The sequence below is a fragment of the Clostridium sp. YIM B02506 genome, from assembly GCF_022324845.1.
GTDB classification, from domain to species: Bacteria; Bacillota; Clostridia; order Clostridiales; family Clostridiaceae; genus Clostridium_T; species Clostridium_T intestinale.
This window is the reverse complement of the sequence record NZ_JAKGTG010000036.1, coordinates 1-47423: the sequence shown is the minus strand read 5'-3', so window position 1 is coordinate 47423 and position 47423 is coordinate 1. Positions and strand designations below refer to the sequence as shown.

Sequence of the window (47423 nt, the reverse complement as noted above, 5' to 3'; positions counted from 1 at the left end):
ATTTTCAAAGACCATTTTTTCTTTTTCGCTAATCTCTCTCAGCGACAAGTGTTATCTTATCATATACACTTTTCTCTGTCAACAAGTTTTTTCATTTCTTTTTAATCAGTTTTTGTTGATTAATTTCTTATCTGAAATGTTTTGTTATTCTTGCGACGTGTTTTATCTTAACACCTATACGCTACATAATATTTCTCAATATTCCTAGTTATATTAAATTAATCTTATTTATCTAATAATTCCTTTTAATTTCTTTATTTTCTTATTATTGATACACTAGGACATGTTTCTATACTAAATTGCTATTTAAATTTAAATACACTATATTTTCTTCTATATTTATTATTTATATACTCCTTTATTTAACTTATTTTTTATACTTTTTATAAATAAATATGTTTTATTTTTATTTATAATATTTGAATGTATTATATATTTTCCTATTTGATTTGCTAATTTATAATAATAAAAAGCCACTACAATTTTATAATTTGTAATGACTTTTTATTATTTTTTGTTTATTTTTCTTCTTCTGATCTTTCTAATAGTTTCTCTATAGAAGTATCATCCTCAGTTTTAACTGTATCTATACTTTCTACTACTACTTCCTGTAGAATTTCATTCTTTTCACTGCTATCTGCTGAAGATATTTTTGCAACTGCAACAACTTTTTCCTCTCCTAATGTTCTCATAAGAGTTACTCCCATTGCAGATCTGCTAGTTATTGATATATCAGCTACATTAATTCTTATAGCTACTCCTGATGTGTTTATAAGCATCATTTCATCATCTTTTTTGCATACAGACGCTCCTACTAATTTACCAGTCTTCTCTGCAACTTTATAAGTTATAAGTCCTACTCCACCTCTATTTTGAGTTTTATACTCTGTTAAAGGTGTTCTTTTACCAAAACCATTTTCACTTATAACTAATAATTCTTCATCATCTGTTGCTATATCCATACAAACTGCAATGTCATTCTTTCTTAAGGATATTGCCTTTACCCCAGATGCTGTTCTACCCATTGGTCTTACATCTTTTTCACTGAATTTTATAGCATATCCGTCTTGAGTAACAATAATTATCTTAGCATCTCCAAATGTTAACTTAACTTTAAGAAGTTCATCTTCATCTCTCAAATTAAGAGCTATTAATCCATTCTTTCTTAGATTCTTAAATTCACTTAAAGGTGTCTTTTTGACTATTCCATTTTTTGTAGCCATAAATAAGTATCCCTCTAAATTAGGATCCTTTATAGAAAGTACAGTTTCAACTCTTTCATCTTGTTCTATTGGAATTATATTAACAAGATTAGTTCCTTTTGCTGATCTTCCTGCATCAGGTATCTCATATGCTCTAACTTTATATACTCTACCTCTATTAGTAAAGAATAATACATCTGAGTGAGTTGATGTTACTACAACATGATCAACAAAATCATCCTCTTTAGTAGTCATTGCCTGTATGCCTTTTCCCCCTCTTTTTTGAGCAGAATAAGTATCAGCTGCAATTCTTTTTACATATCCACTATGAGTTAATGTAATAACGATATCCTCTTCTTGTATTAAGTCTTCAAGATCAATTTCATTTTCTTGTTTCTCTATTTGAGTTCTTCTTTCATCGACATATCTACTCTTTATTTCTAGAAGTTCTTCTTTTATAACTTCTAGAAGTTTGACTTCTGATCCTAATATATCTTTTAATCTATTTATTAGTACCATAAGCTCGTTATATTCATCTTCTATTTTATCTCTTTCTAGTCCTGTTAATCTTGCAAGTCTCATATCTAGTATAGCTTGAGATTGTTTTTCACTTAATGCAAATCTTTCAATAAGAGTGTTTCTAGCTATTTCCGAGTTTTTAGATCCTCTTATAATGCTTATAACTTCATCAATATTATCTAATGCTATCTTTAATCCTTCTAAGATATGAGCTCTTTCTTCAGCTTTACTTAGTTCAAATTCTGTTCTTCTAGTTATTACTTGCTTTTGGAAGTTTATATAATGAACTAGTATTTCTTTTAAATTAAGTACCTTTGGCTCATTATCAACTAATGCTAGCATTATTACTCCAAAAGTATCCTGCATTTTAGTATGTTTATATAATAAATTAAGAACTACACTAGGATTTGCATCTCTTTTTAGTTCAATTACTATTCTCATACCGTCTCTATCTGACTCATCTCTTAAATCATATATTCCATTTATTTTTTTGTCTTTAACTAAATCTGCTATATTTTCTATTAATTTAGCTTTATTTACTTGGTACGGTATTTCGGTAACAACTATTCTATGTCTTCCGTTTTCCTCTTCTATATCAGCTTTTGCTCTAACTATAACTTTACCTTTTCCAGTTTCATAAGCTTCTCTTATTCCATTTTTTCCCATTATAGTTGCCGCTGTTGGAAAATCTGGTCCTTTAATTTTAGACATTAAATCAAGAACAGTAACCTCTGAATTATCTATTAGCATTATTGTTCCATCTATAATCTCACCTAAATTATGTGGAGGTATATTAGTTGCCATTCCAACTGCAATACCAGATGACCCATTAACTAAAAGATTAGGAAATCTTGATGGTAATACTACTGGCTCTTGCTCTTCTCCATCGAAATTATCTATAAAGTCTACGGTATTTTTATTAATGTCTCTTAATATTTCTGATGAAATTTTGTTCATTTTTGCTTCTGTATATCTCATTGCTGCTGCTGAGTCACCGTCTACAGAACCAAAATTTCCATGTCCATCAACTAACATATACCTCATAGAGAAATCTTGTGCCATTCTAACTAAAGCATCATATACAGATGAATCTCCATGTGGATGATATTTACCTAAAACTTCTCCAACTATTCTTGCGCATTTTCTGTATCCCTTATCTGGTCTTATCCCCAATTCATGCATAGAAAATAAAATTCTTCTATGCACTGGTTTTAATCCATCTCTAACATCAGGAAGTGCACGACCTACAATTACACTCATAGCATAATCAATATAACACTTTTTCATTTCATTTCTTATGTCAACGGGTACTACTTTTCCCTCATTTAAACTCATAGGTTTCACCTCAATTTTTAACTATATATCTAGATTAACTACTTTTTTTGCATTATTAGTTATGAACTCTCTTCTAGGTTCTACTTTGTCTCCCATTAAAATAGTGAATATTTCATCTGCTGCCATTGCATCATCAACGGTAGCTTTTAATAATGTTCTTTTATCAGGATCCATTGTAGTTTCCCAAAGTTGACTTGCATTCATTTCTCCAAGTCCCTTATATCTTTGTATGTTGGTATTATTATCTTTTCCGCCTATTTCTTTTAAGACTACTTCTAATTCAGCATCAGTATATGCATACCACTCTTTTTTATTTCTAGTAACTTTATATAGTGGTGGTTGCGCTATATATACATGCCCTCCGTCTATAAGCTCTCTCATATATCTATAGAAGAACGTCAATAATAGTGTTCTTATATGAGCTCCATCTACATCTGCATCTGTCATTATTATTATTCTGTTATACCTTATTTTTTCTACATCAAAATCGGTTCCTATTCCAGCACCAAATGCAGTAATCATACTTCTAATCGAATCAGCATTAAGAATTCTATCTAATCTTTGTTTCTCAACGTTTAATATTTTTCCTCTAAGTGGTAATATAGCTTGGAATCGTCTATTTCTACCTTGTTTAGCCGATCCCCCCGCAGAATCACCCTCAACTATATAAATTTCACATTCTAGAGGATCTTTAGATGAACAATCTGCAAGTTTACCTGGTAAAGAACTTCTTTCCAATACTGATTTTCTTGTTAATTCTCTAGCTTTCCTAGCAGCTTCTCTAGCTCTAGCTGCAACTAAAGCTTTATCTATTATTATTTTACCTATATTAGGATTTTCTTCTAAGAATAAAGAAACCGTTTCTCCTACTACTCCGTCTACTATTCCTCTAACCTCTGAATTTCCCAACTTAGTTTTTGTTTGACCTTCAAATTGTGGATCTGATATTTTTACTGATACAACCGCAGTTAGCCCTTCTCTAATATCATCTCCAGATAAATTTTTGTCAGCATCCTTTAAATGCCCGAATTTTTTTCCATAGTCGTTAACAGCTCTTGTTAATGCAGTTTTAAATCCTACTAGATGGGTTCCCCCCTCTATAGTATCTATGTTATTTGCAAAAGAAAATATGTTTTCATTATAACCATCATGGTATTGAAGTGCTACTTCAACAGCTACACCATCTTTTAATCCTTCAACATATATAGGCTCCTTATGAAGAACTTCTTTGTTTCTATTTAAATAACTAACAAAAGATTTAATTCCACCTTCGTAGTAATATAATTCCTCATTTTCATCTCTTTCATCTACAAGTCTTATGTTTATTCCTTTATTTAAAAAAGCTAACTCTCTTAACCTTTTCGATAAAATCTCAAAATCAAAAACTGTTTCTTCAAAAATTTCTTCATCAGGCTTAAAATGAGTTTTAGTGCCATGAGCTTCTGGTTCTGATTCTTCTAGTTTAATTAATGGTGTTAATACATTACCTTTAGAATAGCTTTGTTTCCATATATATCCATCCCTTGTTACTATGACTTCGCAAGCTTCTGAGAGAGCATTAACAACTGATGCTCCTACCCCATGTAATCCACCGGATACTTTATATCCTCCACCGCCGAATTTTCCTCCAGCATGTAGGACTGTCATTATAACTTCAACAGTAGCTTTTCCTAGCTTATCATTTATCCCTACCGGCATGCCTCTACCATCATCTATTACAGTTATTGAATTATCTTCATGTATATAAACATCTATATTTTTACAATAACCTGCTAAGGCCTCATCTATACTATTATCAACTATTTCATAAACCAAATGATGAAGACCTCTAGAACTAGTGCTTCCTATATACATTCCTGGTCTTTTTCTTACTGCCTCAAGTCCTTCAAGAACCTGAATCTGGCTGTCGTCATATTTTTGCTTATTTTCCTCCAACATTAACTCCTCCTAAACTATAATTTTATTTTTTATCTATATTAAGTTAAACATTGGAACAACTTATGTATTGTAATCTATGTCTGTTCTTTTTGTTAAAGTAGATGAGGATATCGGCGAAAGATATATTTTACTTTTTTTATTAACTTCAGCAATAACAAAAGATTTTGGTTTTTCTTTTGATATTCTTTGTACGAATCCATCCTCCTCAGCTAGCCTTAAAAACTGACTAGTATCTGAACTATACATAGTATTTTGTAAATCAAATATTCCTATAACATCTTTTATAGGAACTACAACATTTTCTCCCAAGTGTAAAAACACAAATATTCCTCCTTTAAACTTTAACACTACCATCCTTAACGTTAAAAACTTTTGCACTTTCTTTTATATATTTAGATATATCTTCTATTCCTGTACAGGTTATTAAGGTTTGTATTCCGTGAATAGAATTTAAAATATATGCTTTTCTAGTAAAATCTAATTCTGATAATACATCATCTAAAAGAAGTACAGGATATTCTTTCGTGATATCTTTTATGATGTTCAACGAAGCGAATTTTATGGTTAAAACTGCCGTTCTTTGTTGTCCCTGCGATCCATAACTCTTAGCATCAATATTATTTATAAGTATTATAAAATCATCTCTATGTGGTCCAATACTAGTAATTCTTCTTTCGATATCCTTTGGTCTGTTTTTTAAAAGCCCTTCTTTCATGGATATTTTTATATTTCCTAAATCTTTTACACTAGAGACATATTTAAATTCAATATCTTCTTTTCCAGAAGTAATGTCTTTATGAATTGCTTTCCCATGATTATTCAAATTATTTATATAATTAATACGATCTTTTATTATTTGTTCTGCAAAATTTGATAATTGTTCATCATAAACATCTAGAATAAATTCATCTATTTTTCTATTTTTTAAAACTAAATTTCTTTCATTTAAAACCTTATTATATTGAACCAGATTATAATAATACCTATTACTTAGTTGGCACAACTCCATATCTATAAATCTTCGTCTTATCCCTGGAGATTCTTTAACTATTTTTAAGTCTTCTGGAGAAAACATAACTACATTGAAAACTCCAATTAGTTCCCCTATTTTAGTTATTTTTATAGAATTAACCCGAATAGATTTTTTTCCATCTTTCAAAATATTAATATCTATTTTTTTATCTAGTCTATCCTTACTTACACTCACACTAACATAAGCATTATTTTCATTCCAATTAACAAGTTCCCTATCTTTTGAATTTCTATGAGATCTTGCAAAACCACAATAATAAATTGATTCTAGTATATTAGTTTTTCCTTGAGCATTATTTCCTATAAACACATTTACAGCTGGACCAAGTTCTATATCCAGCTTCCTATAATTCCTATAATTTAATAACATTAATTTTTTTATATACATAAAAACACCCAACTTAATTATAACACATAATATCTTTTGTGGCTTTACATGAAAATTTTAAACAATTTTAAAACTTTCATTCTCTATAGAAATTATATCTCCACTTCTTAATTTTCTTCCTCTTTGGGTACATACTTCTCCATTAACTAAAACTTCACCATCTTGAATTATCATTTTAGCCTCAGATCCTAATGAAACTGCTCCTACCCATTTTAAAAATGAATCTAACTTTATAAATTCTGTATTTATACTAATTTCATTCATACATAACTCCTCATTACAGATGCATAATTATTAATTTTAGTATATTTATGCATCTGTAAATTTGCTCCTCCCTTAAATTATCTAGCTAATCTTACAGGTAAAACTAGATATTTACTATCTTCTATATTTTTATTTCTAATAACACAAGGACTTACACTAGATGTTAACTCCAAAATAACTTCCTCTTCATCCATAACTTTCAGCACATCTAATAAATATCTAGAGTTAAATGCAATTTGCATTTCATCTCCTTGCAAATTCACCGAAACTTCTTCTCTTACTTTTCCCAATTGAGAATTGGATGTTATGATTAAAGTGTCTTCTTTTAATTCAAATTTTATAAGATTAGTGTTTCCTTCTTTTGCCATAAGAGAAGCTCTTTCTATTCCATTTTGAAGTTCTTGTTTATTTGCAGTTACCAATCCTTTATATTCTTGAGGAAGTAAAGAGCTGTATTTTATAAATTCTCCCTCTAATAATCTTGATATAACTTTAGTTTCACCTAAATTAAATAATATGTGATTAGTAGTAAATGTTATATCTACGTCTTTATCTGTATCTTCTAATATTTTTGCAACTTCATTTAATGTTTTTCCTGGAATAACAGAACTTATTGTATTTTCTGAATCTATGATTTCTTTTCTTATAGCTAATCTATAGCCATCTAATGCAACTAAATTTAAATATGAATTGTTTACTTCAAAAAGAATTCCTTGAAGTATAGGTCTTGCTTCATCTTGAGCTATAGCAAAAGATGTACCTTTAATCATATTTTTTAATAAGTTTTGAGGAATTGAAAATATTTTAGTTTCGTTTATGTTTGGTAAAGATGGAAATTCATCGCTGTTCATATAAAGTAAATTAAAGACAGATTTTTTACAAGTTATTTGTATAGTATTATCTTCGCCAATTTGTAGTTGTTCTATTACAATTTTGTCATTTGGTAGTTTTCTTATAATTTCTCCAAATAATTTAGCATCTACAACTATTGTTCCTTTTTGTAGTACTTCAGCATTTATTTTTGTTTCTATTGATATGTCTATGTCAGATCCAATTAATGTTAATCCTTCTGAATCTGCCTTTATATAAATACCTTCTAGAATAGGCATAGTAGATTTTCCAGTTATAGCTTTTTGCGCTATTGATATAGCTTCTTGTAATTTTGTTTTTTCACATATGAATTTCAATATAAAACCTCCCTAATTATTCACAGCAAAATCGCTCTAAATATAGATAAAATTAATAATAAAATATAGTAACAATAGTAGTAGGGGCTGTGGATTTGTTCATAAGTACCTCTAGGCCTGATAAATACAAAAAAGTTAACAAAAAAATACTGTGGATAAGTTGAGCGTATTTACTATAAACTATCCACATTATTAAAAGCAAAATGTTAATTAAAATTTTATCAACAGAATATTAACTTTAGTTATGTACATTGTTAATTATTTTTGAGTAAGCTTCTTTGTTAAATCATTTATTGTATTTTGTGTGGATTCATCATTTTTTAAACCACCTGATATTTTCTCATACGCATGAATAACGGTAGTGTGATCTCTTCCACCAAATTCTTCTCCTATTTTAGGCAAAGATAAATCTGTAAGTTTTCTACTTAAATACATAGCTATTTGTCTTGGGTATGCTATGTTTCTAGTTCTTCTTTGAGATTTTAAGTCCTCTACTCTTAAGTTATAATATGATGAAACAACATCTTGTATTGTTTCAATGGTTATATTTTTACTTTGTTTATTTGATATGATATCTTTTAAGGCCTCTGTAGCTAGATCTACTGTAATATCTCTACCGGTAAGAGATGAATACGCAACTATTCTAATAAGGGCGCCTTCTAACTCTCTAATGTTAGATTTAATTTTTGTAGCTATATAGACCATTACTTCGTTAGCAACATTTAAATTTTCTACATCTGCTTTCTTCTTTAATATCGCCATTCTAGTTTCAAAATCAGGTGCTTGAATATCAGCGATAAGCCCCCATTCGAATCTACTTCTTAATCTGTCTTCTAAAGTAGGGATTTCTTTAGGTGGTCTATCAGATGATAGAATTATTTGTTTACTGGCTTCATGAAGAGCATTAAATGTATGGAAAAATTCCTCTTGAGTTCTCTCTTTACCAGCTATAAATTGAATATCATCAATAAGAAGCACATCTATATTTCTATATTTATTTCGAAATTCTTCATTTTTATCATCTTTAATTGCATTAATAAGTTCATTAGTAAATTTTTCAGATGATACATAAACAACTTTAGATTTTGAGTTATTTTGAAGAATATAGTGCCCTATAGCATGCATTAAGTGAGTTTTTCCTAGACCAACTCCCCCATATATAAATAAAGGATTATAAGCTTTAGCAGGTGATTCAGCAACAGCAAGTGATGCAGCATGGGCAAATCTGTTGGAATTACCTATAACGAATGAGTCAAAAGTATATTTAGGATTTAAGGTTGCTAGCATTAAATCATTTACTACAACAGCACTGTTTTTTTTATTATGTCTCAACGTAGTATCTTCTGAATGTAATTCACTAGTATCGGATTCAATTAAAAACTCTATATTATATTTCTTAGATGAAATAAGTTTTATTGCATTAGCTACCAAATCCTTGTATCGTTGTTCCAATATGTCCTTAGTAAATTCGTTAGGAACGCCTAGTTTTATGCTATCAGAAGATATAGATAAAGGTTCGCAACTTTTTATCCAAGTATTAAAACTAACTTCAGACATTTCACTTTTTATTATGTTTAATGTTTTTTCCCATAGTTGATTTAGTTGGGTATCCATCGTATATCCTCCAGTTACCTAATTATAAAAATTTCAAAAAAAGTATGTATAAATAAAAAAATCTATAAATATAAACAACTTACTAACAGAAAATATGTACACATCCTATAATGATTGACTATGTATAAAAAAATATTCACATGTTAATAAATTTGTTGATATGTTTTAAAGTGTATATAAAAAGTTATGTTATCAACAATTGTGGAAAAAATAAAATCAACACTATAAACAATGAATAATATCTTGAAATAAGATAAAAATATATAAGGTGATGATGAGAACTGCCAAAAGTTGAACAAGTTATACACATAAATATCCACAGCTGTGGATAAGTTTGGTGTGAAATTAATTTATTCACAACATATTATTAATAATAACATAAATAAACAAAGGGGTTCAATAATTTATCCACAATTTTTATCTTTGTTAAGTATTTTATTAACATATTAAGTTTTCTTGACATGACTATTAAGGAAATATATAATTAAAAGGTAAAACTCAAAATGAGCAATAATATAGTTTTACTATATAAAATATAATTTGAAGGGGGTGTAGCTACATGTTCATGACATACCAACCTAAAAAGAAACAAAGAAAAAGAGAACATGGATTTAGAAAGAGAATGAGCACTTTATCTGGAAGAAACGTGCTTAAGAGAAGAAGACTAAAAGGAAGAAAAAGATTAACAGCATAAGGGCCGCTTTTGTGGCCTTTTTCTGCAAATGCAGAAATAAAAGGGAGACTTGATAAATGAGTATACAAAAACTAAGAAAAAATCTTGAGTTTAGAAATGTATATAGAAGAGGAAAGTCTTTTTCTAATGATACTTTAGTTTTATATATATTTTATAATAGAAGAAATAGAGACAATAATGATAAATTTAATAGGATTGGGATATCAGTAAGCAAAAAAGTTGGAAAGAGTGTAGTTAGGAGTAGAGTTAAAAGGTTAATTAGTGAGTGTTATAGATTGAATTGTAATAACTTGAAAGAAGGACACGATTTAGTTTTTATTGCTAGAAATGCTATTAAAGATAAAAGCTATTGGGATATAGAAAAAGCTATGCTTAATTTATTTAAAAGGTCAGGGATGATATATAATGAAAAGGATTTTAATAATTCTGATAAAGTTTTATAAAAGGTTCATTTCTCCTATGATGAGGTCCAATTGTATATACATACCAACTTGCTCTCAATATGCAATTGATGCAATTGAAAAATATGGAGCTATAAAAGGAAGTTTTATGGCTATAAAAAGAATTTTAAGATGTCATCCTTTCCACAAGGGTGGTTATGATCCAGTTAAGTAAATTACTAGGAGGTATTTATTTTGTTTAATGGTATAGCTGAATTTTTATATACGGTTGTAGAAAAGTTACAAGGTTTTATTTCAAATATAGGAATAACAGATATAGGTGTATCTTATGTTTTATCAGTATTACTTCTTACATTAATAATAAGATTATTGATATTACCACTAAATATAAAGTCTATGAAGTCAACAGCTAAGATGCAAGAGATTCAACCTGAATTAAAAAAGATACAAACTAAGTATAAAAATAATCCTGAAAAATTACAACAAGAAACAGTAAAGTTGTATAAAGAAAATAATGTTAGTATGACGGGTGGATGTCTTCCAATGATAATTCAGATGCCTATATTATTTGCTTTATATGGTGCATTTATGAAAATTACTGCAGTAGAAGGACAGTCATTTTTATGGATAGCAGATTTATCTAAAAAAGATCCGTCTTTTATATTACCAGTTTTAGCAGCTGCTTTAACATACTTATCAACGGTGTATTCTACAAAAGCAAATTCTGCATCTGCAGCTCAGGCACCAGGAACTCCAAATATGGGTTCTATGAATATAGCTATGTCTGTTATGATAGGGGTATCAGCGATTAATTTTAGATCATTACTAGTTTTATATTGGATAATGGGTAGCGTAATACAAATAATCCAAACATATGTTATAGTTACTTTACCTAAGAAAAGAAAAGAAAAGCAAGCTCAAATTTCATAGATATTTATTTTATATAACTGCAGGGTAGGTGAATTTAATATGAAGTTAATAGAAGTTAATGGAAGAACTGTAGATGAGGCAGTAGATTCTGCCTTAAAGGAACTGAATGTTACTAAAGATAAAGTTGAAATCGAAATCCTAGACGAAGGAAATAAAGGATTTTTAAACATTTTTGGTGCAAAACCTGCCAGAATAAAAGTTAAAGTTAAAAGAGATTATATAGTTGAAGCAAAAAGTTTTTTGAGAAATGTTTTAAATTCTATGGAAATTAAGGCTGAAATAAGAATGAAGGAAGAAGATGATACTCTAAATATTAATCTAATTGGTCCTAATATGGGATTAATTATCGGTTATAGGGGGGAAACCTTAGATTCTTTGCAATATCTTATTTCTCTTGTAGTTAATAAAGGACATGAAAATCCTTATAAAAGGGTAGTACTTGATACTGAAAACTATAGAGCTAAGAGAGAAGAAACTCTTAAACGATTAGCTGGAAAAACTGCATTTAAAGTACGAAAATTTAAAAAGGCTATTAAATTAGAACCTATGAATCCTTACGAAAGAAGGATAATACATGCGGCATTACAAAATGATAAATCCGTATACACTTACAGTGAGGGAGAAGAGCCTTTCAGAAAAATAGTTATTGATTTTAAAAGAGATTAGAAAGCCTGTTTGGGCTTTCTTTTATATATTCAATAAATTTTGACTAAGATAAATCTATTATGTAAAATATTTTGTAGTAGGGATATATTAGGTATAAATTTTTTAAGGAGGCCTAGTTAATAATGAAAGAGTTTGATACTATAGCTGCCATTGCTACTCCAGTTGGAGAAGGAGGCATATCTATAATAAGAATTTCTGGAAGTAATTCATTGGATATTGTTGATAAAATATTCAAGGCTAAAAATAATAAAAGTATTTTAGATATGAAATCTTATACTATGAGATATGGATATATAGTAAATGATGGAGATATTATAGACGAAGTAATAGTAAGCTTTATGAAAGGTCCTAAGAGTTTTACTTCAGAAGATATAGTTGAGATAAATTGTCATGGTGGAGTTGTTTCAACAAATAAAGTTTTAGATTCGGTTATAAGATTTGGTGCTAGACTTGCAGAACCAGGTGAGTTTACTAAAAGGGCATTTTTAAATGGAAGAATAGACTTAAGTCAAGCAGAGGCTGTTATTGATATAATAAGAGCAAAAACAGACTTGTCTATGAAATCTGCTTTAGCTCAAAGTCAGGGATTACTTTCCCAGGAAATAAATAAATTAAAAGAACATCTTCTTAATGCTTTGGCGTTAATAGAGTATGATGTTGATTTTACGGAAGATGAAGAAGAACCAGATGAGACTATTCCAATAAGAGTAGAAGAAAATTTGGTAGAGTCTATAGACAAAATTAATAAATTAATTGTAAATGCTGAGGAAGGTAAAATATTAAGGGAAGGTTTAAACATGGTTATAATAGGAAAACCTAATGTTGGAAAATCTTCTTTGCTTAACTATTTACTTCAAGAAAAAAGGGCTATAGTAACGGATATTCCTGGAACAACTCGTGATGTAATAGAAGAATATATAAATTTAGATGGAATTCCAGTTAAAATTGTTGATACTGCTGGTATTAGAGAAACAGAAGACATTGTAGAGAAAATAGGTGTTGAAAAATCTAAAGAAAAAATAGATGAGGCAGATTTAGTGGTATTAATGCTGGATATTAGTAGGGATTTTGAAGAACAAGATAGAGAGATAGTTAACTATATTAAAGATAAAAAACATATAGTACTTTTAAATAAGGTGGATTTAGATTATAAGATAAATAGAGATAGTCTTATAGATTTAGAAAATATTTTGGAAGTATCTATTAGGAATGATGAAGGCATAGAAGCTTTTAAAGATAAGATTAAAGAGTTATTTTTTGGTGGAAAATTACAAAGTGAAAGTATTATTATATCCAATACAAGGCATAAAGAAGCTTTATATAGAGCAAAAGAAAATTGTGAATTAGCTTTAATGAGTGTAAGGAAAAATGAGTTTTTGGATTTAATATCTATATATGTAACCTCTGGATTAAAGGCTCTTGGTGAGATTACTGGTTCAGAGATTGAAGAAGATTTAGTGAATAAGATCTTCTCAGAATTCTGTGTAGGAAAGTAGGAAAAAATATGAAGTATTTAGGCGGAATATTTGATGTTATAATAGTTGGGGCAGGTCATGCAGGTAGTGAAGCTGCTCTTGCTTCTGCGAGAATGGGATGCAAGACTTTATTGTGCACAATGAATTTAGATTCTGTAGCATTTATGCCTTGCAACCCCAATATTGGTGGAACAGCAAAAGGACATTTAGTAAAAGAAGTTGATGCCTTAGGTGGAGAAATGGGCGTTAATATAGATTATACTTTTATTCAATCGAGAATGTTAAATACCTCAAAAGGACCGGCAGTACACTCTTTAAGAGCTCAAGCTGATAAAAAAAGGTACCAAGAGAGAATGAAAAATATAATTGAGAATCAAGAAAATCTTTTTTTGCGTCAACTTGAAGTAACAGAACTTGAAGTGGAAGATGGAAAGATTAATGGAGTAGTTACTAAAAATGGAGCAGTCTTTAAAGCTGCATCAGTGGTATTGGCAACTGGGACATATCTTAAAGGAAAAGTTATAATTGGGGAAACTGCGTATAGTAGTGGTCCTAATGGATTATTCCCTGCAAATGATTTATCTCAGTCATTATTAGATTTAGATATATCGTTAAGAAGGTTTAAAACAGGTACTCCTGCAAGAATAAATAAACGTAGTGTGGATTTCAGCAATATGTCCGAGCAAAAAGGTGATGAAAAAATAGTCCCATTCTCATTTATGCATGATAATATTGATAAGGAGCAGGTATCTTGTTGGTTAGCTTATACTAATGAAAATACTCATGAGGTTATAAGAAAAAATATAAATAGATCTCCAATTTATAATGGATCAATCGAAGGAATAGGTCCTAGATACTGCCCATCTATTGAAGATAAAGTAATGAGATTTCCAGATAAATTGCAACATCAAATTTTTATAGAGCCTGAGGGTAATGATACTGAAGAAATGTATGTAGGTGGAATGAGCTCATCATTGCCTGAGGATGTTCAAATAGAAATGTTAAGAACTATAAAGGGTTTGGAGAATGTTGAAATAATGAGAACTGCCTATGCAATAGAATATGATTGCATTGACCCTACTCAATTAAAACCTTCTTTGGAATTCAAAAATATAAAAGGATTATTTGGTGCAGGTCAACTTAATGGAAGTTCGGGTTATGAAGAGGCGGCAGCGCAAGGTATAATTGCTGGAATAAATGCAGCTTTAAACGTAAAAAATGAAGAGCCTTTGATTTTAACTAGATCTGATGCTTATATTGGTGTTTTAATAGATGATCTTGTTACGAAGGGAACTTCAGAACCATATAGAATGATGACATCTCGTTCAGAGTACAGGTTATTATTAAGGCAGGACAACGCGGATTTAAGATTAACTGAATTTGGATATAAAGTTGGATTAGTAACAGAAGAGCGATATAAAAGATATTTGAATAGAAAAAATAATATAGAACAAGAAATTGATAGAATGAAGAAGCTTCAAGTAACTAACAAAAGAGAGAATAACGAAATATTGTTAGATTTAGACTCTTCAGAGTTAAAGAAACCTATTTCCATGTATGAGCTTATTAAAAGGCCGGAATTAGATTATTTTTCTGTAAGCCGATTGGATGAAGAGAGAGTAGATTTACCTTATAATATTGGAGAACAAGTAAATATAATTGCAAAATATGAAGGTTATATAGATAAGCAACTTGAACAGGTAGAACAGTTTAAAAAAATAGAAAAGAGATTAATACCTCAGGAATTAGACTTTAATGATATTAGAGGATTAAGAAAAGAAGCTATTCAAAAGCTAGCGAAGATTAGACCAATTAATATAGGGCAGGCATCAAGAATTTCTGGTGTATCTCCAGCTGATATTTCTGTTTTATTAATTTATATGGAACAATATAGTAGACAAAAAAATTCTTAAAGGAGAGTTATATGGAATTCTTTGATTTAATGAGTAGAGCTTGTAAAGATGTAGGTTTAGAATTAACAGAAGAGAAATACAATAAATTTATAATGTATAAAGATCTTATACAAGAATGGAATAAACAAATAAATCTAACAGCCATTATTGAAGATGAAGACATAATAAAAAAACATTTTATAGATTGTATAAAAGCTTTTAAAGTAGATGAATTTAAAAATGCAAAATCTATAATTGATGTTGGAACAGGAGCAGGATTTCCTGGTATTCCATTAGCTATAATGAATGAAGATGTAGAAATAACTCTTCTAGATTCACTAAACAAAAGAGTTAATTTCCTTAATGTTGTAGTTAATAAATTAACTCTTAATAACGTTACAACTATTCACTCTAGAGCTGAAGATGGTGCTAGAAATAGTGAATTAAGAGAAAAATTTGATATAGCAACATCTAGAGCAGTTGCGAACATGAGTGTGTTATCAGAGTTATGTATTCCTTATGTCAAAAACAATGGACATTTCATTGCACTTAAAGGTCCATCTATTGAAGGTGAGTTAGAAGGGTCTCGAAATGCATTAAAGGTACTTGGTGCAAAATTAATAGATGTGGTAGAAGTTGAAGTTGAGGATACTGATTTAAAACACAATTTAGTTTTAGTGAAAAAGATTAAATCAACCTCAAATATTTATCCAAGGAAGGCTGGAACTATAAATAAAAAACCGATTGTGTAAATTCTTAGATTATTTTGTCTAACGATTTTTAAATATAAAAGAAGGATAAATTAATGTCTTTGTAGAAAATGTTAAATAATGGGAAATAATGTTAAACCAATAGTAAGGGATGGTAGAGGTCTATGCAAAATGAAGTCTTGTATGTAAATATAGAAAGTATTATACCAAATACTTATCAACCTAGGAAATTCTTCGATGAAGAAACTTTAGTAGAATTATCTCAATCTATAAAACAATATGGAATTATACAACCTTTAACTGTTAGAAAAAGAGGAGTTAGCTATGAATTAGTTGCAGGTGAAAGAAGATGGCGTGCAGCAAAATTAGCAAATATTCAAACTGTTCCTTGTAATATAATTGATATAACTGATACAGAATCGGCTGAGATTGCTTTATTGGAAAATCTACAAAGAGAGGACTTAAACTTTATTGAAGAAGCGGAAGCATATTATAACCTAATAAATGAACATAATTTTACTCAAGATGAATTAGCTAATAGAATGGGAAAAAAGCAATCTACAATTGCAAATAAACTGAGGTTACTAAAACTTGACTCTAAAATTAGAGAGCTATGCTTAGAAAATAGTTTGACAGAAAGACATGCTAGGGCTTTATTATCTTTACCAAATGAAGAAATGCAATTAAAAGTTGTAAAGAAAATTATAGAACAAGGTTTAAATGTTAAGAAAACTGAAGAACTTATAAATAAAGAGCTATTAAAATTAGCTGGGGATGAGTTAAGCTCAAAAGGTACAAAAAGAATAACAGGAATATTTTCTCCTAAGATATATGTTAATTCAATAAAACAAGTATTTGATAAGTTCAAGATTCCAGCTCAATATAAATCTAAGGACTGTGGCGAGTATATTCAGATTACCGTAAATATACCAAAGAAATAAATCTTGAAATCCATCTATTAGTAGGTGGATTTTTTTATTATAAAAGAATAAAGTGTTTCACGTGAAACATTTTTATTAAATTTGAATTATAAATTAGATAAATGCTTTTAATATATGTATTTAAAATATATAATGTTATTGTACATAATAAAATTAAGGGATAAAAGAGGGGGAACTATGAAAGTTATATGTGTTTTTAATCAAAAAGGCGGAGTTGGTAAAACTACTACTAATATAAATTTATGTTCATATTTAGCAATGGAAGGGTACAAGGTTTTAGCAATAGATATGGATCCTCAGGGAAACACTACTTCTGGAGTTGGCATAGATAAGAGGATATTAGAAAAATCTATATATGACGTTATAACTTCAGATGTACCCTTAGAAGAAATTATACAGCAGTCAAGTTTGGTAGAAAATCTATACATAGCACCTGCAACAATGGAATTAGCTGGAGCAGAAGTTGAGATAATAAATAATACTCAGAGAGAAAAAATTCTATTAAATCAAATTAAGAAGTTAGATGGAAAATTCGATTTTGTATTTATTGATTGCCCGCCTTCGTTAGGGATACTAACTATTAATGCATTAACCAGTTCAAATTCTGTTTTTATACCAATTCAATGTGAATTTTATGCTTTGGAAGGCGTTGGTCAACTTATAAATACAATTGGTTTAGTAAAAAAGTCCTTAAATAAGAATATAGATATCGAGGGTGTTGTTATGACTATGTATGACAGCAGAACAAATTTGAGTAATGAAGTGCTTAAGGAAGTTGATAAATATTTCGGAGATAAGGTATATAAAACAACAATTCCTAGAAATATTAGGTTAGCTGAGGCTCCAAGTTTTGGACTACCTATAATGTTATATGATGATAAATGTAAAGGTGCAGAATCATATGCAAATTTGACAAAAGAATTTTTAAGTAGGCAATAAGGGGTAGGATATGAGTAAAAAATTTGGACTAGGGAAAGGGTTAAATGCTCTAATCCCTAATGATTATGAAGAAATAGCAGTGGAAAAAAGCAGTCAAAGTTTAATATCACTAAATGATATTAAAGCTAATAGAGAGCAGCCAAGAAAAAGTTTTGATAATGAAAAAATATTGGAGTTATCACAATCAATTAAAAATCATGGCATTATTCAACCTTTAATTTTAAAAAAGAAAGATGATTTTTATGTAATAATTGCAGGAGAAAGAAGATGGAGAGCCGCAAAATTAGCAGGTTTAAAAGAGGTTCCAGCAATTATAATGGATATCACAGATAGAGAGTTGCTAGAACTTTCTTTAATAGAAAATATCCAAAGAGAGGATTTAAATCCTATAGAAGAAGGAAAAGCTTTTAAAAAATTACTTGAGGATTTTAATTTAACTCAGGAATCTTTGAGTGAAACTCTATCCAAATCCAGAACATCTATAACGAATACTATGAGATTACTTAATTTAGATGATAGAGTTCAAGATTATATAATAGATGGTGTTATTAGTGAAGGTCATGGAAGAACTTTATTAGGAATTAAAGAAAAGGATATTCAATATGAACTTGCACAAAAGGTTATAGATGATAAAATATCTGTACGTGAACTAGAAAAAATAGTTAGAAATATTACGGATATTAAAAATGAAAAAAAATTAGAGGAAAAGATTAAAGATTTATCTATTTACTACAAAGATATTAGAGAAAAATTAGAAAACTACTTTGGAACTAAGGTCAATATTGAAAAAAAGAAGAATAAAGGTAAAATAGAAATAGAGTATTATTCTGAAGAAGATTTACAAAGAATATTAGATATAATTAATATGCAATAGACAGTTTCACGTGAAACATAATGAAAAGGAGAAAATGATGGAAAATATACTTAGTATTATAAATTCTTACGGAGCATATATATTTATGGGTATGGGAGTAGTAATAGTATTATTATTCATTCTAATAATGATATTATTTAGATCTCTTAATAAGGTTGAAAATAGGTATAGAAAATTAATGCGTGGAGCAAATAGTAAAAATATTGAAGAGCTAATAATGGGATATCTAGACAAAGTAGATAAAGCAAATGAAAAATCTCAAGAGGCATTTGATCTATGCAATAAAGTTGAAGAAAAAATGAAAAAGTCAATTCAAAAGGTTTCTGTTATAAGATATAAGGCGTTTGAAGATGTTGGAAGCGATTTGAGTTTCTCTGTAGCACTTTTAGATGAAAACAATGATGGTGTGATACTTACAGGAATATATGGAAGAAATGAAAGCACTACTTATGCAAAACCAATAGATAAAGGAATATCAAGATATGATTTATCAGAAGAAGAGATGAGTGTTTTAAATAAAGCAATTGGAACTGTTTAATACAAAAGTATAAAAACCTCCCTTAAAGAAATACTAGCTTTAAGGGAGGTTTTTTACATGAATATATACATAAGTGATGAACTAGAGTATCTAAGAAAAGATTTTATAAGTAAAGGATATAAATTAGTAAAAGATCCTTATAAAAGTGATGTAATATTAACCAATCTAAAAGAAACAAACTTAAGTAATATCAATAATAGAATGAGAAATTCAAATATAATAATAATAGATTCTGTAAGTAGGAATATAAAAGATATAGAGAATATATTAACAAACTACTATGGAAATGACTTGTATTAAATATATTCTATAAATTTTCTAAAACTTTAACGATGGAGTTATTTCTACCACCAATAGCTTTTATAGCAAAATGATAAATACCTTTAGATATAGTGTCAGCTAAAGTCATAACTGTGAAAAGTCTAGTATTTTGAAGAACCATAAATTCAAAATTTCCAGAAATATTAACAATACCAGTTATACTTAAATCTCCTACAGCCGGTAGGTCTTTATTAACAGCTAGGCCAGGAAACAACGGCTTTTGATCCAATATAACCTTACCTACATTCTGAAGATTGCCTAAACAAGCATCAATAGCAATGATATATGGATCATCATATAAAGAATTAATTTCATTAAGTGTTTGGTGAAGATTTTTTGCATGTACAGGATTCTCTAAATCTCCATAAAGTATAATATTTTTTCTGATTAAACATTTGAGTTTATAACCGACTAAAGGACCAAGAGAATCTCCAGTGGATCTATCAGTGCCAATGCATATAAAAACAATAGTTCTATTATCACTTATTATAGGTTTTAACTTTTCAAATAGATAATCTCTTATTTCAAATATAGTTTTTGGAGACGTAGCATCGCAAATTAATTTAGACATAAAAAAACCTCCTTTAAATGGAATTATTTCCATTTAAGGAGGTTTCTATACTTAAAGAATACCTTCTTCTTTAAATATAGCATAAAACACTACCATAAACATACAAAAGAACATACCTGAAACACCATTAGCTTTTAATCCAATAAATATGGCAGCTAATACTGCAACAGGATTTAATCCTAATGAAGTTGACATAACCTTAGGTTCAATAATTTGTCTTGTGATAAATACAATGACATACCAAATCAATAAACCTACGCTAACCAAATGATTTCCAATAAACAGATTATAAATAATTAATGGTATATAAATCATAGGCATTCCCAACACAGGTAACAGATCTAACAATGCACATAACATACTAAGGATAAGTGCATATTTAACTCTAAAGATAGTAAAGCCAATAAGAGTGATTACAAAAGACATCAAAATTAATAACATATATGAAATTCCATAAGTAATAAGTTTATGTCTTACCTTGGCAAAAATAACAAAAAAAGAATTGTTCTCTAAAGGTAATGAAGACATCAAATCTCTTGAGTCAGAGGTTGCAAATTTTTTTGTAAAGAAGTATGTTGTTAAAAGTGTAAAAATTATTATCATAAGCATGTAAGGAATATAAGAAGCAACTGATAAAACAAAAGTAACAACTGATGATCCAACTGAAACACTAATATTTACAATTTTACTTATAGACCCTGATGTAGCATCTTGAATAGAGCTAATTATAACTGGGTCTATATCTAGATTATAAAAGTAATCCTGAATTTCAGTAAACTTAGTCGCGATATCAGCAGGATTTTTGGATAAGTATTCCTGAACATTTTTTGTTAAATTTACAATTTGAGAAGATAATGATCCTATTAGTATAGTTATTGTTATAATAAGTATAGAGAAAAACAAAAGCGTTGTTATAATTGAAGCTAATGAATCCTTTAATTTAAAGCTCTTAATTAGATACTTAGTTGGTTTACGCAAAATCAAAGCAAATAAAGCAGCAAGCACAAATGGAACTGTATATGGCAAGGTTTTAAAGAAAATAATAAATCCCAATGTGTAAAGAATAAAAAAAAGTGCTAATTTGCTAATTTTATCTTCAAATTTTTTCATGATCATCTCCCCTTTAATAAAGTACTTATAAGCAATAAGCTTGTTCTACACATTATACCAAATATTTCATAATACATAAAGTCTAATTGATAAGTGAAGTATAAAAGATAGAATATTAAATTTTAGACTATACAAAAAAATTTTAATCAATAATATTAAAATATAACTTAAAAAAATAATGGATGTTTTGTATAATATAATATGAAAAAGCATGAAATAAGTTTTGTGTAAAACTAATGAAAGATAAGCACAAGTAAATAACTGGAGGAAGATTAAATGTATATATTAAACTCTTTTTTTTCGATAGATTTTGATAGTGAGAAGGTATATATAGGAAAATACCCTATTGATCTAGAAAAAATTCAAATTATAATAGGTAAAATTATTCAGATTATAATAATATTAATATTAATGGCAATAGCTATTAAAGTGGGTAATTATATTATAAATAGATTTGTGAAAAGACAGGCGATGAGTAGAGCAAGTTTTACATTAGATGAAAAGAAAGCAACTACTATTGGGGAAGTTTTAAAAAGTATATTAAGATATTCAGTTTACTTTTTTGGAGTAGCTGCAATTGTTGCAAATATATTTACTGGTATTTCATTAACTTTAGCATCTATTGGAGGGGTAGCTTTAGGGTTTGGAGCTCAAAATTTAGTTAAGGACTTGATAAACGGATTTTTTATATTATTTGAAGATCAATATGCTGTAGGAGATTATGTAACCATAGGTTCATTTTCTGGAACAGTTGAAACAATTGGTATTAGGACAACAGTACTAAAAGGATTTAGTGGAGATATTCATTTAATACCAAATGGAACAATACAGCAAGTAACAAATCATTCTAGAGGAGCAATGAAGGTAGAAGTTGATGTTGTTGTACCTTATAAAGAAAACTATGATAAAGTATCAAATATAATAAATAACGCATGTAAGAAAGTCGTTGAAGAAAATGAAAATGTTATAGATGAGCCTAAGGTATTAGGAATAGTTTCATTAGATAGTTCATCAATGACAATAAGAGTAAATGGAACAAGTAAGCCAATGGGACAATGGGAAATAGAAAGAACCTTGAAGAAGGAAATCAAAAAAGCATTAGAAGAAGGATCAATAGAAATACCATATCCTAGAACTGAAATGATAACAATTAAAAGTATTGATAACGAGTAAAGAGTGGGGGAATAAATAATGGAAGAATTTAATTTAGGTGATGTAGTATTAATGAAAAAACAACATCCTTGTGGAAGCTCTGAATGGGAAATAATAAGGCTAGGAGCAGATATAAAAATAAAATGTGTTGGATGTGGAAGGCTAGTAATGCTACCTAGAAATAAATTTCAAAAAGGGGTAAAAAAAATCGTAAATTCTACTAAAGAGGAAAAAAGCAAATAATTTACATAATAATGCTTGAAATAGATATATAAAAGTGATATACTAGTTTATTGTAAGTCCCTGCTATGTTTAGCATAGCCAATAGTCCGGAGGGAGGTGAAAAGAATGAGAAAATATGAAACTATATTTGTAATACACCCATCATTCGAAGAGGAGGCTGTTAAAGCTACAATCGAGAAGTTTAAAGGTGTTATTGAAAATGGTGGAGGAACTGTTGACAACGTAGATTTCTGGGGTAAGAGAAAACTTGCTTATGAAATAAAAAAAGTTAACGAAGGATTCTACACATTATTCAACTTCAGTGCTAACCCAGAATTACCAAGCGAGTTAGACAGAGTATTTAGAATAACAGACGGAATCATAAGACACATAATAGTTAAAGAAGAGAAATAAGGTGGTGTTTTGAATGAATAAAGTAGTTCTAATAGGCAGACTTACTAAAGATCCTGAGTTAAAGTTTACTCCAGGAAATGGTACTGCAGTAACCACTGTAACTCTAGCAGTTGATAAGTATAATTCTTCAACTGGACAAAGAGAAGCTGACTTTATCTCAGTAACAATATGGGGTAAACAAGCGGAATCTACGGCTAATTACATGAGCAAAGGAAGCTTAATGGCTATTAGCGGTAGAATACAAACTAGATCTTATGATGCTAAAGATGGAACCAAGAGATATGTTACAGAAGTTGTTGCTAATGAAGTAAGCTTCTTGAGCAAATCTAATTCTTCTTCAAATGGAAGAAACAATGGTTTCAACAATGGTTCTGAATATAATGCGCCACAAGATACATTCGGTGGTGGAATGAGCTTTGAAGAGGATATGACTCCTGTAGATGATGGAGACATTCCATTCTAAAATTTAGGTAAGGAGGGAAAATGATGAGCAGAGAAGTAAGAAAAGGCGGCAAGATGAGAAGACCAAAGAGAAAAGTTTGTGCTTTTTGTGTTGATAAAGCTGACTCTATAGATTATAAAGATATAAATAAGCTAAGAAAGTATGTTACTGAAAGAGGTAAGATATTACCAAGAAGAATTTCAGGTACATGCGCAAAACATCAAAGACAATTAACTGATGCTGTAAAGAGAGCTAGAAATATAGCTTTATTACCATTTACAACAGAGTAAACAAAAACCCCTGTATAAGGGGTTTTATTTTTTATTATGAGAATTTTAAAAAGGTATAGTTGAAATAGTATCAAAAAAAAACTAAAATAGATATACAGGGTATTGAACAATAAAGGGGGGAGCGGTCCTTGAAGAAAGATAATTTGAATATAATGGGTGACATAAAGTTAATTGAAGAAATGAAAGCTCAATTATTGTGTATAATAGGGGAATTTTATTTATTACTAACTAAGGGAAGTAATGTGGCTAAGGATGCAGTTTTAGAATGTATATCTTCAGCAATGATAATATTATATCTACTAGGAGAAAAGCTCGGATATTCATATATACAGATAGATGAAAATACAAAAGAAAAAATAAGAATTGGTATATTAGACGATGAAGAAGATAAATATGGAAGTTCATTAAATAAATTGCATAGCCATTTAAAAGATAGAGTATAATTTATAAATATAGAGTACTAAAAATTTATTTAAATGAATGCAAATTATTTATAGAAAACAATAGAGTAGCCTCAAAAACAGCCATAAAGGAGGCAATTAATGAAGGAAAGTATTAAAAAGTATGATAAATTAATTATACTGATCATATTACTGACATTGGCGTCTGTATTTTATATATCAGAGAAAATAGGATACTTATTTATAACTTTATTACTGATAGTAGTAGATGGCCTCTATAATATATATAAAAGTAATCAATTACAAAAGAGTTTTTCTACGAAAATAGATAACGTTAGTAAGTATTTAACTAATTCTATAGAAAAAAACATACAAAACAACATATATCCAGTAGCTATAATAAAAGATAATGGAGACATAATATGGAACAATAAAAAGTTTCATAAAGAATTAAATTCGGATAAAAATCCACATTATAATATTTTGAATATCATTAGAGGAGTAACTTTAGATAAACTAATTAAACAAGATACAAATATACCTCATAGAATAAATCTTAAAGGTAAGATTTATGATGTTTATGCACAGAAAATAGAATTTGTAGATGAGAAAGAATCATTTATAATATATTTTAATGATGTAACATATCTAAAAAGTAGCACTGCAACTAAAGAAAGTATCATGCTTATAGAAGTAGATAATTTAAGCGATGTAGTAAAATCTATGGAGGATGATAATGGACCGCTTTTAGTAGCAGAAGTTGAGAGAACCATAAATAACTATGCGTCCAACCTAGGAGCAATGATAAGGAAGTATGAATCAAATAAATATGTATTATCTGTATCAAATAAATTAATTGAGGAACAGATAAAGAAAAAATTTGATATCCTTGATGCAATAAGAGATATAGATATGGGAAATAAAATAGATGTTACATTAAGTATAGGAGTTGGAATAGGTGAAAATTCATCTGCAGAAAATCATAGTTATGCAGTAACAGCAAAAGAGCTTGCCCTAGGAAGAGGCGGAGACCAAGCGGTAGTAAAATGGAAAGAAAAAATATCATTTTTTGGTGGAAATACTAAAGAACTAGAGAAAAGAACTAGAGTTAGAGCAAGAGTAGTAGCAAGAGCTTTAAAAGACTTAGTATATGAAAGTTCTAAAATATATATAATGGGACATAAAAATCCGGATATGGATTGCTTTGGTTCAGCTTTGGGGTTATCATCAGCAATAAAGCAACTAGGTAAGGAATGTAAGATAATACTAGGAAATGATAATAGGAATATAGAGTTCTTTATGGAGGAAGTGAAGGGTCATAGTAAATACGATGACTTATTTATTTCAGCTCAAGAAGCCGTAGAGAAAATTGATAAAGAAACTTTAGTTATAATAGTTGACGTTCATAACAGTAATTATGTTCAAGATATAGAAACTGTAAATAAAGCACAAAAATTAGTTATAATTGATCACCATAGAAGAAGTCCAGATATGATAGAGGGGGCGCTCCTAAACTTTATAGAAATATATGCCTCTTCAACATCAGAATTGGTAACAGAAGTAGTTCAATATATGCTGGATAAACCTAAACTAGAAACTATAGAAGCAGAAGCTTTACTTGCAGGTATATTTATAGATACTAAAAACTTTATATTTAAAACAGGTGTAAGAACCTTTGAAGCTGCCTCATTCTTAAGAAGATTGGGAGCTGACACAATACACATTAAAAAACTCTTTTCTGATGATTTAGAGAATTATATAAAAAAAGCAGAAACTATTAAATCAGCAGAAGTTGAAAATAATATGGCTATTGCCACCTGTCCACCAGAAACCACAGAAATTGTATTAGCAGCCCAAGCTGCGGATGATCTTCTAAATATTACTGGTATTCAAGCGTCCTTTGTATTTGTTAAAATAGAAGGAGAAATTTATATTAGTGCAAGATCACTTGGTGATATAAATGTTCAGGTTATTTTAGAAGCTTTAGGTGGTGGTGGTCATATGACCATGGCAGGAGCTAAGTTAAGTGACTTAACAATAGCTCAAGCAAAAGAGAAATTGAAAAAAGCTATAAAAAACTACTTAAAGGAAGGTGAATAACATGAAAGTAATATTACTTCAAGATGTTAAAAAAGTTGGAAAGAAAGGTGAGGTTATTGAGGCGTCAGATGGATACGCTAGAAATTTTCTATTTCCTAGGAAATTAGCACAAGAAGCTACAGGCAATAACTTACACATTTTAAATACTCAAAAAGAAAATGAAAGAAAGAAAAAACTAGCTGAAATTGAAGCTGCTCAGAAATTAGCAGGTGAATTAAAGAATAAAGAAATAACAGTAAAAGCTAAAGCAGGGGAACAAGGGAGACTATTTGGAGCTATAACTAGTAAAGATGTTGCAGCACTTATTAAAGTTCAACACAAAGTTGAAATTGATAAGAAGAAAATATCTATGGATACAATTAAGATAGCTGGAACTTATGAAATAGAGTTAAAGCTTTATCCAGAAGTTACAACAAAAATGAAGGTTGTTATTGTTCCTGAAGCATAAGGAGGATAATATATTGAGAACAAAAAATGAAGCTAATGTATTACAAGAATTGATGAATAACGAGCTTTCTTTAGAATCACAAGTTAATGTACTATTTGATATATTAAAGAATGTATTAGATGAAGGAGCTATAAGAGCAAGAACCGTAAAATATAAGCTTCAAAAATACGTTAAATCTGACTCTATATATGAAAGGGTTTATGCATTAAATAAAATTGCATCAGATGGAAAAGGAATAAAAGTAGTTCCGGATTCCAAAAATATTCATGAAGTTATGGAAGAAGTTTTTGGCTGGGTATCTGAAGAACTAGCAAGAAAATATATTCAAAATAGAATAGAGTCTGATGTAGAACAGGCACTAATGGAAAGACAAGATAAATATATTGATGAAATGAGACTTGGAATAATACGCAAACAGAAAGGTCCTGAAAATGCAAAAACTCTTAAAAAATATGCAGATTTAGAAGTCCTTGATGCTAGAAAAACAAGCAAAAATATAATGAGTTTATTAAGACCTTCAGATTTTGATGAAATAGTTGGACAGGAGAGAGCTATTAAATCTCTATTATCCAAAATGGCTTCTCCATATCCTCAACATATAATTCTTTATGGACCTCCAGGGGTAGGTAAAACCACAGCTGCAAGAATAGCTCTTGAAGCCGTAAAAAAGATGAATTTTACACCTTTTGATGATGACTCAAAATTCGTTGAAGTAGATGGAACAACCGTAAGATGGGATCCAAGAGAAATAACTAATCCGTTATTAGGATCAGTTCACGATCCTATTTACCAAGGAAGTAAAAGAGACTTGGCTGAAATAGGAGTTCCAGAACCAAAGCCAGGTCTAGTAACTGAAGCTCATGGTGGAGTATTATTTATTGATGAAATTGGAGAATTAGATGATATTCTTCAAAATAAATTATTAAAAGTATTAGAAGATAAAAGAGTGGAGTTCTCATCTTCATATTATGATCCAGATGATGAAAATACACCTAAATATATAAAGTATCTTTTTGAAAATGGAGCGCCAGCAGATTTTGTATTAATAGGTGCTACAACAAGAGATCCGGGAGAAATAAACCCAGCATTAAGATCAAGATGTACAGAAGTATATTTTGAACCATTAGCAGTAAGTGATATAGAAGATATTATAAAAAATGCAGCTAAAAAACTTAATGTTATTCTAGAAGATGGTGTATCAGAATTAATAAGTAGATATACAATTGAAGGAAGAAAAGCAGTAAACATATTAGCAGATGCATATGGATATTCACTTTATAATAATAAAGAAGACATTCCAGAACAATCTACTATAACATTAAAAGATGTTGAAGAAGTATTAGCTATAGGAAGATTTATTCCTTATGAGAGATTAGATAAAAATACAGATAGTGAAGTTGGACATGTATATGGACTTGGAGTTTCAGGATTTTTAGGTTCAACTCTAGAAATAGAAGCTACAGTATATCCTGCAAAGGAAAAAGGGACAGGCTCAATAAGGTTCAATGAAACAGCAGGATCTATGGCTAAGGACTCTGTATTTAATGCTGCATCTGTTATAAGAAAAGTCACAAACAAAGATATTAAAGATTATAATATACATGTAAATGTAGTTGGTGGAGGAAATATAGATGGTCCATCAGCTGGAGTAGCTATTACAATGTGTATAATAAGTGCTTTAGAAGAAAAACCAATAAGACAAGATGTTGCAATTACAGGAGAAGTATCTTTAAGAGGTAAAGTTAAGCCTGTAGGAGGGATATTTGAAAAGATATACGGAGCAAGAAGAAAAGGAATTAATCTTGTTATCATACCTAAAGATAATGAAAAAGAGATTCCTGATGGCTTAAAAGATATTACCGTTAAAACAGTAAGCTCTGTAGAAGAGGTTATGAACATAATATTTGGTTAATACTAAAAAATAGAGGCATAGCCTCTATTTTTTATCGCATGTGAAAATATAGGTTAATTAATCCAAAGGTAATTTACTTTTGGGTGTAAAATTACTATAATCTTTTTATATAGGCATTAATATAGGGTGGTGAAGAGTATGGAAAACAGCATAATGAAGAGTTTGCCACAAAGCATTGAAGCTGAGCAATCTGTAATAGGGTCAATGATTATAGATAAAACAGCTATAGCTCAAGCAGCAGAAGGTTTAAAAGAAGAAGACTTTTATAGAGATTCACATAAAGTAATATTTAAAGCAATAATAAAAATGTTTCAAAAAGATATGGCTGTAGACTTAGTAACATTATTAGAGTACTTAAAATCTACTAGTCAACTTGAAAATGCAGGGGGAGCCACTTATGTTACTGAGATAAGCGGATCAGTTCCAACAACTGCAAATTTAAGTTCATACATAAAGATTGTTTCAGAAAAGTCTTTACTAAGAAGGCTTATAAGGGCGTCTACTGAGATTATTGAGTCTAGTTATAATGAGCAAGGTAATGTAGAAAAAGTATTAGATACTGCTGAGAAAAGAATATTTGATATATCTGAGAAAAGAAGCACTTCTGATTATGAAGCTCTAAGCGATGTTTTGGAAAGAAGTTTTCAACAAATAGAGAAGCTTTTTAATAATAAAGGCGATATAACTGGAGTAGGATCAGGCTTTATGGATTTAGATGCAAAAACATCAGGCTTTCAAAAAGGTGACATGGTTCTGATTGCGGCAAGACCATCAATGGGAAAAACTACGTTTGCACTAAATATAGCTGAGCATGCGGCTTTAAGAGAAGGAAAAAGTGTAGTTATATTTTCGCTGGAAATGTCTAAAGATCAGCTTGCATACAAATTACTTTGTTCAGAGGCAAATGTAGATATGCTTGCGCTTAGAACGGGAAACTTAGAAGACAAAGATTGGGATAGCATAGCTAGGGCTTCAGGACCATTATCAAAGGCTAAAATATATATTGACGATACAGCCGGCGTAACAGTAATGGAAATGAGAAGCAAGTGTAGAAGAATAAAAATAGAACACGGCATAGATCTAATAATGATAGACTATCTTCAGCTTATGTCGGGTTCAGGAAGTGAAAGTAGACAACAAGAAGTTTCTGAAATATCAAGAAGTATAAAAGCATTAGCTAAAGAAATGGAATGCCCTGTAATAGCCTTATCACAGCTATCACGTGCTCCGGAGCAAAGAGCAGACCATAGACCTATGTTATCTGACTTAAGAGAATCTGGGTCAATAGAGCAGGATGCTGACGTTGTTATGTTTTTATATAGAGATGAATACTATAACAAAGAAACAGAAGAAAAAAATGTAGGTGAATGTATAATAGCAAAGCAAAGAAATGGTCCTGTAGGAACGGTAAAGCTTGCATGGTTGGGACAATTTAGTAAATTTGGTAATTTAGACACTGTTCATAGGGATTAATGTTATATAATGAACTATCTTAAAAGCTATCACAATTATTTTGTGGTAGCTTTTTTTTCGATATATAAAAACCATTAAAACTATTTTAACTTCTGATTTGTAGAGGCTTTTTCTCAAGTTCCATTAAAATCCTTTTAGTAATTATGTTTAATAAGAAGTTAATCACTTTATTACTGTAGAAGCGTTCCTCAGCTTCATCAAAGTCATTTTGCTTGATTTATGTTTAATAAGAAGTTAAGTACTTAAATAGAAAAGTAGAAAAGTACTTAAATAGAAAAATAGATATCTAGTTATATATATAACTATATATAGCATTTATGCGGGTTACAGCTAGGTATGTAATAAATTTTTACCTATATGTATGAAATTATTACCTTAATAAACAAAAATGAAATTGTTTACTGTAAAATAATCTTGTAATAAAAATGAGTTGGAGGGGTTCATTGATGAAAAAAAGAAGAATATTAGCTTTAACACTAAGTACGTTAATGTTAGCTGGAGCTATTACAGCATGCGGTAAGAAGGATGACTCAAGTGCTGATGGCAAGAAGGATTTAAAATTAACAATTTACTGCGGATTAATGGAAGATCACATGGTAAAGGTTGTAGAAGAATTTAAAAAAGAAACAGGGGTTCAGGCTGAAGCTGTTAGAATGTCTTCTGGAGAAATTTTAGGAAGAATAAGAGCAGAAAAGGATAATCCAAAAGCATCAGTATGGTATGGGGGACCAGCAGATGCTTTTGTTCAGGCAAGTGAAGAAGGTTTACTTGAAAATTATATATCTAAAAATGCATCAGATATACCAGATAAATATAAGGATAAAGATGGAGCCTGGACAGGAATATATGTTGGATATTTAGGGTTTGCGTCTAACAAAAAATTATTAGATGAAAAGGGGGTTAAGGCACCAACTTCATGGAAAGATTTATTAAAACCAGAATTCAAGGGACAAGTATCTATAGCTAATCCTGGATCTTCAGGAACTGCTTATACAATGTTAGCAACAATGATACAGTTAATGGGCGAAGAAGAAGGATTAAAATATATGAAGGAGCTAAATGCTAATATTAAGTCTTATGAAAAATCTGGAACTGCTCCAGCTAGAATGGCTGGACAAGGTGAAGTAATGGTTGGGATATCATTTTTACATGATGGAATTAAATATAGAGAAGAAGGAATGAAGGATTTAGTATTAACAGCACCTGTAGAAGGTACCGGCTATGAGATAGGTTCAACAGCAATTCTTAAAGGTGGTCCAGACCAAGAGGCTGCTAAGATGTTTATAGATTACGTATTAACAAAAGAGGTTCAAGAGCTTGGAAAAACTGTAGGTTCCTATCAATTCTTAACAAATGAAAAAGCTGTAGCACCAGAGTTAGCAAATGAAATCAAAGACACAAAATTAATTGACTATGATTTAGATTGGGCAGGTAAAAATAGAAGTGTTTTAGTTGAAAAATGGAATCAAGCAATAAAATAAATTATTAATAGAGGGGTTTTATCCCCTCTATTATAAAATAATTTTATATAGGAGTGGTAAAAATGGGTTTTAGTTCGCGAAAAATTCGGATGAAACATGAAATAAATGATATGAAAAAGATTTGGAGAGATCCAATACTTTTAACAACTATAATATTTTTAATAATTACGTTATCAATATTTATAATATACCCATTATATTCGGTATTAAAAGTAAGCTTTATAGAAAATCAAGGGTTTTCTATGAATGCATATCTAAAGGTATTAAGAGATATTGATTTTAGAAAGACATTTTTAAACACATTATTATTAGGAACTACAGTGGGAATATTAGCAACATTAATAGGCTTCATATTTGCTTATGCAGATGCTTATATGCGTTCACACTTTAAAAGATTATTTAAAATAGTATCGATATTACCAGTAATATCACCACCGTTTGTATTAGCTTTATCAGCTATAATGTTATTTGGACAATTTGGATTAGTGACAAGGCAACTCCTTGGTATAACTAATTTTAATATATACGGATTTAAGGGAGTAGTTATGGTTCAAACCATGACATTTTTTCCAGTGGCTTATCTTTTACTTATAGGATTATTAAATAGAATAGACCCCTCTTTAGAAGAAGCAGCAAGAAATATGGGAGCCTCTAGATGGAAAACCTTTAGGACAGTTACGCTACCACTTATGCTTCCAGGACTTGCAAATGCGTTTTTATTAACTTTTATAGAAGTTGTTGCAGACTTTTCTAATCCTATGGTTATAGGAGGAAACTTTTCAACCTTAGCAACAAAAATATATATGCAGGCAATAGGAAATTATGATATGGCAGGAGGAGCAGCTATAGCGGTAGTATTACTTTGTTTATCTATTTTATTGTTTGTAGTTGAAAAATTCTGGCTAGAGAAAAAGTCCTACGTTACAGTAACAGGTAAGGCATCAAGAGAGAGAGATTTAATTAAAGAAAATCATATAGTATGGCCGATAGATATATTTTGTTTATTAGTTTCTATATTTGTATTTTCATTTTACTTATTAATACCATTAGGTGGCTTTTTTAAGGTAATGGGAATAGATTATTCATTTACATTAAATCATTTTAAATATGTATTTGATTTAGGAATGAAGTCGCTTAAAGATACAACAATTCTATCTTTATGGGCTACCCCTATAACAGGTATATTAGGGATGGTTATAGCATTCCTTATAGTAAGAAAGAAATTCTGGGGAAAAGGTTTTATAGAATTTACATCCTTACTAGCTATGGCTGTACCAGGAACTGTTTTAGGACTAGGTTATATAAGTGCATATAATACTAAGCCCCTTATATTAACGGGGACAGCTTTAATAATAGTAATAGCATTTATAGTTAGAAGTATTCCTGTAGGTGTAAGATCAGGAGTAACTGCACTTCAGCAGATAGATCCTGCAATAGAGGAAGCGGCTCAAGACTTAGGAGCTAGTACAACTAAAGTATTTACTTCAGTTACTTTACCATTAATAAAATCTGCATTTTTTAGTGGGTTAGTATATACATTTGTTAGGAGCATGACAGCTGTAAGTGCGGTTATATTTTTAGTAACTCCTAAATATCAATTGCTTACAGCATCTATATTATCTCAGGTTGATAATGGTAGATTTGGAGTTGCATCGGCATTTTCAACAATATTAATAATTATAGTTTATGCAGCAATAGCTATAATGTATTTTGTTTTAGGTAAGTTTGGAGTAAGTAAAACAGAAAGTAATATTATATAACTAATAGGGGTGAGAGATATGCAAAGAAGTAAAGGTGTAAATATAAAAGATATAACTAAGATATATATAACTCATGAAAGAAAATCAGAATTTAAGGCCGTAGATAATGTCTCTGTAGATATAAATGCAGGAGAGTTTGTTACTCTTTTAGGTCCTTCTGGATGTGGAAAAACCACTATACTTAGAATGATAGCTGGGTTTGAAGTGCCAACAGATGGAGAAATATATCTAGGTGGTGATGTTATAAATGATTTAACTCCAGATAAAAGGGACACAGCCATGGTATTCCAAAGCTATGCTTTATTTCCTCATTTAAATATATATGATAATGTAGCATATGGATTAAAATTAAAAAAGATATCAAAAGAGGAAATAAAAAACAGAGTAAATGATATAATAAATTTAGTAGGGCTTGAAGGGATGGAACTAAGATATCCAAACCAACTGTCAGGTGGACAACAGCAAAGGGTAGCTTTAGCTAGAGCTTTAGTTATGGAGCCAGGAGTACTACTATTTGATGAACCTTTATCAAACCTTGATGCTAAATTAAGGGTATATATGAGAACAGAGATAAGAAAGATACAGAAAAAAGTTAAAATTACAGCTATATATGTAACTCATGATCAATCAGAAGCTATGAGTTTATCAGATAGAATAATAATAATGAATAAGGGTGTTATTGAACAAGTAGGAACACCTAAGGAGATATATTATAAACCAGCATCAGAGTTTGTTGCAGACTTTATAGGTGCGGCTAATTTTTTAAATGGAAAAATATTAGAGAAAAAAGACGAAAAAATTAAGCTTGATATAGAGGGAAATATATTAGAATTAAAATATAATGGTAGCAAAGAAGTCGGGGATATATGTAAAATTATTTTAAGACCTGAAGCTATAAAAATTGGTCATAAGGGTAAAATATCTGGGAATATAGTAGATTCTACATTTATGGGAGCATTCCAAGATTATAGAGTTAAAGTTGGAGAAAAAGTAGTAATGGTAGAAGATAATAATCCTCAAGGTAAGGATGTATTTGAGGTAGGACAAGATATAATGTTAGACTTTATATCTGACAACGTTCATATTCTTTAGAAATATTAAATATAATAAAAGACAATAATCAAGAGGGGTTGAGGTGATAATGTCAACTATTGAGATCATTTTAAGATTAAGCTTAGCCATATTAATAGGAGGAGCTATAGGATATGAGAGAGCTTTTAGAAATAGCCCTGCGGGATTTAGGACACATATTCTTGTGTGCGTAGGTGCGGCTATAATATCATTAATTCAGATTAATATGGCAAATGAGGCTATTAAAATGATTTCTGATAGACCTGAGCTAGCTCAGGTAATAAAAGTAGATTACGGTAGATTAGGAGCTCAAGTGATAAGTGGGGTAGGATTTTTAGGTGCAGGTACAATACTCCATACAAAAGGTTCTATAAAAGGGTTAACTACGGCGGCTACTCTTTGGGTTGTTGCGTGTGTAGGTTTAGCTATAGGAATGGGGTATTATGAAATAAGTATATTTTCAGGGGTAGCTATAGTTTTAATACTCGTAATTCTTAAGAGATTTCAAAATAAATTTATATCTCAAGCAGGAGTTACCAAGATAGAGATACATTTTCTTGATAAAAAAAAGCTCCTACAATTTCTGGAGGAATACTTCAATTACAAAAATATTCTTATAAAAAATATAGAGTTTTCTATAAATGAAGAAGAGGATACTTACTTTCAAAATGAAAAGCTCCATACATGCTTATATACGATTAAATTGCCTAAATATATGGATGGTACTAGAATTCTAAATGAAATAATTTTAAATGATAATATAATAAAAGCTAGTGAAATAGAGGAATAAGATAAACGACGGACAAGAGTCTGTCGTTTATTGGTATTGAAATAATATATATGCAGGGAGAGTATACGCTGTGAAAAATCAAACTTTTAGAAAAAAACTACAGACTACTTTTTTAATTGTTGGGGTAATTCCATTATTGATACTTGCTATATATAATTTTATATTTGAAGTAAGATATTCAACTAAAAGTATAGAAAAGTATACTGAAAGTAATATAAAGTTAACAGCAAATTTATTAGATGATAATATGAATAATTTCTTTAATATAGTAAATTTTATAGCACAAAATGAAGAAGTAAGAAAAATAGCAAATAAAAACGATGAATACGTTGACAGGAATGAAAGGTTTGAAGATACACAAAAAATGTATACTATAATAAATGGTATAACAGCTGCACAAGCTTTGAAAATACCCATACATATAGTTAATAAAAATGGTATGAGTAGATTTTCTACAACTAATTATTATAAACCTATATATAGTGATGAAAGAGGAAACTTTTTTGATACATTAGCTAAAAATGAAGGGAAGGTAGTCAAACAGATACATAGAAGAGTAGATGGTGAAAATGCTCAGGATATAGTAATGGTAATAGGAGAGGCTATAAAAAATAAGGATAGTGGAGAAATAATAGGGTATGTTGTAGCAGATATCTATGATAGTTATTACGATAATATATTAAATAATATATATTTTGTAGAGAATAGTAATATTTATTTATTAGATGAAAAGGGTTATATAGTAACTGATAAATTACTTAAAAATCAAACAGGATTTAGATTTAATGAAGAGTATTTAAAAAAAATGAATAAAGAAAATGGGGATCTAAGTATTAATATAAATAATGAAAAATATAAGGCATACTATACTACTTCTAAAAGCAATAATGTAAAAGTTATTCAAACTATACCATCTAATTATTTCTTTACAGAAGCCTTTAAGAATATTGAAATATTTATGATTATAATTTTATTCGTTGCAATAATTGGTTATGTTTTATCAAGAATACTTTCTAATAAGATATCTAAACCAATTCATGAGATATCATTACAGATGAAGGAAGTTGAATTAGGAAATAGAGATGTTTATGTAGATTTTAATAGTAATGACGAAACAGGCCTATTAGTAAAAAGATTTAATAATATGATAAAAGAGATAAATAGATTAATAGAAGAGGATTATAAAAAACAAATATTAATTCAGCAAACAGAGTTTAAAGCTTTAAAGGCTCAAATAAACCCTCATTTCCTCTATAATGCACTAAATTCTATAAGTTGGATGGCTAGATTAGGATTAAACAATGAAGTAGAAGATATGACTAATGCACTTAGTAAGTTTTTTAGATATAGTATAAGCAATACTGGGGAAATAGTTGACGTTAAGCAAGAGATAGAGCAGATAAACAATTATTTAAAGATACAAAAAAATAGATACAGAGATAAACTTAGCATATCAATAGAAGTAAGTGAGGAAATCTTAAATCTAAAAATGTTAAAATTAATACTGCAGCCTCTAGTAGAGAATGCAATAATACATGGGCTTGAACCTAAGATAGATTCAGGTAAATTAATAATAAAAGGTTTTATTAAAGATAACCTATTAATATTTAAAATAATTGATGACGGAATAGGCTTTGGACAAAGTAAACATAATGGAGAAGGAATTGGGATAAGTAATGTAAACAAGAGAATAAAAATTTATTATGGCAAGGATTATGGAGTAACCTATAGTAATATAAATGGATTAACAGAGGCATTAATAATAATTCCTAAAGACGGTGGTGTTAATAATGATAAAAACCCTAATAGTTGATGATGAGTATTATGCAAGAGAAGGGATGAAAAGAACAATACCTTGGAATAACCTGGAATGTGAAATGTGTGGGGAAGCAGATAATGCCTTAAAAGCCATTGAGGTAGCAAAAGTATATAAGCCAGAGTTAATTATAACGGATATAAACATGCCTGGGATAGATGGAATCTCTATGTCCCAGGAAATAAAAAAATATTTACCAAGTAGTAAATTTATTATAATTACTGGGTATGATGATTTTCAATATGCTAGAAGAGCTATTAAAATGAATGCATTAGATTTTATTTTAAAACCTATAGATTATGAAGAACTTATAAATGCAATAAAAAACGCAGTAGAAGTAATTAAGGAAGAAAAAAGTAATAGTATAATATCTAGAGAAAAGATGCTGCTTGAGATAATAAGAGGACAAAGAAAAATTAATGAGATCTATAATTTTTGGGATAATCAAGATGAAGTGAAAATTTCATTGATAGAAAATGACTATTATGATTATTATGCTAAGAGTTTGCAGAGTAATGTTAATTACAGTATTATAGATCATTTAAAAAATAGATTAAAAGATATATTTAAAGAAAAAGGCTATGTAATAGAGGCACATCAACATAGGATTGTAGTTATATTTAAAAAGACAGACATTGATTTAGAAAATAGTATATTAAGTTTAAAATATGAAACAGAAAATAAATATAAAACTGTTATTTCTGTAGCTCTAACTCAATATGATAAGGTGGAAAATATAAAAGGCTTATATGATAAAAGTAAAGAACTGCTTGATAATAGATTTAATCTCAATAAAAGATTGATAATTAAAAATAAGCTACAGGCAAATAAGAGCTTTGATAGAAAAATAGCTTCACAAATAATAGAGGACATAGTTCTATCAGTTAATGCCAAAAAGAAAGATAAAGTAATATTATATGTTGATAAACTCTCAGCATATTTCAAAGATATAAACTTAAATAAAGCCACTGTAATAAATATGGTTATGCAAATAATTATTTCGTTTAAAGAAGAAATGGAAAATTATAAGATAGATATAAATATAGAAGAAAAATCGGATATTTATAACAGTAAATACCTAGAGGATATAATAAAGTTTTTAAAAAGTTATTTACTAGAGGTTATAGAGAAGTTAAGAGAAAAAAGTTCTAAGCTTGAGGATACATCTATGGAGAAAGCACTTATATATATACAAAAAAATTATAATAAAAATATATCTTTAGGAATTGTTGCAAAAGAGGTGTATTTAAATGAAAGTTATTTAAGTAGAAGTTTTAAAAAGTATAAAGGGATGAGTTTTACAGAATATATAACAAAACTAAGAATGAAAAAGGCAATTGAATTGATGAAGACAGGAAAGAGCATCAATGAAATAGCAAGTGAAGTAGGATATACTGATTATAGAAACTTTTCTTTAAATTTTAAAAAGTATACAGGCTATATTCCAAGGGAATACTTAAAAAAGAGTGACTAAAAAATTTAATCACTCTTTTTTAGGTTCTTTTGTAAACTTAAAGCTAATTCACCTTTTTCTAAAGTATAACGAATAGTTTCAATTTTTATATCAGGCACATAGAACATTCTTCTGGTTTCACCATAATATCTCTCATTAAAAAGAGTATCGGTTGATGTTGTATCAGCTTCCGCTCTCTTTATAGCGATAACTAAAAAGTTATTTTCGTAAGTAATAGTTAAATCTTGCTTATCCACACCAGGAATATCAGCATAAACAATAAATTCTTTAGAGGTTTCTAAAACATGAGTCTTAAAGTTTTTTTCATTTTCTAAGATTTTAAAATCTTCATTAAGGTAAACTTTTTCCCATAATACATCAAAAAACTCTCTAGATGTCATTGAATAAGTAGACTTTGTAGAAAGTAGATCTCTCATAAATGAAGCCTCCTTTCCTATTACAACTTTATTTTATGGATGTAATTAAATCATGATACTGTAATGTTATTGGAGTAGTATATAAAACTTAAAACAAGAGCATAATATTAGTAATAAAAGTTTTTAATAAATCTATTGACAGATATAGAAATATAAAATATACTATATTTAAAGATAGTGATAATCATTATCAAGTAAATAATTATTCTTGAATTTAGAACTGGCAAACACACATATTAGTAACAAAGTAAAACTCCTCTTAATATTACTTTTGTTAGGAAAAACCTAGGTACTGGGCATACCTAGGTTTTTTGTTTTATAAAAGTTTAAAAAGTAAGTTCAATAAAATTTATAATAAAAGTTTAAAAATAATATAAAAGAAGTGATTGACAAGAATATAATCATAAGATATACTATATTTATAGCAAGTGATAATCATTATCAGGGCAAGGAGTGATTATCACTGAATTTAGAACTGACAAGCACACATATTAGTAATAAAGTAAAACTCCTCTTAATATTACTTTTGTTAGAAGAATCTAGGTACTGGGCATACCTAGATTTTTTTGCATATACAAATATGTTTAGGAAAAACTATTAGAGAATTAAATTAAAGGAGTGATATGTTTGGCTAAGAATAGAAGTGTTAATCCAGAAAATCAATCGTTAAAAGATAAAAGTGAACAATCAGCTAATGCCATTAATGGGTTTAATAATAATGGAAATGCAGGAAAACAAGCAGGAAGAATAAATACTAAAGGGAAAAAATAGAGTTTATAAAAGGATATCTTAAAGTTAAGATATCCTTTTGAAGGTTATATACGTGATATACCACTTTCTATAGCAGCTTTTTTTACGGCTTCTGCAACTTTATTTTGAACTGTTTTATCGAAAGATTTTGGGATAATATAATCCTCATTCAGTTCATCTTCTGAAATAGCATTAGCTATAGCATAAGCAGCGGCAACTTTCATTTCTTCATTTATATCTTTTGCTCTAACATCAAGAGCGCCTCTAAATATCCCTGGAAAAGCTAATACGTTATTTACTTGATTAGGGAAGTCAGAACGACCAGTACCTATTACTCTTGCGCCAGCTTCTTTAGCGTCTTCTGGGAAAATTTCTGGTATAGGGTTTGCCATAGCAAAAATGATAGAATCTTTTGCCATAGATTTAACCATATCTTTAGAAACTGAATTTGGAGCAGAAACACCTATAAATACATCAGAGTTTTTAATAACATCCTCCAAAGATCCTGACTCATTATTAGGATTTGTTATTTGAGCTAATTCTTCTACAGATGAGTTTTTGAAAGTCATATTTCTATGTATAGCCCCATCTCTATTACAAACAATAATGTTTTTAACACCAGAAGAAAGTAATAATTTACATATAGCAGTTCCAGCTGCACCAGCGCCATTCATTACTATTTTTAAATCCTTAAGATCTTTTTTTACTATTTTTAAAGCATTTAATAAACCAGCTAAGGTAACTATAGCAGTTCCATGTTGGTCGTCATGAAATACTGGAATATCTAACTTTTCTTTTAATCTCTTTTCAATTTCAAAACATCTTGGAGCAGAAATATCTTCTAAATTTATTCCTCCTAATGAAGGGGATATTCGTACAATTGTATCTACTATTTCATCAACATTTTTTGTATCTAAAACTAATGGAAAAGCATCTACATTTCCAAATTCTTTGAATAGGATACTTTTACCTTCCATAACAGGTAAGGAAGCTAAAGGTCCTATATCACCTAATCCTAAAACTGCAGTGCCGTCTGAGATTACAGCAATAGTGTTCCACTTTCTAGTATATTCATAAGCAGTAGATGGATCTTTATGTATCTCTTTACATGGTTCAGCGACACCAGGAGTATAAGCTAAACTTAAGTCCTTAGAGTTTTCTATTTTTACTCTTGAGATTATTTCAAGTTTACCTTTTTTTTCTTTATGAAATTTTAAAGACTCTTCATATATGTTCATAAAACACCTCTTCGACATATTTATTATTTAAGTATATTATAAACAAAATTATCGTTATTTCAAAAGATAATTATAATAAATAGTGGTTGAAGCTATATATACTTTATTATTTATATAGCAAAAGCCTATAGTTTCACGAATTTTTATAAACATATGAATATAAATATTCGCTAATTTATTGACCTTAAGAATTTACTTTGATAGTATTGTATAGGGGACAAGTTTAATACTTATAAATTTTTCCCAATAGTGAATACTAAGATAAAACTCTCTACTTTACTTAGGAGTTTTATGATTAAAGACATATTTTAAATAGATGAAATAAAGCTAATATTATATATTAGTACATTTAAGGAGGAAATTTATATGTCAGCATTTGTTGTATTAGGTGCTCAATGGGGAGACGAAGGAAAAGGTAAAATGACAGATTACCTAGCAGAAGAAGCAGATGTAGTAGTTAGATTCCAAGGAGGAAACAACGCAGGACATACAGTAGAAGTTGAGGATAGACAATATAAACTTCGTTTGATTCCATCAGGTATATTACACGATGATAAGTTGAATGTAATAGGTAATGGTGTTGTTGTAGATCCTATAGCTCTATTTGAAGAGATAGATTATCTTGAGAGAGAAGGAGTTAAGGTTACTCCAAAGAAACTTATAATAAGTGATAGAGCTCATGTTATAATGCCATATCATAAAGTTTTAGATAAATTAAAAGAAAAATCAAGAGGAAAAAATGACATAGGTACAACTGGTAGAGGTATAGGACCATGTTATACAGATAAGTTTGAAAGATGCGGAATAAGAATATGCGATCTTATGAGCGAAACCTTATTTAAAGATAAATTACAACAAAATATAGAAGCTAAGAATCCTTATATAACTAAGGTTTTAGGTGGAGAAGAATTAAGTTTTGAAGAAATAGCTTCAGAATATTTAAGTGTTGCAGAAAGACTAAGACCATACGTACAAGATACATCAGTTAGAGTTTATAATGAGATAAAGGCTGACAAAAATGTTTTATTTGAAGGTGCTCAAGGAATGTTACTTGATATAGATTATGGTACATATCCATATGTTACATCATCAAATACTACAGCTTGTGGAGTTGCTAGTGGTGTTGGTATTGGACCTAATATGGTAACTAATGCAGTAGGGATTGCAAAAGCATATACAACAAGAGTTGGTAAAGGACCATTCCCAACAGAATTAGATAATGAAATAGGAGAATGGATAAGAGAAAAAGGCCATGAGTATGGAGTTAATACTGGAAGATCAAGAAGATGCGGATGGTTAGATCTTGTAATATTAAAAACAACTGTAAGGGTATCTGGATTAACTTCTCTTTGTATAACAAAGATAGACACTTTAGCAGGACTTGAAAAAATAAAAATGTGTGTAGGATATAAATTTGAAGATAAAGTAATAGATTATTTCCCAGCATCTTTAGAAGATTTAGCTAAGTGTGAACCTATATACGAAGAATTTGATGGATGGGGTGATTCTGTAGCTGATGCAAGAAGTTATGAAGAATTACCAGAAAATGCAAAGGTATATTTAAAAAGAATAGAAGAAGCTACAGGAACTAAGGTTTCTATAGTTGGAGTAGGTCCAAAGAGAGATCAAACTATAAGAGTAGGCGAAATCTAATTAATTAGCTGTATAAAGCAAAGGAAAATTGCTTTATACAGCTAATTTTATTTTATGATTTATCTAAATCAATTTCTCTATTTTCCCATATAATTTTTAATATAGCATAAATAGGAACCACTAAAAATGCTCCAGGTATGCCAAAGAGAGTAGCAGCGCCTATAACTAGAAATATGTCTGTAAGTGGGTGAATCTTCATAGCTCTAGACATAATTAATGGAACTACGAATCTGCCCTTTATAGTTTGAGCTATCATAAAAACAATAGTTAATTTAATAATCATTGGAATGCCTAGAGTAAGAGCAATTATATAGGGAATTATCATGGAAATAAAGAATCCCAAAAATGGTATAAAAGCTAAAATAAATGTTGATATAGCAAATATTAATTTCCCAGGAAAATTTAAAATCCAGTAACCTATAAAAACTAATACTGCAAGGCAAAATGCAACAGATGCCTGACCTGTTATGTAATTAAATAAAGCATCATCAGCTTTATTTATAATTGTTTCAGCTCTTGAATGATTTTTTATAAATGGAAGATTACTTAAAGATTTTTTGAGTTTTTTATCATCTTTTAAAAGATGATAGGTTATTAATAAAAATAAGATTACATTAGCAAATAGATTCCAACCAAAGTCAAGTACAATCTTGAATATACTTCCTATCTTATATATATAATTTTGGCTTTGCTGAAGTAAAGAGGATTTTATATTATCAATATCTATGTAGTTCTCCAACCAAGCATTAATATCATTAAATTTAGTTAAATCAAAGTTTTTAATGGAGTAACTTACTCTATCTATAAGTAAATAAACTTGATTTACAAGGCTTCTTGATATTGATGATACTAATAATGCAAATACTAAACATGATATAAGTAGTGATAGAAAAATTGAAAACCTTATTTTAAAACCTTTTTTCAAAAATATATTTCTTAGTGGTCTTATTAAATAATATAAAAAAGCGCCTATGACTATAGGTAGAAATATAGCTATTAAGAGTTTCTTTATTAAAATAATTAATAAGGGAGTTTTAGAGAATAATATTATTAATAAAAGTACTAAGTTATAGATTAATAAATTAATTAGTATGTTTTTTTTATTCATAGTATTGCTCCTTTTAATGTTGTCTTTAGTTAGTATTTACAATAGTTTAGGCAAATATGTTTGTTACAAGTTAAATCCGACCATTTTACTTGACTTTCTTTTAACAAAGATATATAATTTCTTTATGTTAAATAAAATGATAAAAGTGAGGGTGGTATATTATGGTAACTAAAGACATGACAATAGGTCAAGTAGTAAGGGAAAATCCAGATAAAGTAGATGTACTTATGAGTTTTGGAATGGGTTGTGTAGGATGCCCATCAGCTCAAGCAGAAACTTTAGAAGAAGCGGCTATGGTACATGGATTAAATGTTGAAAATTTATTAGAAGCATTAAATAAATAGACATAATTAAAGGCTAACAAGTTAAACTTGTTAAGCCTTTTTGTTTATTGAAATAGGTTTAAGGGAGATCGTTATGGGGAGAGTTTTTGAAAAACAATATGAAATAAATTATTATAATTTAGATAATAGTTTAAAATGTAAAATAACTTCTATATTAGATTTTTTCTGTGATATAGGTATGCAGCAATCAGAAGAGCTTGGTGTAGGGGTGGATTCCTTAACTGGAAGAAACTTAACATGGGTATTTTATAAATACAATATAAATATGAAAAGATACCCTAGATATGGGGAAAAAATAAAAATAATAACAGATCCAATAGGCTTTAAAAAGTTTTATGCCTTTAGAGATTATACAATATTAGATGAAGCCGATAAGATTATAGGTGAAGGAAAGAGCCTTTTCTTTCTAATAGATTTAGCTAAAAGAAGACCTGCTAGAATACCAAGGGACTTGTATGAAGCTTATGGATGTGCGGATGAAATAAAGGATAATCCAACAATAGTAGATCCAGAAAAACTGGAAGAAGATCAATATTTTAGAGAGTTTTATGTAAGACGTAGTGATATAGATTCTAACAAACATGTAAATAACACTAAGTATGTTGAATGGGCTCTAGAGGTTATTCCAGATGAGATAGTTGATGAATATGAATTAGATAATATTAGTATTATATATTCTAAAGAAATCACTTATGGACATATGGTAAAAACTAAATGTTCAGTTCATAATGAAGAAAATGGAGTAATAAAAATTCGTCATTTAATTCAAGATGATGAGGGAAGAGATATTACTCTTATAAATACTTTTTGGAGAAAAAACTAGCAAAAGAATTTAATCTTTTGCTAGTTTTTTAATGCAGTTGCAACTGTATAGGCTGAGCTCCAAGCCCATTGTAAATTAAATCCGCCGCAATCTCCATGAACATCTAAAATTTCTCCAGTAAAATATAAATTATCAATAATTTTAGACTCTAAAGTTGAACTATTAACTTCAGAAGTATTTATTCCACCTGACGTAACTTGAGCATTGTTAAATCCATTTGTCCCAACGCAAGAAAATTGCCACTTTTTCATTAGAGAAATAATATTTGATTTTTCTGACCAAGTTAAATCATAGACTGGTTTATGTAAATCATTTATTTTAGCTTCTTTTAGGAATATAGGAATTAATTTTTTATTCAGAACGCCTATGAGAGAATCTATAACTTTCCTATGAGAAAACATACTAAAATGACCATATATAAAATTTTCAATATCTTCTTTAGATTTATTAGGAAATAAATCTACAACTACGCTAACTTTCTTATCATTCTCTAAGGATTTAGATGCAATATGAGAAAGCTGAAGGATCGGTGGACCAGAGATGCCGTAATCAGTAAAAAGTACCTCTCCAAAATCACTTCTTATGACAATATCATCAACTAAAATTGAAGCAAGAGCATCAAACTTAATGCCAGACAAAGCTTTTAAGCTAGGATAGTTAAGCTTTAATTGTACTATAGCAGGAAGCGGTTTTATTATGCTATGGCCTAATTCTTTAGCAAGTTTATAACCAGAACCATCTGAGCCTGTTTTTTCAGCAGATTTTCCTCCGCAAGATAAAATAAGTTTATCACAAGAAAACTCACTCAAATCAGCATTATCTGTGGATAAAATAAATTTTTTGCGTTTGTGGATAGATTTAATTTTACAGGAGTTATACACAGGGATTTTTCTATCCTCTAAAGCTAAACGAAAAATATCCACAACGGAAGAAGCCTGAAGAGACTGAGGATAAAGTTTACCTTTTTCTAATTCAACAATAGGTAATCCTAAAAATGAAAAAAAGTTTAAGGTATCTTCTACAGAAAATTTATTTAAAGCTTCAATAAAAAAATTCTCAGTATCACTGTAATAACCTGAAAAGGGGTAATCTATATTATTATTTGATATATTACACCTACCATTACCAGTAGTTAAAATCTTTTTTCCGACTCTGTCTGTACCTTCAACAATTGCTACATCTAACCCAAAATCTTTTAAAAGTATTGCACTCATTAATCCTGATGCACCACCACCAACTACGAGTATATTATGATGAATCATTAGGAAACCTCCTTCACTATATTGGAATAAATAAATTGTATCATTATTGAAATAATATAACTAGAGTTTATATTTATAATAAATTTTATATAAATAAAATTAATGGTAGTATATATTAATAAATAACGAAATTTATTATAATAAAATTATAGAATTAGAAAAAAGGAGATTTTTTTATGAAAGCTACAGAATTATTAAAATATAAAAATTGGGTTGTAATAGGTGACACATTAAATAAAGATAAGTATGCTAGTAAAATACTGAGCAAGTTAATTTCAAGAGGGTATAATACTGAAGGTGTCCATCCTAAAGGTGGAGAAAATATTTATAAAACATTGGGAGAAGTACCATATAAAATTGATGTTATAGACTTATGTATAAACCCTCTAAGTGGAATAAAATTTATAGAAGAAGCAAAAGCTTTAGGTATAAAATATATACTAATACAACCAGGAGCAGAAAGTAGAGAAATCTTAAGCTACTGCAAAGATAATGATATTATAGCTATTGAAGGCTGTGCATTAGTAGCTCTTGGCTAAGAAAAGGAGAAAGTCTAATGGATAATAATAAAAACAGAAAAAAAGATAGAGAAAAGTCTAATGCAGAATTAAGAAAAATGAATCCTAAAAATGGTGCTGAGATTGGAGTAATAGATGGAGAAAAGATAGGTCATTACGCGAATTCTAAAGATCATAGTAAATAATATAAAAAGGCTATCAAAAAATGATAGCTTTTTTAAAAGTTTTATTAGAATTATGTTTATAATTAAGATAAAATCAATATTTAAGGCAGTATTTAAAAAAAAATAAAAAAAGTGTTGACACTATTATCAATTTTAGGTATCATATTCATTGTCGGGTCGCAAGATAAGGCGACAATAGATTAAATAATTATGGCCCCTTGGTCAAGCGGTCAAGACACCACCCTTTCACGGTGGTAACAGGGGTTCGATTCCCCTAGGGGTCACCATTTTTATTTGGGCGCATAGCTCAGCTGGGAGAGCACCTGCCTTACAAGCAGGGGGTCACAGGTTCGATCCCTG

At 29.3% G+C, this 47423-nt stretch carries 48 protein-coding genes and 1 tRNA gene; 36 read left to right on the top strand and 13 right to left on the bottom strand.

The genetic code is table 11. From position 1 onward, the window contains the following. Positions 1-518 precede the first annotated feature (518 nt). The 7 genes from gyrA to dnaA all read right to left on the bottom strand — a co-directional run bounded on the left by gyrA (position 519) and on the right by dnaA (position 9479). On the bottom strand, positions 519-3056 hold the full coding sequence (gyrA, locus tag L1S49_RS20060) for a DNA gyrase subunit A (RefSeq protein ID WP_238907119.1): 2538 nt from the start codon (positions 3054-3056) through the stop codon (positions 519-521). 21 nt (positions 3057-3077) lie between these two features. Beyond that, a complete protein-coding gene (gyrB, locus tag L1S49_RS20055; protein ID WP_175550919.1) occupies positions 3078-4994 on the bottom strand; it encodes a DNA topoisomerase (ATP-hydrolyzing) subunit B in 1917 nt (638 codons plus the stop codon). A 60-nt stretch (positions 4995-5054) separates the two neighbouring features. Beyond that, on the bottom strand, positions 5055-5315 hold the full coding sequence (locus tag L1S49_RS20050; RefSeq protein WP_021803992.1) for an extracellular matrix/biofilm biosynthesis regulator RemA family protein: 261 nt from the start codon (positions 5313-5315) through the stop codon (positions 5055-5057). A 13-nt stretch (positions 5316-5328) separates the two neighbouring features. Continuing rightward, the gene (gene recF / locus L1S49_RS20045; RefSeq protein WP_238907118.1) at positions 5329-6414 is read right to left on the bottom strand and encodes a DNA replication/repair protein RecF; all 1086 of its coding nucleotides are present in this window, start codon (positions 6412-6414) and stop codon (positions 5329-5331) included. 57 nt (positions 6415-6471) lie between these two features. After that, positions 6472-6678 carry a S4 domain-containing protein YaaA gene (yaaA, locus tag L1S49_RS20040; RefSeq protein WP_073021303.1) on the bottom strand — a complete coding sequence of 69 codons (207 nt, stop codon included), beginning with the start codon at positions 6676-6678 and terminating at the stop codon, positions 6472-6474. 77 nt (positions 6679-6755) lie between these two features. Next, positions 6756-7865: a DNA polymerase III subunit beta gene (gene dnaN, locus L1S49_RS20035; RefSeq protein WP_073021301.1), complete on the bottom strand. Its 1110-nt coding sequence runs from the start codon at positions 7863-7865 to the stop codon at positions 6756-6758. Between the two features lie 258 nt (positions 7866-8123). Further along, positions 8124-9479, bottom strand: coding sequence for a chromosomal replication initiator protein DnaA (dnaA, locus tag L1S49_RS20030; RefSeq protein ID WP_073021299.1), 1356 nt, complete (start codon positions 9477-9479; stop codon positions 8124-8126). A 559-nt stretch (positions 9480-10038) separates the two neighbouring features. Between dnaA and rpmH the strand changes: the two genes are divergently transcribed. From rpmH to L1S49_RS19965, 13 genes are all read left to right on the top strand, one after another. Then, positions 10039-10173 (top strand): 50S ribosomal protein L34, encoded by a 135-nt coding sequence (rpmH, locus tag L1S49_RS20025; protein ID WP_021803997.1) that lies wholly within the window; start codon positions 10039-10041, stop codon positions 10171-10173. 56 nt (positions 10174-10229) lie between these two features. After that, the gene (gene rnpA, locus L1S49_RS20020; RefSeq protein WP_073021296.1) at positions 10230-10616 is read left to right on the top strand and encodes a ribonuclease P protein component; all 387 of its coding nucleotides are present in this window, start codon (positions 10230-10232) and stop codon (positions 10614-10616) included. Then, positions 10576-10788 (top strand): membrane protein insertion efficiency factor YidD, encoded by a 213-nt coding sequence (gene yidD / locus L1S49_RS20015; protein ID WP_175550921.1) that lies wholly within the window; start codon positions 10576-10578, stop codon positions 10786-10788. The genes rnpA and yidD overlap by 41 nt, the downstream gene beginning before the upstream one ends. Before the next feature lie 20 nt (positions 10789-10808). Continuing rightward, on the top strand, positions 10809-11504 hold the full coding sequence (yidC, locus tag L1S49_RS20010; RefSeq protein WP_238907117.1) for a membrane protein insertase YidC: 696 nt from the start codon (positions 10809-10811) through the stop codon (positions 11502-11504). 39 nt (positions 11505-11543) lie between these two features. Beyond that, positions 11544-12170: an RNA-binding cell elongation regulator Jag/EloR gene (gene jag, locus L1S49_RS20005; protein ID WP_021804001.1), complete on the top strand. Its 627-nt coding sequence runs from the start codon at positions 11544-11546 to the stop codon at positions 12168-12170. Positions 12171-12292: 122 nt separating this feature from the next. Then, a complete protein-coding gene (gene mnmE / locus L1S49_RS20000) occupies positions 12293-13666 on the top strand; it encodes a tRNA uridine-5-carboxymethylaminomethyl(34) synthesis GTPase MnmE (RefSeq protein ID WP_073021286.1) in 1374 nt (457 codons plus the stop codon). Positions 13667-13674: 8 nt separating this feature from the next. Beyond that, positions 13675-15558 (top strand): tRNA uridine-5-carboxymethylaminomethyl(34) synthesis enzyme MnmG, encoded by a 1884-nt coding sequence (mnmG, locus tag L1S49_RS19995; RefSeq protein WP_238907116.1) that lies wholly within the window; start codon positions 13675-13677, stop codon positions 15556-15558. An 11-nt stretch (positions 15559-15569) separates the two neighbouring features. Further along, entirely contained in the window at positions 15570-16289 is a 720-nt protein-coding gene (rsmG, locus tag L1S49_RS19990) for a 16S rRNA (guanine(527)-N(7))-methyltransferase RsmG (RefSeq protein ID WP_073021281.1), read from the top strand. A gap of 122 nt (positions 16290-16411) precedes the next feature. Then, on the top strand, positions 16412-17188 hold the full coding sequence (gene noc / locus L1S49_RS19985) for a nucleoid occlusion protein (RefSeq protein ID WP_073021279.1): 777 nt from the start codon (positions 16412-16414) through the stop codon (positions 17186-17188). 177 nt (positions 17189-17365) lie between these two features. Continuing rightward, complete coding sequence (locus tag L1S49_RS19980; protein ID WP_073021276.1) at positions 17366-18127, top strand: ParA family protein; 762 nt, start codon at positions 17366-17368, stop codon at positions 18125-18127. 10 nt (positions 18128-18137) lie between these two features. Beyond that, a complete protein-coding gene (locus tag L1S49_RS19975; protein ID WP_238907115.1) occupies positions 18138-19001 on the top strand; it encodes a ParB/RepB/Spo0J family partition protein in 864 nt (287 codons plus the stop codon). A gap of 37 nt (positions 19002-19038) precedes the next feature. After that, entirely contained in the window at positions 19039-19539 is a 501-nt protein-coding gene (locus L1S49_RS19970; RefSeq protein ID WP_238907114.1) for a DUF4446 family protein, read from the top strand. Between the two features lie 57 nt (positions 19540-19596). Beyond that, positions 19597-19839 carry a hypothetical protein gene (locus tag L1S49_RS19965; protein WP_238907113.1) on the top strand — a complete coding sequence of 81 codons (243 nt, stop codon included), beginning with the start codon at positions 19597-19599 and terminating at the stop codon, positions 19837-19839. A 7-nt stretch (positions 19840-19846) separates the two neighbouring features. Here the strand turns inward: L1S49_RS19965 and yyaC are convergent, their stop codons facing one another. Continuing rightward, positions 19847-20431, bottom strand: a complete 585-nt coding sequence (yyaC, locus tag L1S49_RS19960) for a spore protease YyaC (RefSeq protein WP_238907112.1) — start codon at positions 20429-20431, stop codon at positions 19847-19849. Positions 20432-20482: 51 nt separating this feature from the next. After that, the gene (gene ytvI, locus L1S49_RS19955) at positions 20483-21541 is read right to left on the bottom strand and encodes a sporulation integral membrane protein YtvI (RefSeq protein WP_238907111.1); all 1059 of its coding nucleotides are present in this window, start codon (positions 21539-21541) and stop codon (positions 20483-20485) included. A 276-nt stretch (positions 21542-21817) separates the two neighbouring features. On the opposite strand from ytvI, the gene L1S49_RS19950 reads away from it, so the two are divergent. The 16 genes from L1S49_RS19950 (at position 21818) to L1S49_RS19875 (ending at position 38787) form a co-directional block, all read left to right on the top strand. Further along, a complete protein-coding gene (locus L1S49_RS19950; protein WP_238907110.1) occupies positions 21818-22714 on the top strand; it encodes a mechanosensitive ion channel family protein in 897 nt (298 codons plus the stop codon). A gap of 15 nt (positions 22715-22729) precedes the next feature. Further along, positions 22730-22936: a DUF951 domain-containing protein gene (locus tag L1S49_RS19945; protein ID WP_073021257.1), complete on the top strand. Its 207-nt coding sequence runs from the start codon at positions 22730-22732 to the stop codon at positions 22934-22936. A 105-nt stretch (positions 22937-23041) separates the two neighbouring features. Continuing rightward, positions 23042-23329, top strand: a complete 288-nt coding sequence (rpsF, locus tag L1S49_RS19940; RefSeq protein ID WP_073021255.1) for a 30S ribosomal protein S6 — start codon at positions 23042-23044, stop codon at positions 23327-23329. A 13-nt stretch (positions 23330-23342) separates the two neighbouring features. Then, the gene (locus tag L1S49_RS19935; RefSeq protein WP_238907109.1) at positions 23343-23792 is read left to right on the top strand and encodes a single-stranded DNA-binding protein; all 450 of its coding nucleotides are present in this window, start codon (positions 23343-23345) and stop codon (positions 23790-23792) included. 23 nt (positions 23793-23815) lie between these two features. Then, entirely contained in the window at positions 23816-24061 is a 246-nt protein-coding gene (gene rpsR / locus L1S49_RS19930) for a 30S ribosomal protein S18 (protein ID WP_021804016.1), read from the top strand. 128 nt (positions 24062-24189) lie between these two features. Then, the gene (locus L1S49_RS19925; RefSeq protein ID WP_021804017.1) at positions 24190-24504 is read left to right on the top strand and encodes a MazG-like family protein; all 315 of its coding nucleotides are present in this window, start codon (positions 24190-24192) and stop codon (positions 24502-24504) included. 99 nt (positions 24505-24603) lie between these two features. Next, complete coding sequence (locus tag L1S49_RS19920; RefSeq protein ID WP_238907108.1) at positions 24604-26562, top strand: DHH family phosphoesterase; 1959 nt, start codon at positions 24604-24606, stop codon at positions 26560-26562. A 1-nt stretch (position 26563) separates the two neighbouring features. Then, positions 26564-27010: a 50S ribosomal protein L9 gene (rplI, locus tag L1S49_RS19915; RefSeq protein ID WP_021804019.1), complete on the top strand. Its 447-nt coding sequence runs from the start codon at positions 26564-26566 to the stop codon at positions 27008-27010. Between the two features lie 13 nt (positions 27011-27023). Then, a complete protein-coding gene (lonC, locus tag L1S49_RS19910; RefSeq protein WP_073021250.1) occupies positions 27024-28922 on the top strand; it encodes a Lon family ATP-dependent protease in 1899 nt (632 codons plus the stop codon). A 138-nt stretch (positions 28923-29060) separates the two neighbouring features. Further along, entirely contained in the window at positions 29061-30395 is a 1335-nt protein-coding gene (locus tag L1S49_RS19905; RefSeq protein ID WP_073021249.1) for a replicative DNA helicase, read from the top strand. 446 nt (positions 30396-30841) lie between these two features. After that, the gene (locus L1S49_RS19900) at positions 30842-31876 is read left to right on the top strand and encodes an ABC transporter substrate-binding protein (RefSeq protein ID WP_238907107.1); all 1035 of its coding nucleotides are present in this window, start codon (positions 30842-30844) and stop codon (positions 31874-31876) included. Positions 31877-31965: 89 nt separating this feature from the next. Further along, entirely contained in the window at positions 31966-33636 is a 1671-nt protein-coding gene (locus tag L1S49_RS19895; protein ID WP_238907106.1) for an iron ABC transporter permease, read from the top strand. Positions 33637-33654: 18 nt separating this feature from the next. Continuing rightward, positions 33655-34728 carry an ABC transporter ATP-binding protein gene (locus L1S49_RS19890; protein ID WP_238907105.1) on the top strand — a complete coding sequence of 358 codons (1074 nt, stop codon included), beginning with the start codon at positions 33655-33657 and terminating at the stop codon, positions 34726-34728. A gap of 49 nt (positions 34729-34777) precedes the next feature. Beyond that, positions 34778-35497, top strand: a complete 720-nt coding sequence (locus tag L1S49_RS19885; RefSeq protein WP_073021245.1) for an MgtC/SapB family protein — start codon at positions 34778-34780, stop codon at positions 35495-35497. A gap of 70 nt (positions 35498-35567) precedes the next feature. Further along, positions 35568-37310, top strand: a complete 1743-nt coding sequence (locus L1S49_RS23440; RefSeq protein ID WP_238907104.1) for a sensor histidine kinase — start codon at positions 35568-35570, stop codon at positions 37308-37310. Then, entirely contained in the window at positions 37288-38787 is a 1500-nt protein-coding gene (locus L1S49_RS19875; RefSeq protein ID WP_238907103.1) for a response regulator, read from the top strand. The genes L1S49_RS23440 and L1S49_RS19875 overlap by 23 nt, the downstream gene beginning before the upstream one ends. A gap of 5 nt (positions 38788-38792) precedes the next feature. On the opposite strand, the gene L1S49_RS19870 is transcribed toward L1S49_RS19875, so the two are convergent. Continuing rightward, complete coding sequence (locus tag L1S49_RS19870; RefSeq protein ID WP_238907102.1) at positions 38793-39203, bottom strand: Hsp20 family protein; 411 nt, start codon at positions 39201-39203, stop codon at positions 38793-38795. Positions 39204-39830: 627 nt separating this feature from the next. Here L1S49_RS19870 and L1S49_RS19865 point away from each other — a divergent pair. Further along, on the top strand, positions 39831-39974 hold the full coding sequence (locus L1S49_RS19865; RefSeq protein ID WP_238907101.1) for a hypothetical protein: 144 nt from the start codon (positions 39831-39833) through the stop codon (positions 39972-39974). 44 nt (positions 39975-40018) lie between these two features. On the opposite strand, the gene L1S49_RS19860 is transcribed toward L1S49_RS19865, so the two are convergent. After that, positions 40019-41191 carry a malic enzyme-like NAD(P)-binding protein gene (locus L1S49_RS19860; protein WP_238907100.1) on the bottom strand — a complete coding sequence of 391 codons (1173 nt, stop codon included), beginning with the start codon at positions 41189-41191 and terminating at the stop codon, positions 40019-40021. A 366-nt stretch (positions 41192-41557) separates the two neighbouring features. On the opposite strand from L1S49_RS19860, the gene L1S49_RS19855 reads away from it, so the two are divergent. After that, positions 41558-42844 (top strand): adenylosuccinate synthase, encoded by a 1287-nt coding sequence (locus L1S49_RS19855; protein ID WP_238907099.1) that lies wholly within the window; start codon positions 41558-41560, stop codon positions 42842-42844. Positions 42845-42896: 52 nt separating this feature from the next. On the opposite strand, the gene L1S49_RS19850 is transcribed toward L1S49_RS19855, so the two are convergent. Beyond that, the gene (locus L1S49_RS19850; RefSeq protein ID WP_238907098.1) at positions 42897-43952 is read right to left on the bottom strand and encodes an AI-2E family transporter; all 1056 of its coding nucleotides are present in this window, start codon (positions 43950-43952) and stop codon (positions 42897-42899) included. Between the two features lie 161 nt (positions 43953-44113). On the opposite strand from L1S49_RS19850, the gene L1S49_RS19845 reads away from it, so the two are divergent. Both L1S49_RS19845 and L1S49_RS19840 read left to right on the top strand, forming a co-directional pair. Then, on the top strand, positions 44114-44296 hold the full coding sequence (locus L1S49_RS19845; RefSeq protein ID WP_021804033.1) for a DUF1858 domain-containing protein: 183 nt from the start codon (positions 44114-44116) through the stop codon (positions 44294-44296). A gap of 73 nt (positions 44297-44369) precedes the next feature. Next, complete coding sequence (locus tag L1S49_RS19840) at positions 44370-45119, top strand: acyl-ACP thioesterase domain-containing protein (protein ID WP_073021231.1); 750 nt, start codon at positions 44370-44372, stop codon at positions 45117-45119. Positions 45120-45139: 20 nt separating this feature from the next. On the opposite strand, the gene L1S49_RS19835 is transcribed toward L1S49_RS19840, so the two are convergent. Beyond that, positions 45140-46381 carry an NAD(P)/FAD-dependent oxidoreductase gene (locus L1S49_RS19835; protein WP_238907097.1) on the bottom strand — a complete coding sequence of 414 codons (1242 nt, stop codon included), beginning with the start codon at positions 46379-46381 and terminating at the stop codon, positions 45140-45142. A gap of 176 nt (positions 46382-46557) precedes the next feature. On the opposite strand from L1S49_RS19835, the gene L1S49_RS19830 reads away from it, so the two are divergent. From L1S49_RS19830 to L1S49_RS19820, 3 genes are all read left to right on the top strand, one after another. Beyond that, positions 46558-46920: a CoA-binding protein gene (locus tag L1S49_RS19830; RefSeq protein ID WP_238907096.1), complete on the top strand. Its 363-nt coding sequence runs from the start codon at positions 46558-46560 to the stop codon at positions 46918-46920. A gap of 17 nt (positions 46921-46937) precedes the next feature. Beyond that, the gene (locus L1S49_RS19825) at positions 46938-47084 is read left to right on the top strand and encodes a hypothetical protein (protein WP_238907095.1); all 147 of its coding nucleotides are present in this window, start codon (positions 46938-46940) and stop codon (positions 47082-47084) included. A gap of 191 nt (positions 47085-47275) precedes the next feature. Then, positions 47276-47350, top strand: a tRNA-Glu gene (locus L1S49_RS19820). The last annotated feature ends 73 nt before the right edge of the window (positions 47351-47423 follow it).

What these genes read in the sequence shown, in the direction of transcription:
- gyrA (WP_238907119.1), bottom strand. Translation starts at nt 3,056, where the DNA reads ATGAGTTTAAATGAGGGAAAAGTAGTACCCGTTGACATAAGAAATGAA.
- gyrB (WP_175550919.1), bottom strand. Translation starts at nt 4,994, where the DNA reads ATGTTGGAGGAAAATAAGCAAAAATATGACGACAGCCAGATTCAGGTT.
- recF (WP_238907118.1), bottom strand. Translation starts at nt 6,414, where the DNA reads ATGTATATAAAAAAATTAATGTTATTAAATTATAGGAATTATAGGAAG.
- yaaA (WP_073021303.1), bottom strand. Translation starts at nt 6,678, where the DNA reads ATGAATGAAATTAGTATAAATACAGAATTTATAAAGTTAGATTCATTT.
- dnaA (WP_073021299.1), bottom strand. Translation starts at nt 9,479, where the DNA reads ATGGATACCCAACTAAATCAACTATGGGAAAAAACATTAAACATAATA.
- rpmH (WP_021803997.1), top strand. Translation starts at nt 10,039, where the DNA reads ATGTTCATGACATACCAACCTAAAAAGAAACAAAGAAAAAGAGAACAT.
- rnpA (WP_073021296.1), top strand. Translation starts at nt 10,230, where the DNA reads ATGAGTATACAAAAACTAAGAAAAAATCTTGAGTTTAGAAATGTATAT.
- jag (WP_021804001.1), top strand. Translation starts at nt 11,544, where the DNA reads ATGAAGTTAATAGAAGTTAATGGAAGAACTGTAGATGAGGCAGTAGAT.
- mnmE (WP_073021286.1), top strand. Translation starts at nt 12,293, where the DNA reads ATGAAAGAGTTTGATACTATAGCTGCCATTGCTACTCCAGTTGGAGAA.
- mnmG (WP_238907116.1), top strand. Translation starts at nt 13,675, where the DNA reads ATGAAGTATTTAGGCGGAATATTTGATGTTATAATAGTTGGGGCAGGT.
- rsmG (WP_073021281.1), top strand. Translation starts at nt 15,570, where the DNA reads ATGGAATTCTTTGATTTAATGAGTAGAGCTTGTAAAGATGTAGGTTTA.
- noc (WP_073021279.1), top strand. Translation starts at nt 16,412, where the DNA reads ATGCAAAATGAAGTCTTGTATGTAAATATAGAAAGTATTATACCAAAT.
- L1S49_RS19980 (WP_073021276.1), top strand. Translation starts at nt 17,366, where the DNA reads ATGAAAGTTATATGTGTTTTTAATCAAAAAGGCGGAGTTGGTAAAACT.
- L1S49_RS19975 (WP_238907115.1), top strand. Translation starts at nt 18,138, where the DNA reads ATGAGTAAAAAATTTGGACTAGGGAAAGGGTTAAATGCTCTAATCCCT.
- L1S49_RS19970 (WP_238907114.1), top strand. Translation starts at nt 19,039, where the DNA reads ATGGAAAATATACTTAGTATTATAAATTCTTACGGAGCATATATATTT.
- L1S49_RS19965 (WP_238907113.1), top strand. Translation starts at nt 19,597, where the DNA reads ATGAATATATACATAAGTGATGAACTAGAGTATCTAAGAAAAGATTTT.
- yyaC (WP_238907112.1), bottom strand. Translation starts at nt 20,431, where the DNA reads ATGTCTAAATTAATTTGCGATGCTACGTCTCCAAAAACTATATTTGAA.
- ytvI (WP_238907111.1), bottom strand. Translation starts at nt 21,541, where the DNA reads ATGAAAAAATTTGAAGATAAAATTAGCAAATTAGCACTTTTTTTTATT.
- L1S49_RS19950 (WP_238907110.1), top strand. Translation starts at nt 21,818, where the DNA reads ATGTATATATTAAACTCTTTTTTTTCGATAGATTTTGATAGTGAGAAG.
- rpsF (WP_073021255.1), top strand. Translation starts at nt 23,042, where the DNA reads ATGAGAAAATATGAAACTATATTTGTAATACACCCATCATTCGAAGAG.
- L1S49_RS19935 (WP_238907109.1), top strand. Translation starts at nt 23,343, where the DNA reads ATGAATAAAGTAGTTCTAATAGGCAGACTTACTAAAGATCCTGAGTTA.
- rpsR (WP_021804016.1), top strand. Translation starts at nt 23,816, where the DNA reads ATGAGCAGAGAAGTAAGAAAAGGCGGCAAGATGAGAAGACCAAAGAGA.
- L1S49_RS19920 (WP_238907108.1), top strand. Translation starts at nt 24,604, where the DNA reads ATGAAGGAAAGTATTAAAAAGTATGATAAATTAATTATACTGATCATA.
- rplI (WP_021804019.1), top strand. Translation starts at nt 26,564, where the DNA reads ATGAAAGTAATATTACTTCAAGATGTTAAAAAAGTTGGAAAGAAAGGT.
- L1S49_RS19905 (WP_073021249.1), top strand. Translation starts at nt 29,061, where the DNA reads ATGGAAAACAGCATAATGAAGAGTTTGCCACAAAGCATTGAAGCTGAG.
- L1S49_RS19900 (WP_238907107.1), top strand. Translation starts at nt 30,842, where the DNA reads ATGAAAAAAAGAAGAATATTAGCTTTAACACTAAGTACGTTAATGTTA.
- L1S49_RS19895 (WP_238907106.1), top strand. Translation starts at nt 31,966, where the DNA reads ATGAAACATGAAATAAATGATATGAAAAAGATTTGGAGAGATCCAATA.
- L1S49_RS19890 (WP_238907105.1), top strand. Translation starts at nt 33,655, where the DNA reads ATGCAAAGAAGTAAAGGTGTAAATATAAAAGATATAACTAAGATATAT.
- L1S49_RS19885 (WP_073021245.1), top strand. Translation starts at nt 34,778, where the DNA reads ATGTCAACTATTGAGATCATTTTAAGATTAAGCTTAGCCATATTAATA.
- L1S49_RS19875 (WP_238907103.1), top strand. Translation starts at nt 37,288, where the DNA reads ATGATAAAAACCCTAATAGTTGATGATGAGTATTATGCAAGAGAAGGG.
- L1S49_RS19870 (WP_238907102.1), bottom strand. Translation starts at nt 39,203, where the DNA reads ATGAGAGATCTACTTTCTACAAAGTCTACTTATTCAATGACATCTAGA.
- L1S49_RS19860 (WP_238907100.1), bottom strand. Translation starts at nt 41,191, where the DNA reads ATGAACATATATGAAGAGTCTTTAAAATTTCATAAAGAAAAAAAAGGT.
- L1S49_RS19855 (WP_238907099.1), top strand. Translation starts at nt 41,558, where the DNA reads ATGTCAGCATTTGTTGTATTAGGTGCTCAATGGGGAGACGAAGGAAAA.
- L1S49_RS19850 (WP_238907098.1), bottom strand. Translation starts at nt 43,952, where the DNA reads ATGAATAAAAAAAACATACTAATTAATTTATTAATCTATAACTTAGTA.
- L1S49_RS19845 (WP_021804033.1), top strand. Translation starts at nt 44,114, where the DNA reads ATGGTAACTAAAGACATGACAATAGGTCAAGTAGTAAGGGAAAATCCA.
- L1S49_RS19840 (WP_073021231.1), top strand. Translation starts at nt 44,370, where the DNA reads ATGGGGAGAGTTTTTGAAAAACAATATGAAATAAATTATTATAATTTA.
- L1S49_RS19835 (WP_238907097.1), bottom strand. Translation starts at nt 46,381, where the DNA reads ATGATTCATCATAATATACTCGTAGTTGGTGGTGGTGCATCAGGATTA.
- L1S49_RS19830 (WP_238907096.1), top strand. Translation starts at nt 46,558, where the DNA reads ATGAAAGCTACAGAATTATTAAAATATAAAAATTGGGTTGTAATAGGT.
- L1S49_RS19825 (WP_238907095.1), top strand. Translation starts at nt 46,938, where the DNA reads ATGGATAATAATAAAAACAGAAAAAAAGATAGAGAAAAGTCTAATGCA.